Genomic DNA, 57,671 nt, shown 5'->3' on the forward strand with positions numbered 1-57,671 from the left:
TCCTGAATTTTATACGCTATATGAAGCTGATATTGTGGCTAAATTCAATAAAGAACATCAAACAAACATCAAAATAAAAAAGAAAAGTTGGAAACGAATTTTCGCAAGAGCTTAATATCAAAAGAAACTAATTTATCCAACTAAAAAACAAAAACAATATTTTGAAATTCATAAAACATACAGGTTTAGTAATCTTTTTAATAGGATTATTCATTTTTACAGCATCTATTTTTACCGGTAATTTTTCACTTACGCAACAAGAATTAGATACTTATATTACTGAAAAAGGGTATAAAAGTGAAATTATAAAACAAGAATTAACCAAAGCAATTGTAGATAAAAATCTTAATATTTTTGAGTTTTCTACTCAAGCTAGAAATGCTTTTGAAGCTTCTAATAATTATTATGATGCATTAATTGCGAAATATAATTCAGAAAAAAACTGGACAAAAAAGGGAGAACAATATCAATATAAAATCTTTGGAAAACCACATACGTTAAGCTATGAAATTGCTAAAAAAGCAGGTAGTGGTTTTGTAAAAGAAAACTCAGGTTTATTATGGTTTTTAACTTTTGGTTTGGGTATAATTGGTGCTTTGTTATTTATACTGCCAAATTTGATTCTTTTAGGAAAACCAGGTATTAAAAATGATGGAATTTACTTAGAATCATCTACAAACAGAGGTTGGATTGCTTGGTTAGTTTTAGTGTATTTAGTAGTTTTTTACTTAGTACTATATTTTAGACCTGATTATGTTGTGAATTGGACCTTTATTCTAGATCCTATTAGTAAAGCTCTTAATGGTGGCCCAGCTTCTCAATGGTTTGTTTATGGATTTTTGTATTGTACAATTATGCTCGTTATGGGTGTAAGAATGTACATAAAATACAGGCACAATAAATATCAAATTATTAGAACAACATCTGTATTGTTTTTTCAAATTGTGTTTGCATTTTTAATTCCAGAAATTATGACCAGCTTAAATATGCCTGGTTACGATTTTAAAAATGCCTTTCCTTTAGATTATGACTTTTTCTTTGAATGGAATTTAAAAAGTTTAACCAAAAGCGGAGGAATAGGTATTTTTATTCTAGTTTGGGGAATTGTATTAACCTTAGTAATTGTGCCTGTTATGGTATATTTCTTTGGTAAAAGATGGTATTGTTCTTGGGTTTGTGGTTGCGGTGGTTTAGCAGAAACTTTAGGAGATCCTTACAGACAACATTCAAATAAAAGTTTGAATGCATGGAAATTAGAAAGATGGTTAATTCATTCTGTATTAGCATTCTCTTTACTAATGACAATAGTTACTCTGTATTGTTATTTTTCTGGAACATCTTCTTTTCTAGGAATTAACTCTCAATGGATAAAAGATACCTATAGTTTTTTAATTGGTGCTTGGTTTGCGGGTGTAATTGGTACTGGCTTCTACCCTATTTTTGGTAATAGAGTTTGGTGTAGATTTGGCTGCCCATTAGCTGCTTATTTAGGTATGGTACAACGTTTTAAATCAAGATTTAGAATTACTACAAATGGTGGGCAATGTATTTCTTGTGGTAACTGTTCTACCTATTGTGAACAAGGAATTGATGTTAGAGCTTACGCACAAAAAGGAGAAAATATTGTTCGTTCTAGTTGTGTGGGTTGTGGAATTTGTTCTGCTGTTTGCCCAAGAGGGGTTTTAAAATTAGAAAATGGCCCTGAAGAAGGTAGAATAAATCCTACTGATGTTTTATTAGGTAATGATGTTGATTTAATGAAATTGATAAACAAAAAATAATAGCTCAATTATAAATTATACTTTTTTACATAAATCACGAATTAAAAAAATTAAGAAATGAAATTTGCGCAATCGTGGTATATCATTTTTATTTTATTGATCAATTTTAAATTTTCTGCTCAAAAAACTTATCAAAAAGAATATTTTAAAAACGGAAACCTTAAACAAGAAGGCTGGCTTTTTAATGAAAAAAAAGTTGATTATTGGAAGTTTTATTACAAAAATGGTAACATAAGAGAAGAAGGTCGTTATAAAAATGGAAAAAAAGTAAAATATTGGTACTTTTACAGCGTGAACGCAATTCCTGAAAAAGAAGGCCATTTTAAAATGGGTTCGCAAAACGATTGGTGGTTGTTTTATGATAAAAAAGGAAACGTAAATCATAAATGCCAACTTAAAAACAATAAAAAAAACGGATACTGTTTGATTTACAAAAAGAACAAACTTATAAAAGCTTCTAAATTTAAAGGTGGCAAAAAAATAAAAGAATGGACAGATTTTTCATCTTTTAGAAAAGAGAATAATCTAAACGACTTAAGATAAATGCAACCAGTTATAAAAGTAATTATTCCTGCTTATAATGAGCAAGATTCTATAGGTTCTGTTATAAAAGACATTCCTAAAATTGTTGATGAAATTATTGTTGTAAACAACAATTCTGCAGACAATACTGTTTTAAATGCAGAAAAAGCAGGTGCAACTGTTTTAACCGAAACTAAAAAAGGCTATGGTTATGCTTGTTTAAAAGGTATGGATTACATCAGCAAACAAAAAATAAAACCAGAAATTATTGTTTTTTTAGATGGCGATTATTCAGATTATCCTGAGCAATTATTAGAGATTGTTGCGCCTATTATTAATGATAATATCGATTTTGTAGTGGGGGCTAGAGTAAAAAACCTTAGAGAAGAAGGTTCAATGACCCCTCAACAAGTTTTTGGTAATTGGTTAGCTACATTTTTAATGAAACAATTTTTTGGTGCTAAATTTTCTGATCTAGGTCCTTTTAGAGCCATAAAATATGATAAACTATTAGCACTTAATATGGTCGATAAAACTTACGGTTGGACAGTTGAAATGCAACTAAAAGTCTTAAAACAAAAGTTAAGCTATGTAGAAATCCCTGTAAAATATAGAAACAGAATTGGTGTCTCAAAAGTTTCAGGTACAGTAAAAGGTACTATCTTTGCAGGAATTAAAATTTTAAGTTGGATTTTTAAATACAGTTTTAAATAATGGTTCTAGAATATATAATAATAATTATCTACTCTATTAGTTTGTTGCTTATTTTTATGTACGCTATAGCGCAACTAAACCTTTTAGTAAACTATTTAAAAAACAGAAATAAAGAAGACAACGCTACTCAATTCGATTTTAATAATCCCGAAGAAATTCCATTTGTAACCATTCAATTACCCGTTTATAACGAGTTATACGTTATGGAACGATTGTTAAAAAATATTGCAAAAATTGATTATCCAAAAGAAAAATTAGAAATACAAGTTCTAGATGATTCTACTGATGAATCTGTAGAAATGACTGCTAAACTTGTTGCTGATATTCAAAAAAAGGGTTTAGACATTCAACATATTAGAAGAAGCAATCGTAAAGGTTTTAAAGCTGGTGCATTAAAAGAAGGTTTAGAAATTGCAAAAGGTGAATATATTGCTATTTTTGATGCTGATTTTTTACCAAAAACAGATTGGTTAAAGCAAACTGTACCTTATTTTAAAAATCCAGAAATTGGAGTTGTACAAACAAGATGGGGTCATATTAATAGAGATTATTCTACGCTTACTAAAATTCAGGCTTTTGCTTTAGATGCACATTTTACCTTAGAACAAGTAGGTAGAAATAGCAAAGGACACTTCATTAACTTTAATGGAACAGCTGGTATTTGGCGTAAAGAAACTATTTACGATGCTGGTAATTGGGAAGGTGATACACTTACAGAAGATTTAGATTTAAGTTATAGAGCACAATTAAAAAACTGGAAGTTTAAATATTTAGAAAAAGTAGAAACACCAGCAGAATTACCAGTTGTAATTAGCGCTGCAAGATCTCAGCAATTTAGATGGAACAAAGGTGGTGCAGAGAATTTTCAGAAAATGATAAAACGAATTATCACCAATAAAAATTCTTCTTTTAAAACCAAAATTCATAGTATGCTGCATTTGCTAAACAGCTCTATGTTTACGTGTATTTTATTAGTTGCCATTTTAAGTATACCAATGCTATACATTAAAAATGAATATGCTCATTTAAAAATTTACTTTTATGTAATGAGCTTTTTTGTGGTGAGCACTCTTATATTTTTTACTTGTTATTGGTTTATGTATAAAAATATTTATGGTGGTGGCTTTAAACGATTTATTAGATATATAGGCGCATTTTTTACGTTTTTCTCAATAGCAATGGGTTTTTCTTTACACAATACAATTGCAGTTTTAGAAGGGCATTTTGGTAAAAAAAGTGAGTTTGTAAGAACACCAAAATTCAACATTAAAAATTTAAAAGATGGTTGGAAAAACAATAAATACATTAAAAAGAAACCTTCTGTACACGTAATTTTAGAAGGCTTACTATCTTTATACTTTGTATTTGGTATGTATAGCGCATTTGTGGTTGGAGATCAAGGAGGTGATTTTGGTCTATTCCCTTTCCATTTTATGCTTTTTGTAGGTTTTTCTTATGTTTTCTTTAAGTCGATATTTTCTAAAGCTTAGTGTCTTTTCTTAAAAAATATCAGCATATTATATTGATTGCTATCAGTATTGTCCTGTATTTTTTCTTTGCCTATTTTTTAGAAAGAACTCAATTTAATATTTTAGTTCTCTTGTGGTTTTCTCTCTTCGGATGTTTTTATCTGTTGATGAAAACCAACAAAATATCATTTTCTAATTTAGTTGGTATTTCAATTATTTTTAGGTTGATATTCTTGTTTGCAATCCCGAATTTATCACAAGATTTTTACAGGTTTATTTGGGATGGAAGAATGATTTTAGAAGGATTAAATCCGTATTTATCATTACCAGAAACCTTTATTCAACAAAACAATTATCCAATTGCAGAAGCTGCTGAATTGTATTCTGGAATGGGCGAATTAAATGGTAGTCATTATACCAATTATCCACCTTTAAATCAGCTTTGTTTTTTAATTGCAGCCATTTTTTCTAGCAAAAGTATTTTTGGATCTGTTATCGTTTTAAGAGTATTAATTATTCTTGCTGATCTAGGGATTTTATATTTTGGTAAAAAGCTATTAGAAAAGATAAACCTACCTATAAAAAATATTTTTTGGTATGTTTTAAACCCTTTCATCATTATAGAAATGACAGGGAATTTACATTTTGAACCAGTAATGTTATTCTTCTTTATTTTTGGAATGTATCAAATACATCAACAAAAATGGATTTGGGCTGCAATACTAATTGGTTGCTCTATTTCTGTAAAATTAATTCCATTATTGTTTTTACCTCTATTTTTTCAGTGGTTTGTGAATCAAAAAAAGACCTCACAGGTTTCTAAAACCTGTGAGGTCTTGAAATTATTAGGTTTTTATCTAATTATTATATTGACAGTTATCATTTTATTCCTTCCTTTTTTATCATCAGAATTACTATCCAATTACTCCAAGTCTGTAGGTTTATGGTTTGGTAAATTTGAATTTAATGCCAGCTTTTATTACATTTTTAGAGAAATTGGCTACCTATTTAGAGGTTATAACGAAATTGCAATTATTGGTAAAATCACACCAATTCTAACCATTCTATTTTTACTTTTCCTAACATTTTTCAGAAAAAACAGCGACATAAAACAGTTATTTACAGTAATGTTATTTAGCTTGTGTTTTTATTATTTTACTTCAACAACAGTTCATCCTTGGTATTTAGCTACGCCAATTATTTTATCCGTTTTTACGAAATATAAATTCTCTGTGGTTTGGAGTTTATTTATCATTTTAAGTTACCAAGCATATGCAAATAATCCTTGGCAAGAAAATTTGTGGTTTGTAGCACTTGAGTATATTATCGTTTTATCATATTTATTTTATGAAATAGTGAATAAAACCTCGAAAAAAAATTACATTTAATATTTTTTTAAAATGTGGGTGAACAATAATTTTATATATTAGTGGCTAAGTTTATTTTATGAAAAAACTAACCATAAAAGATATTGCCAAAGAATTCAATGTTTCTATTTCTACAGTATCTAAAGCATTGAACGACAGCTATGAAATTAGCGAAGGCACCAAAGCGAAAATACAGAAGTACGCTAAAGAAAACAATTACAAACCTAACTTTAATGCGTTAAGTTTAAAAAATAGAAGTACAAAAACAATTGGTGTAATTATACCAACTATGTTAAACTATTTCTTTGCCCAAGTTTTTAAAGGTATAGAAAAAACAGCATTAGAAAACGGCTACAAAGTAATAACGTGTATTTCTAACCAATCTTTTGATAAAGAAGTAGAAATTATAGAAATGCTTTCTAACGGAAGTATAGATGGTTTTTTATTATCTATGGCAAAAGAAACTGAAATTAAAAACGACTTTAATCACTTTAAAGAATCTATTGAAAACGGAACTCCGATTGTTATGTTTGATAGAGTAGCGCAATCGATTTCTTGCGATAAAATTATTACAGACGATTTTAATTCTGCTACAACTACTGTTGAGTTTTTATACAAAAAAGGACACAAGAGAATTGCTTTTATTTCTACAATGAGCGATTATAAAATTGGTAAACAACGTTTTCTAGGTTACAAAAAAGGTCTAGAAAAAATGGGACTTCCTTTTGATGAAAGTTTAGTGCTAAATATTAATGAAAGAGATTATAAAAAATACGGTAAAGAAGTTAAACCATTTATAAAATCTATAGATTTAGATGCGGTTATGACAACAGGAGAATCTGTTGCAGTTTCTACTATGAAAGCGCTAAGAAAAAGCGGAAAAAAGATACCTAAAGATGTTGCTGTTATTGCTTTTTCTAACGGAATTTTATCAAGACACTCAAGCCCAAAAATGACAACGATAAGTCAGCATGGAGAACAAATGGGCTCTAAAGCTACACAGATTTTAATAGATAAATTAAAAAATAAAAATACTGATGTAGTAACAGAAGTGATTACAACAGATATAGTAATTAGAGATTCTACAAGATAAAATGATAGACTTTTCGAAAGTAAAATTAGTAGTTTCTGATATGGATGGAACACTACTAAACTCACAAGGCAAAGTAAGTCCACTTTTTTTTGAGCTTTTTACAAAACTACAGCAAAAGAACATTCGTTTTTGTGCTGCCAGCGGAAGGCAATACAATAGTATTGTAAATAAATTGGCAGTAATTAGAGATGATATTCATGTAATTGCAGAAAATGGTGGAGTTGCTAAAAAAGGAAATGAAGTTTTGCTTTTTAATTTCTTAAAACCAGAAAAAGTGATGCATCTTGTGCCTGTTTTAAGAGAAATTGATCGTTCTAATATGGTTTTATGTTGCGATGATTTTGCTTTTATAGAAAGTAAAGACGAACGTTTTATCAACCTTTTTCAAGAATATTACAACAGCTATCAACAAGTTGACGATTTAATGGAAATTGCAAAAAGTAAAGATGTATTTAAGATTGCAGTTTATCATTTCGATTCATCAGAAGATTATATTTATCCAGCTATTAAACATTTAAAAGACGAAGTTTTATTAAAAGTTTCTGGTAAAAACTGGCTAGATATTTCTGATGAAAAAGCCAATAAAGGCAATGCTTTAAGACAAGTTCAACAACTATTAAACGTTACCAAAGAAGAAACGATGGTTTTTGGTGATTACCATAATGATATAGAAATGATGCAAGAAGCAGACTTTAGTTTTGCAATGGAAAATGCACATAAAGATATTAAAGAATTAGCCAAATACGCTACAAAAAGTAATGACAATTACGGAGTTGAGCGCATTTTAGAACAGTTGGTAAACTCTTAGAGTTACACTAAGTTTTACAATTTTTTTTTCATTTTATTTGGATGAAGTACTTTAGGAAAACTATCTAGAAAATTAAACTCCAAAAGCAGTTAAAACCAATTTTCTAAAACCTCCATAATTTCTATGTTCACATAAATAAATTCCTTGCCAAGTACCCAAATTTAATCTCCCATTGGTTATCGGAATTTCTACAGAACTACCCAATAAAGATGCTTTTAAATGTGCAGGCATATCATCAGAACCTTCGTAAGTATGAATATAATAAGGCGCATTTTCTGGAACCATTTTATTAAAATGACTTTCAAAGTCTACACGAACAGTTGGGTCTGCATCTTCGTTAATGGTTAAACTAGCAGAAGTGTGTTTTATAAACACTTTTAAAATTCCTTTTTGAATTGATTTAACTTCAGGAAATTCTCTTAAAACAATGGCTGTAATTAAATGAAAACCTCTTTTACAAGGTTGTAATTGTATTTCTTTTTGTTCAAAAATCATAATTAATCATCAAAAGAAACCGTACTTTGTCTTTCTCTATTTACGTGTAATTTAGTTACATCTGGTCTAGAATAATGCCCAACAGCATCAAAGTTTTGTCGTTCTTCTAAAACACGATTAAAATCTAACGTTTCTATTATTAAACCTTCTTTATGTAAAACTGGTTCAATTAACCATTCTCCATTTGGTGATGCAATACATGAACCTCCATTTGCCAAAACATCAGGTGCATCTTTTATAATTTTATCATAATGTGGTAAATCTTCAGCAAAATCTGATTTTTCCATTAAACTAGAAACAGAAATCACAAAAGAACGAGATTCTCTGGCTATAAAACGTGTAATGTCTTTTGTATTATGGTCAGATCCAGGCCAAACAGCAATATGTAAATCTTCACCTAAACCATACAAAGCAGTTCTTGGTAGTGGCATCCAATTTTCCCAACAATTTAAGCCACCAACTGTAAATTCTTTTAGAGGGTGAACTTGTAAACCATTTCCATCTCCAGGAGCCCAAGTTAAACGTTCATCATAAGTAGGTTGTAATTTACGATGTACAGATTTTATTTCTCCTCCTTGATTTATATACACTAAACTTGCATAAATACTATGTCCTCCTCTATTTTGAGCACGTTCCATAATGCCTAAGTAGATGGAAATATTGTGTTCTTTTGCCAATTTACAAACAGAATCTAATTCACCTTTTTCTATAGTAATCGAATTACAAACATAATGAGCGTGGATTTCTTTATTTACTTTTAAATCCCATTTTGCACCATCAGTTAAAGCTAACCAAAAAGGATAACCAGGTAATAAAGCTTCACCAAAAACAATGAGTTCACAATTTTCTTTTGAAGCATCTAAAATTGAATTTTCAATTTTTTTGATTGTCTTTTCTTTGTCTAACCAAACTGGTGAAATTTGTGCTAGGGCTACTTTTAATAGGTTGTTTTTCATCTTTTATAATTCTATAGAAACCACCAAACCTTCATTAGCTCTTACATTAAAAACAGTTTCGTCATCAAAAATTAAATACTGCCCTTTTATTCCTACTAATTTTCCTGTATAGTTTGGCGTTTTTATCAAATTTAAACTTTTAGGTTTGGTTGGATATTTTACAACAGGAAAATTAATATTCGTTTCAGAATTATTTTCTATGAAGTATTCTTTAGCTTCTTCTGGTATGTAAGCTTTTAACTTATCTCTCCACTCAACTAAATTTTCATCTTCAATATCGTTCTTTAGCATTTTACGCCAATTTGTTTTATCAGCAACATGTTCTTTTAAAGCAACTTCTGTAATTCCTGCTAAATATCTATTGGGTACTTCTACAATCTCAATAGCTTCATGTGCTCCTTGATCTATCCATCTTGTGGGTACTTGTTGCTTTCTTGTAACACCAACTTTTACGTTGCTAGAATTTGCCAGATATACAATATGTGGTTGTAATTGCACCGATTTTTCGTACACCAAATCTCTATCTTCAATATCTAAATGTGCTTTACTTAATTCTGGTCTCATAATCCAATCACCAGCATTTGGAGCATCAAAAAAACAAGATTTACAAAAACCTTGTCTGTAAATTTTCTTTTCTAAATGACAGTTTAAACACTCATAAGTAACAAATGAAAGTTTTATTTCTTTGTTTAACAACTGATTCATATTTAAAAAATCAGTTTTCATATCTAAATAATACTGAATTTCAGTAGAATTTTCAGTTTTCATTTTTTTTAAGACTCCTTGATATTGCATAACAAAATTTAGTATTTTTAGCTTCTCACAAAATTACGTAAAAATTCGAACTTAATTTATGGCTTACCCCATTGTAAATTCTATAATTTCTTGGTTTTTAAAAAAACGTATTCATCAAATTGAATTGTTTTTAAAATATCCTAATGATGTGCAAAATGAGCTACTTTTAAAATTAGTTGCTACTGCAAAAAGAACTGAATTTGGTAAAATACACCAGTTTTCATCCATCAAAAATTATAATGATTTTATAAAAAACGTACCTATTCAGAAATACGAAACTATAGAACCTTTAATTGAGAGATGTAGGCAAGGTGAGCAAAATTTATTTTGGCCAACGTATATAAAATGGTTTGCAAAATCTAGTGGAACTACAAATGCAAAAAGTAAATTTATACCTGTAAGTGAAGAAGCTTTAGAATATTGCCATATGAAAGCTGGTAAAGATATGTTGTGTTTATACATTAACAATAACGAAGAAACGCAACTCTTTACGGGTAAAGGTTTAAAATTGGGTGGTAGTTCTGAGATTTACAAAGACAACAATTCTTATTTTGGAGATTTGTCTGCAATTATTACCGAAAACCTACCTTTTTGGGCAGATTACAGTTCTGCTCCAAGTCAAGAAGTGGCTTTAATGGCTGAATGGGAAACCAAAATGGATGCTATTATAGAAGAAACCATAAACGAAGATATTACTAGTTTAGTTGGTGTACCAAGTTGGATGTTAGTGCTCTTAAACAATGTTTTAGAAAGAACAGGTAAAGATAATATTTTAGAGGTTTGGCCAAATTTAGAAGTATATTTTCATGGAGGCGTAAACTTTAATCCGTATTTAGAACAGTATAAAAAATTGATTCCGAAAAAGGATTTTAAATATTACGAAACTTACAATGCTTCTGAAGGATTTTTTGCGATTCAAGACAGAAATGATTCTAAAGATTTATTGTTGATGTTAGATTACGGAATTTTCTATGAATTTATACCTATGTCTCAATATAAAGGAGAGAACTCTGAAACGATACCAATTTCTGAAGTAAAAAAAGATATTGATTATGCTTTAATTATTACAACCAATAGTGGTTTATGGCGGTATTTAATTGGTGATACCATTCGTTTTACTTCTTTAGACCCTTATCGAATTAAAATTACAGGACGTACAAGGCATTATATTAATGTTTTTGGTGAAGAGCTTAATATTGAAAACGTAGAAGATGCTTTAAAATTAGCTTGCCAAAAAACAAATGCCATTATTACTGATTATACTGTAGGTCCTATTTTTATGAAAGATAAAAAAAGTGGTGGGCATGAATGGATTATTGAGTTTAATGAGCATCCTGAAAATATGAATTACTTTACTGAAATGCTAGACAATGCTTTAAAATCTATTAATTCTGATTACGAGGCAAAACGTTATAATTCAATGACCTTAGCAATGCCAAAAATTCACGTAGCTAAAGAAGGTTTGTTTTATGAATGGCTAAAGAAAAAAGACAAATTAGGTGGGCAGCATAAAGTACCAAGATTATCTAACCAAAGAGATTTTGTAGAAGAGTTATTGAAACTTTAACTAACTCAAACTTCTCTTTTACCCAATAAAATAGCTCACTTACTCAATACTAGTTTTAACTAGTATATTAAAAATATATTTTTGATGTAGAAACCATCCATCAAATATATATGTTATGAAAAAAGTTGTTTTTTTACTTATTTGCATTCAGTTTTCAATCGCTATTAAAGCGCAAAATAATAGAGAAAAAATTATAAAATCAGAAGTAAAATCTGCTGTAGTTTTTCTTGAAAATGCACAAGTTAATAGAGAAAAAACTGTTTTTTTATCTAAAGGTGAAAACACCTTAAAATTTACGAATCTGTCTCCTTTTATTGATAGCAAGAGTATTCAAATAAAAGCTAAGGATATAGAAATTCAGGCTATAAATTTTCAGAAAGATTACTTAAAACAAATCAAAAAAAATCCTGAGTTACAGAAATTAAAAACGCAATTATCATTAATTGAAAATAATATCAACTCAAAAAATGTTGATTTAGAAATTGTTAAAGAAGAAGTTGTGTTTTTAAAATCTAACAAAACTATTGGAGGAAACCAAACACTTACAGCTACCACTTTTAAAGAAGCTGCCAATTATTATGGAAGCAAAATTAAAGCATTAAAAACAACCGAGTTTAAACTAAAAAATGCAATAAAAACGTTAAACTTAGAAGCTTCAAAAATAGAAAAGCAGATTAGTGATTTTACATCAAATAAGAATTTTGGTTCTGGTGAAATTACAATCCGTTTAAAATCTGAACTAGCTAAAAACACAAAATTTATTTTAAGTTATAATGTAGATAATGTTGGTTGGTACCCAACTTACGATGTTCGAGTAAAAAATATAAACGCTCCTTTAGAATTAGTTTACAAAGCTAACTTATATCAAAATTCAAAAGTAGATTGGACCAATGTTAAACTAAGTTTTTCTTCTGGTAACCCAACAAAATCGAACAAAGTAAAAGAAGTAATTCCGTATTTTATAGATTATGGTACAAACCCACCTAATTATAAAAATAACATTAATCAAGTTACTGGTGTTGTTAGTGGTTCTGGAGAACCTTTGCCTGGTGCAACTATTACTATTAAAGGCACAACAATAGGAACAACTACAGATTTTGATGGTAAATTTTCTCTTGAAATACCTGATACAAATAGTACATTATTAATTAACTATTTAGGTTTTAAATCTAAAGAAATGGCTATTAATAGCAATTATATAAATGTTAATCTTGAAGAAGACTACAATCAACTAGATGAAATTGTAGTAGTTGGTTATGGAACTAGCAGAAAAGGAAGTCGTAAAAATGATCGAAAAATTGGCACAACATTAAGTGGAGCAGTTGCTGGTCTTTCTATTAGAGGAGCATCATCAATAAAAAAAGAAAAAGCAAGAACGAAAGTAAGCACAATTAATACCAAACAAGTAGTTAACCAAACCACAGTGAATTTTGAAGTGGTAAAACCTTACTCTATTAAAACTAGCAACAAAAACTTTAGTTTAACAATGAAGGTTTTTAATATAACTAGTAATTATCAATATTATTCTTTTCCGAGAGCTGAACAAAGTGCATTTTTAGTAGCAAAAATTACAGATTGGGAAAAATTTAATTTATTAGAAGCTGAAGCCAATATTTATTTTGAAGATACTTTTGTTGGTACTACTTTAATTGACACAAGAGTTGCTAAAAAAGAACTAGAAATTTCTTTAGGAGTTGATAAAAATGTAGCCATTGCTAGAAATAAAGAAAAAGACTTTACCACTAGACAATTTATTGGTAATAAAAAAGAAGAAGCTAGAGTGTGGAACTACACTGTAAAAAACAATAAGAATGAAGCAATTAATATTGTTGTTTTAGATCAAATTCCGATTTCAATGTCTGAGACAATAAAAATTGAACTAAATACAGATGTTACTAAAGGAGTCTTAAACACAGAAACTGGAGAAATAAAATGGAAAATAAATTTACCATCAAAAGAAGTTAAAAACTTTAAACTAAAATATGCTGTTAAGCATCCTAAAAATTATGTTATAAATCTAGATTAAATTTTTCTTTCAACCACATAATCAATCATTTGTAGTAAAGATTTTTTATAAGGTGATGCTGGGTAGGTTTCTAAAATATTTAATGCTCTTTGTCTGTAATCATTCATTTTAGAAACTGTATACTCAATTCCGCCATTTTCTTTTACAAACTTAATTACTTCTTTTACTCTTTTCTTGTCTTTATTATGTTTTTTTATAGAATTAATAAGCCAAGATTTTTCCTTTTTAGAGCAATTATTTAAAGTATAAATTAAGGGCAAAGTCATTTTTTGTTCTTTAATATCTATACCTGTAGGTTTGCCAATTTTATCATCTGTATAATCGAATAAATCATCTTTTATTTGAAAAGCAATCCCAATATATTCTCCAAATTTTCGCATTTGCTGAACAACATCGTTTTTTGCGCCTACAGAAGCTGCTCCAATTCCACAACAAGCTGCAATTAAAGTGGCTGTTTTTTGACGAATGATATCAAAATAAATATCTTCTGTAATATCTAATTTTCTGGCTTTTTCAATTTGCAATAACTCACCTTCGCTCATTTCACGAACAGCAATAGAAATCAATTTTAACAAATCGAAATCTTCATTATCTATGGATAAAAGTAAACCTTTAGACAATAAAAAATCTCCCACTAAAACCGCAATTTTATTTTTCCATAAAGCATTTACAGAAAAAAAACCTCTACGTCTATTAGAATCATCTACAACATCATCGTGTACTAAAGTAGCTGTGTGAATTAGCTCTACAACAGATGCACCTCTATAAGTTCTTTCATCAAAACCACCATCAGAAACCATTTTTGCTACTAAAAAAACAAACATTGGTCGCATTTGTTTTCCTTTTCTACGAACTATATAATAAGTAATTCTATTTAAAAGCGGAACTTTAGAAAGCATTGCATCTTTGAATTTCTTTTCAAAGAGCTCCATCTCGTTTTTAATAGGTAGTTTAAAAAGTTCTACTGGCTTCATTTTATGCTGATTTATTTTTCAGTAAGCTTGCGCAAAAATACAAATTATAAAAAGAAAATTTCGGCTGTAAAATTGGTTAGATTTAAAACGCAAACCTTTAAAATTTAATTCGGTTTTATTTCCATTTTTACAACTTTTTCAGCTTAATATTAAATATATTTGATTGTTTTGAATGCGACAAAAACTTCACTTTCAAAACTAAACCTATATTATTAAAAACTAAAAAAATTACTGTGCAAGACATCCAATTTCCTATCACTTTCGAATTTAATATTTCTACGCTAGCCAACGACTTTACTGCAAAAGATTGTAAAGGAAATACAATTGCTTATGTACGTCAGAAAATGTTTAAATTAAAAGAAGACATCAGTGTTTACAATAACGACACAAAATCTGAATTAAATTATAAAATTAAAGCAGACAAATGGCTAGATTTTTCTACTGCCTATTCTTTCTATGATAAAAAAGGTAAAGAATTTGGAAAGGTTGTGAGAAAAGGATGGAAATCGATGTGGAATGCTCACTATGAAATTATAGATCAGCATCAAAAACAACAATATGTTATAAACGAAAAAAATGTTTGGATTAAAGTTTTAGACTCTTTAGTTGGTGAAATACCTATATTAAGCTTTTTTACTGGGTATCTTTTTAACCCAACTTATCTTGTAAAAAATACTAAAGGAGAAACGATAATTGAGCTTACAAAATTAAAATCTTTATTAGGTAAAAACTTTAAAGTATCTAAAATTGGTGGGTTAGATAATGATGATGATGACAGAGTTATGTTAGCCTTAATGATGTTTGTATTATTAGAAAGAAGAAGAGGTTAATAACTGTAAAATATGATAAACAAAAAAAGAGATAATCAAATATTGATTATCTCTTTTTTGTTTTATGTATGAATAATAAATTAAGCTTTATTGGCCAATTGCCCACAAGCTGCATCAATATCTTTACCTCTACTTCTTCTTACATTTACAGTAATATCGTGCATTTCTAAATTAGAAATATAGTTATTTATGGCAGAATTACTTGCTTGTTGAAATTCGCCATCATCAATTGGGTTATACTCTATTAAATTCACTTTACAAGGCACATATTTACAGAATTCTACTAAAGCTGTAATGTCTTCTTTTCTGTCGTTAATCCCATTCCAAACTACATATTCGTAAGTAATTGCTCTTTTGGTTTTCTCATACCAATATTCTAAAGATTCTTTTAAATCTTTTAAAGGGAAATTGGTATTAAAGGGCATTATTGATGTTCTAACCTCATCTATTGCTGAGTGCAAAGAAACTGCTAAATTGAATTTTACTTCTTCGTCTGCCATTTTTTTAATCATTTTTGGTACACCAGAAGTAGACACTGTTATTCTTTTTGATGACATTCCTAAACCTTCAGGAGATGTTATCATTTCTATAGATTTCAAAACATTTTTATAGTTCATAAGTGGCTCACCCATTCCCATAAAAACAATATTCGTCAATTTTTTATTGTGATATAATCTACTTTGTTTGTCTATAACAACAACCTGATCATAAATTTCATCAGGATTTAGATTACGCATTCTTTTTAAACGAGCAGTTGCACAAAACTTACAATCTAAACTACACCCAACTTGACTAGAAACACAAGCTGTTGTTCTTTTTTCTGTAGGTATTAAAACAGATTCAACCACTAAACCATCGTGTAATTTAATACCATTTTTTATGGTACCATCATTACTTTTTTGCATAGAATCTACTTTGATATGATTAATCACAAAGTTTTCTTCTAACATTTCTCTGGTTTGTTTAGAAATGTTAGTCATATCTTCAAAAGTATGTAAAGACTTGTTCCAAAGCCATTCATAAACTTGGTTTCCACGAAAAGCTTTATCGCCATTTTCTACAAAAAAATCGCGTAACTGTTCTTTGGTTAAGGCTCTTATGTCTTTCTTTTTATTCAATAGATTAAATAATTTAATGTGTTAAAGTTATTAATGCAAAAATACACTAATAATTTGAAGGTATTCTTTTTGTTGACAAACTTGGTTGCGTTAGTGATTGTAATGGCATCCTTTTTTTGACTTTAGGAAAAAAAAAGATATAATGAAAAGCACGACCTTTAGGTAACGCCAAAATAAAAAAACTGACAATTAAATTACTAATTGTCAGTTTTAATGCTTGAATTTTAAAATTCTTAAATGTTTTATATAATTAACATTGCATCTCCGTAAGTAGAGAATTTATAACCTTCTTTAATAGCTTCTTTATAAGCTTCCATTAAAAAATCATAACCTGCAAATGCTGCTGCTTGCATCATTAAAGTAGATTTTGGTGTGTGAAAGTTCGTAATCATTGTGTTTGCAATACTAAAATCGTAAGGAGGAAAGATAAATTTATTTGTCCAACCTTCATAGGCATTTAATTCTGCGTTAGATGATACTGAAGATTCTACAGTTCTCATTACAGTTGTACCTACAGCACAAATTCTTCTTTTTTCTATTTTAGCTTTGTTAATTTTATCTGCGGATGCAGCTGGTATAACAATTTGCTCAGAATCCATTTTATGTTTCGATAAATCTTCTACTTCTACTGGACTAAAAGTACCTAAACCAACATGCAATGTCATTTCTGCAAAATCTACTCCTTTAATTTCTAAACGTTTTAATAAGTGTTTAGAAAAGTGTAAACCTGCTGTTGGTGCAGCAACTGCACCTTCGTGTTTTGCATAAATTGTTTGGTAACGCTCTTCATCAGAAGCTTCAACTTCTCTTTTTATAGTTCTTGGTAAAGGTGTTTCACCAAGTTCTAATAATTTTTCTCTAAAAGCTTCGTAACTACCATCAAACAAAAAACGTAAGGTTCTACCTCTAGATGTTGTGTTGTCTATAACCTCAGCTACTAAACTATCGTCTTCACCAAAGAATAGTTTGTTACCAATTCTAATTTTTCTTGCAGGATCTACTAAAACATCCCATAATCTATTTTCTGCATTTAGTTCTCTTAATAAGAAAACCTCAATTCTAGCTCCTGTTTTTTCTTTATTCCCAAACATTCTCGCAGGAAAAACTTTGGTGTTGTTTAACATTAAAATATCGCCTTCATCAAAATAATTGATAACGTCTTTAAATGTTTTATGTTCTATAGTTTGGTCTTTTCTATTTAAGACCATTAAACGAGACTCATCTCTATGTTCTGCAGGATAAATTGCTAATAATTCTTCTGGCAGTTCAAAATCGAAGTTTGATAATTTCATAAATGTATTTTGCTGTAAAAGATGCAAATATACGATATGAAAACAGGCGTTGTCAAGTGTTTAGCTATTTATCTTTAAAGTTCGTCAATTTTAATACCTAATTGTTGCATGTCTTCCCAAAATTTTTGGTAAGATTTTGTAACTACTTCAGCATTATTTATTTGAATAGGAACTCTTAAAGCTAAAGGCGCAAAAGCCATAGCCATTCTATGATCGTTATACGTTTTTATGGCAATGTTTTTATGGATTCTAGAAGTTATATCCAATTCTAAAGTTTCGTTGGTTACAGCAATATTTGCACCTAATTTAGATAATTCATCGTGCAAAGCTACTAATCTATCTGTTTCTTTAATTTTTAAAGTATGTAAACCAGATAAGCTACAGGAAATGCTCTCTGCAAAACAAGTAACTACAATAGTTTGTGCAATATCTGGTGCATTTTTTAAGTTAATAACCAAAGCTTCTTTTTGAGTTTCAGTTTCTTTTTTTAGAGTGATAAAATTATCTCCAAAAGTGGTTGTTACTCCAAAATGTTTATAGATTTCTGCTAAGCAAGAATCGCCTTGCAAACTTTCTTTTTTATAGGCTGATAATTGAATTTCTGATCCAATTTCTGCCAAAGCAACAATGGAATAAAAATAACTTGCAGAAGACCAATCAGACTCTACAACAATAGTTTGTTTTTCAATTGATTTCTTCGGATAAACTTTAATGATATTCCCTTCAAAATTACTTTCAATTCCTATTTGAGAAAGCAAACTCAATGTCATTTTAATATAAGGAATAGAAGTTATTTTACCTGTTAATTCAATTTCTAACCCATTTTCTAATTTACAAGCAATTAATAGTAATGATGAAATGTATTGGCTACTAACATTACCATTAATCTGTACTTTATCTGTTGTAATCTCAGTTCCTTTAATTCTAATTGGCGGATATCCTTCTTTAGCTTCATAAGATATATTTGCGCCTAAATCTCTTAAAGCATTTACCAAAATTTCTATAGGTCTATTTTGCATTCTATCAGAACCTGTTAACACAGTTTCTCTGCCTTTAGCTACAGAAAAATAAGAAGTTAAAAAACGCATTGCAGTACCTGCATGACCAATATTTACCAATTCATCATCCGTAGAAAGTGCGTGTTGCATATGTACAGAATCATCAGAATCTGATAAATTTTCTATAGAAAGTTCTGGAAAAAGATTTTGTAAAATCAATAACCTATTCGATTCGCTTTTAGAACCAGAAATTGTTATTTTTTGGTCTATCTTTTTTTCTTCTAAAACATTTAACAATATGTCCATTCTAAAAATTGATTTTATTTCTTATTTTTAAATTCTATACTAAAATTACAACTAACCAATATGAAAAAAGTACTTTTTCTGGCCATTTGCATCTTCTTTTCTGCAAATGCCAAAGTTAATGCACAAAAAAAATCTACCAAAGTTTCTGATGAATATTTTAGCGCAATAAAATGGCGAAATATTGGCCCATTTAGAGGAGGAAGAAGTGCAGCAGTAACAGGTGTTTCTGGTAAAGCAAATCTATTTTATATGGGTGCAACTGGTGGTGGAGTATGGAAAACTACAGACGCTGGTAATACCTGGCAAAATATTTCTGACGGATTTTTTGGGGGTTCTGTAGGTGCTGTAGCCGTTTCTGAGTCTGATAATAATGTAATGTATGTTGGAATGGGAGAAAAAACCGTTCGTGGAAATGTTTCTTCTGGTGATGGAATTTGGAAATCTGAAAACGCAGGAAAAACTTGGAAACACATAGGTTTAAAAAATTCTAGACACATTCCTAGAATGCGTATTCACCCAAAAAATTCTGATATTGTTTTTGCAGGAGTTATGGGCGATTTATACAAACCCACTCAAGAAAGAGGTGTTTACAAAACTACTGATGGAGGAGAAACTTGGCGAAAAGTTTTATTTTCTAACGAAGATTCTGGAGTTGTCGATTTAATTATCGACCCAAATAATCCAAGAATTTTATATGCAACTACATGGAACATCAGAAGAACTCCTTACAGTTTATCTTCTGGAGGTGATGGTTCTGCACTCTGGAAAAGTACAGATGAAGGTGAAACTTGGACCAATATTTCTACAAACAAAGGTTTACCTACTGGTATTTGGGGAATTGCAGGTGTTACAGTTTCACCTGTAAATTCTGATATCGTCTATGCTTTAATCGAGAATAAAAAAGGTGGCGTTTATAAATCTACTGATGCTGGTAAAACCTGGAGACTAATCAATTCTGAAAGAAAATTAAGACAAAGAGCTTGGTATTACACACGTTTATATGCAGATACGCAAGATGAAGATATTTTGTATGTTTTAAATGTTCGTTATCATAAATCTACAGATGGTGGAAAAACTTATAAAACTTACAATGCTCCTCATGGAGATCATCACGATTTATGGATTGCACCAGAAGACAACCAAAGAATGATTATTGGTGATGATGGTGGGGCACAAATTTCTTTTGATGCTGGTGAAAATTGGAGCACAATGAACAATCAGCCAACAGCTCAATTTTATAGGGTTACTACAGATAATCATTTCCCTTACAGAATTTTAGCTGCACAACAAGACAATTCTACTGTAAGAATTTCTCATAGAACTGGAGGCAGGTTTATAACTGAATCTGATTGGTCTTCTACTGCTGGTGGAGAAAGTGCACACATTGCTGTAGATCCTTTAAATAATGATATTGTTTATGGTGGTAGTTATGGTGGTTTATTAACGAGAGTAAATCATAAAACTAACGAAACTAGAGCTATAAATGTTTGGCCAGATGACCCAATGGGTCATGGAGCTGAAGATTTTAAATATCGTTTTCAGTGGAATTTCCCGATTTTATTTTCGCCAAATAATAAGAAAAGATTGTATGCAGCTTCTAATCATTTGCACGCAACAGAAGATGAGGGTCAATCTTGGAAATTAATGAGTCCAGACTTAACAAGAAACGATCCTAAAACTTTAGGCCCTTCTGGAGGTCCAATTACTAAAGACAATACTGGTGTAGAATATTATGGAACTATTTTCGCTGTGGCAGAATCGCCTTTAGAACCGGGTTTAATTTATACAGGTTCTGATGATGGTTTAGTACATATTACCAAAAATAATGGTGAATCTTGGGATAATATCACTCCTAAGAAAATGCCAGAATGGATGATGATTAACTGCATAGAAATTGATCCTTTTACAAAAGGTGGTGCTTATATTGTAGGTACAAAATACAAATCTGGTGATTATTTACCATACATCTACAAAACAGAAAATTATGGTAAATCTTGGGAATTAATTGTAAACGGAATTGCAAATGAAGATTTTACAAGAGCTTTAAGAGCAGATCCAAAACGCAAAGGTTTATTGTATGCAGGTACAGAAAGAGGTATGTATATTTCTTTTGATGATGGTAAAAACTGGCAATCTTTTAAACAGAATTTACCAATTGTACCCATCACAGATTTAGCGATTAAAGATGATAATTTAATTGCAGCAACTCAAGGGCGTTCTCTTTGGATTATTGATGATTTAACACCTTTGCATCAACTAAACACATCAGAAAAAGAAGATGTTATTTTATACAAACCAAAAGATGCTTATAATTTATCTGGTGGTAGAGGAAGAACTTCTAGAACAGCAGGTACAAACCATTCTGGAGGTGTAAATATTTATTATTACATCAATGAATTAAAGGAAAAAGATGTTGCTTCTATTTCTATTTTTGATGCAAATGATAATTTGGTTAAAAAATTCTCGACAAAACCTGATAAAGAAAAGAAAGAAGGAACACTAAAAGTTGAAGATGGTAACAATATTTTTAACTGGAATATGATGTATGATGGCGCAGAATCTGTAAAAGGAATGATTTTATGGTGGGCTTCTTTATCTGGACCAATGGCTTTACCAGGCACTTATAAAGTTGAGTTGGCTGTAAATGATATAAAAAAATCAAAGAATTTTAAAATCATAAAAAACCCAATGTCTGAAGCTTCTGAAAATGATATGAAAGCTCAGTTTGATTTTATAAACGACATCAACCAAAAAATGACAGAAATTCATAAAGCATTAAAAAATGTGAAGAAAGTTCGTAGTCAAGTTGGGTTGTTAAAGAAATCGATCAAAGACAAAAAGAAACATAAAGAGTTAATTGATTTTGCTGATAAATTGGTGAAAGATATGACTGTTGTTGAAGAAACTTTATATCAAACAAAATCTAAAAGTGGGCAAGATCCTTTAAATTTTCCTATTAGATTAAACAACAAATTGGGGCATTTAAATTCGTTAACTCGTATTGGAAATTACGCACCAACTAATCAAGCAATTGCTTTTAAAAATGAAATTACAAAAGAAATTGATCTTGAATTGGCAAAATTATATGCTTTGTTTAACAAGGATGTAAAAGAACTAAATACCAAAGTAAAAGAAAGCGATATTGATTTAATTCAGTTGAATTAATTTCTGATTTCAAAACATAAAAAAAGCGACTTAAAAGTCGCTTTTTTTATTTCATATTTTTATTCGTGATGTAAATTCCATAAAAGACACTTATAAAAATTTTAATTCCCCAGAAACTTTTCCATTTTCCGTTGTTAAAATTGGTTTCTGCTACTGTAGCAAAATCGCCTGCAAAAATATCTCTCCAGCTATTCATAAATAAAGAAATTAAAGTAACTACAACAAAAAAAGGAAGTGCTACTTTTAAAAAGTTAGTCCAAAATTCTGGTTGTTTTATTTTATCTGTAAATTTCATTATTTCAACTTTTCGTTATTATGATGACGATTGTGATCGCGTTTTGTTTTAATATCTAATTTCTTATCAAAAGCATCTTGTAAATCAATACCTGTTTGGTTTGCCAAGCATAAAACAACAAACATAACATCTGCTAACTCCTCGCCTAAATCTTTATTTTTATCAGATTCTTTTTCGCTTTGTTCACCATATCTACGTGCAATAATTCTGGCAACTTCACCAACTTCTTCTGTTAATTGAGCCATATTTGTTAATTCGTTAAAATAACGAACTCCGTGATTTTTAATCCAATTATCTACTTGTTCTTGTGCGTTTTGAATATCCATCTTTTTATTGACTTTTCAAATATTTTTTAGTTTGATAAAATTGCTAAAAGTTCATAGTTACACCTAAAGTTCCGGGTGCAAATTGTAAATTCCAAGCTACTTTTTTATCCTTTTTAATTTCATTGTATTTATCATCATACTTTGTATCTAAAAAACGATCAATAGCTTCAACAATAAAAATACTAATTGCTGTAGAAAAAGCTACATCAGAAATCCAATGAAAACGATCTAAAATTCTACTCAAACCAGGAATAGAACCAATGGTATATAAACCTGCTTTTATCCACGGACTTTTAAATTGCTTTGCAATTACATATGCATTTGTAAAACCAAGCATTACATGACCTGAGGGAAAAGAGTCGTAATTATAAACTCGATCTATATGAAAAGGATCGAAAGTAGCTTTACCAACATCTATTCTTGGTCTTGCTCTACCAATAATTCTTTTTGATACTTGCTGTAATAAACCTGCTGCTGATGCAGATGAAATTAACAAAACTCCTGTTCTTCTTAATTTAGGACTTTTACTAAATAAACCAGCTAAATAGATGGCTCCTGTTAATCTATAATTATTATTTGGATCACCAATATTATTACCATAATTTACTAACCAATTTGGTATGTTTGTTCTATTTTTTACTGCCCAACGATCTACATTATCATCAATAAAATAAAAAGCTGAAGTACCTGCTGCTACATAACCCAAATTAGCAAATTGTTGTTTTTGCCAATATAAAGGTCTTGAATATGCATAACCCATTCCGCCTGCAATATTCCCTAAATCATAAGAGAATTTTTGCCATAAGTTTCTTTCTGCATCTAAATTAAAAGATACTTTTTGTGTTTGCGAAAAACTATTTATAGATAAAGTAATTAGCAGAAAAAGAAAAAATCTTTTCATCATAAGGTAAAATTTGAAGTCACAAAGATAATAGTTATTACATAACTTGGTTTATTTAAATTTTACACAAGGCATAAACCATAAATTATTCAACTATTCTATCAATAAAAACCTTTTTAAACCTAATTTTTATCCTAAAAAACTACAAACCGCAACATAAAAATCTTTAGGATTTTCTGCATGTAACCAATGACCTGCATTTGCAATTTCTGTAACTGTATGATTAGGGAAATGGTTATCGATAATTAACTGTTCTTCTGGAATTATATAACCCGACTTCTCACCTTTTAAAAACAAAGTATCTTTATCAAAAGAGGTATTTTGAGGTAATGATTTACCAACTTCAGGATTATTTTCGGTTAAGGACTGTAAATTAAATCTAAAACCCAATTGGCCTTTTTCTACCCAATAGACATTTTTCATTAAAAACTGACGAACACCCAATTCTGGAATGTAGTTACTCAATTGTTCGTCTACTAATTTTCTTGAATTTTGAACAGCAAAATCCACAGAATTTAAACCTGCTAAAATTGCATTATGATGTGGTTCGTAGGCTTTAGGTGATATATCTACAATAACTAATTTATCAACCAAATCTGGATACGTTACAGCAAACAACATTGCTGTTTTACCTCCCATAGAATGCCCAACTATATTTACATTTTCTAGTTGATAATGTTGTATATAATTGTATAAATCTTCGGCTAAAAGTTCATAATTAAAAGCATCTGAATGAAAACTGCGTCCGTGATTTCTTTGATCTATTAAATGTACTTGATAATCTTCTGAAAACTGATTTCCCAATGTTTTCCAATTATCAGACATACCAAAATAACCGTGTAAAATTAATAAAGGTTTGCCTTCTCCTTTTATTGTTGAATGTAAAATATTATTTTCTATCATTTTTTGTGTTCTAAAAAATTTGAGATTAAAACAATTCTTTGCTGCTAATGTCTAAATAATTTCGTTTTACAAAAATTAAGATGGTTTCTAAAACCTCGCCCATATTATTGCATTTTTTAAACTCAACATCACCCACATAATCTATTAAATCTTGTTTTAATCTTTCTATATGTTTAGGAAAAGATATGGAATCGTGTTTCATACATCTAATAATGTGCTGAATTCGATCTGGAGAACTAATCATTCTTTTAGCAATGTAAGAACGCTCTTCTATTTTATATTGATTTATAGAACTATTTTCCAGTCTTTTACTAACCATTTCTACCATTTTTTGGTTTTCTTTTAAAAACTGTAAATTGTATACTTTTAAATTCCCTTCAAACGATTGTTGATCGAAATCTATAGCTCTAATTTTATAAACAATTTTATCGAAATCATGAATTGGTGTAATTACGTAATTGTACGAACGCATATCACCTAAAAGCCTAATAAAACAACGCTCTTTAAATTTTACAAACTCTTTGGCAATTTGTGCTTTTTCTGATCTAGAACAGGTTGGTAAAATATTTTCTATAAAATCATCTCCCGGAATTCCTGAAATATGCTCTTCTATTAAAGTATCTTTATATACCAAATAATTTATGGTGTAAGGCGATAAAATATGCTCTAACTCTAAACCATAAACACGAGAAGCATCTGCTTGCTTTACATAGAAATAAGTGAAATTATCATTTAAAATATTACGCACTTTAATTCGGAATGGTTTCGAATTACCAAACGTACAGAAGTCAATGGCATCAATATTTAAGAAAGGAATGGTGTTATCATTTCCATCAGAGTGTAAAATGGTATAAATCTTTTTTAAGCTTCTGTCTATTTCTTCTCTATCCCATTCAGAATAAAAAGTTCTTACCCAAAGAGTATCTTCATCATTTTTATCAAAAACAGATACTGAACCTTGAAAACGCAGCAAATCGTTATATAAAATACTAATTTTACTACTTCTATTATGCTTTTTTAAAAAAGCCGCCAATAGCTTGCTAATAGGAAAAGTTGGTTTTTTTTTTGATATTAATTTTTGATTTTCAGCCATAATTTCTGAGGTATTTTACAAAAATAGGGATTAAATCAGACGATTTCAAACATCTTGCCAGGTAAAGGTTTGGTTACGCCTTTTAATTCCATTTGTAATAAAATTGATGATAAATTAAAAACAGGAATATTACACTCTAAAGCAATAACATCCAGAACTTGAGCTCCTTTTTCGAACAATAAATCATAAATTTTTTGTTCATTTTCATTCAAGTCTACAAATAACTGTTTTTGTATAATTTTAGGTTGTTCTTGAATGTCCCAATTTAGCATTTTTACAATATCTGATGCAGAAGTTAGCAAATGAGCCTTGTTGTTCTTTATTAAATCGTTGCAACCTTTACTATAAATATCTGTTGTTCTGCCAGGCACTGCAAAAACATCTCTATGATAAGAATTGGCAATATCTGCAGTTACTAAAGAACCACCTTTTGCTGCACTTTCTATAATAATTGTTGCTTTCGAAATACCTGCAACAATACGATTTCTTTTTAAAAAATTTTCTCTTAAAGGTTGTTCTTCACTCCAAAATTCGGTAATAAAACCACCATTTTCATTTACTTGATTAATGTATTTTTTATGTACTTTAGGATAAATTTGTTCAAAACCATGAGCTAATACTGCAATTGTTTGTAAATTATTTTTAATTGCTGCTTTGTGTGCACAAATATCTACGCCGTAAGCAAAACCACTAACAATAATAGGGTTGTATTCTGCTAATTCATCAATTAAATTATTGATAAAATCACGACCATAAGAACTCATATTTCTTGTACCTACAACAGAAATAATTTTCTCGTTTTCTAGGTTAATGTTACCATCTTTAAAAAATAAAATAGGACTATCGATACAATTCTGAAGGTTTTTAGGATAATCATTATCTAAAAAATAAGAGTATTCATAATTGTTTTTAAGAATATAATCGAGTTCTTTTTCGGCAAGTATTAAACTTTCTTTGTCAAACAAATGCTTTAAGGAGTGAGCACCAATTCCATTTATTTTTTCTAAAATTGATACTTTCTCTTCGAAAACTTGTTGAACATCACCTACATTAACAATTAGTTTTTTTGCTAAAATATCTCCAATAGCTTTACTTTTTTGCAAGCGTAAAATGGCTAATAATTTTTCTTCTTTCAATAGAACTCAATTTAAAATACAATATATAATTTTTTACTGATATTTTTTTGAAATAATTTAATTTATAAAATAAATATTCTACTTTTGTATTTATGAATTTAGCCAACTATATAAACGATTTACTTTACAGATACGATTGTGTAATTGTACCTGATTTTGGAGGTTTTGTAACCAATAAAATAGGCGCAAGTTTAGATAAAAATACGCATACTTTTTATGCACCTTCTAAACAAATTACGTTTAATAGTCATTTAAAAGTGAGTGATGGTTTATTGGCAAATTACATTGCTTCTTCAGAAAACATTTCTTTTGAAAAAGCATCTAATGCAATTACTTTATCTGTAATTAGATGGCAAAATGAATTGCAATCTAAAGCTTTAGAAATTGGTGCAATTGGATCATTATCTTTAAATGAAAATGATCAGATTATTTTTGAACCAAGCAAACAAGTAAATTATTTACCAGAATCTTTTGGCTTATCTACAGTTACATCATCAATAGTAAAAAGACATCAAGAAATTGTAAAGCCTCTAATACCTGTTGTAGATAAAAAAGAAAGAAAAGGAATACCTGCATTTATTAAATATGCTGCTACTGCTGCAATTTTATTAACTTTAGGTTTAACTGCTAACAATTTTTATCAACAAAACAAACAAGAGACTTTACTCGCTAATCAGCAAAAATCTTTAGAGAAAAAAATACAAACTGCAACTTTTGTAATTTCTAATCCTTTACCAACTATCGAATTAAATGTGGTAAAAGAAATTGCAAAACCGTATCACGTTGTTGCTGGTGCTTTTCAAATTAAAGAAAATGCTGAGAAAAAAGTAAATCAACTTAAAAAACAAGGTTATAATGCTAGTATTATTGGCGTTAACAAATGGGGATTAACTCAGGTTGTTTTTAATAGTTATGCAGATAGAAACGATGCCATAAACAATCTATATAAAATACAAGCGACTGTATCTAAAGACGCTTGGTTATTAGAATCAAAATAACTTTTATTTAGAATACTATCCTTATATCTTTGCAGAAATTTAATAGAATGGAAGCAAAGACATCAAACGCATCTTTAACTGTACTTACAGATTTAGTTTTACCTGGAGATACTAATTATTTAGACAATCTTTTTGGAGGTGAACTTTTAGCAAGAATGGATAGAGCTTGTAGTATTGCTGCTAGACGTCATTCTTCTAGAATTGTAGTTACAGCTTCTGTAAATCACGTGGCTTTTAATAAATCTGTACCAGTTGGTAGCGTAGTAACAATAGAAGCAAAAGTTTCTAGAGCCTTTAAATCGTCTATGGAAGTTTATGTTGATGTTTGGATCGAAGACAGACAATCTGGTAAAAGAACAAAAGTTAACGAAGGTATTTACACTTTTGTTGCTGTTGATGAAACGGGTAAACCTGTTCAAATACCAAGATTAACACCAGAAACAGATTTAGAAAAAAAACGTTTTGACGGCGCTTTAAGACGTAAACAATTAAGTTTAGTTTTAGCAGGTAAGTTAAGTGCAAATGATGCTACAGAATTAAAAGCTTTATTTAGTTAAATATAAAAAAAATGGAATTCTTAAATCACTTTAAAATTTTAGAGTCTATTATTGTTCTAATTTTAGGCTTCTTTATTCGATTGTTAATCACAAATTCTTTAAAGAAAATTCAATTAAAATTTGGCTTTCAACAAGCAAGAATAATTGTTACTAACAAAATAGTTTCTATATTAATTTATACAACTGTAATCGTTGTAATTGCCTTTATTTGGGGAGTAGATGAAAAACAATTATTAATTTACATTTCTTCTTTCTTAACCATTTTAGGGATTGCCTTTTTTGCTCAATGGTCTATTCTATCTAATATTACAGCAGGTTTAATCTTATTTATCAATTACCCTGTAAAAATAGGAGATACGATTACTGTACTAGAAAAAGATAATAATATTACTGGAAAAATCTTAGATATTGGTGTTTTTTTTATTACTCTAAGAACACCTGAAAGCGAATTAATTACAATACCGAATTCTGTAATTCTTCAGAAAAACATTCGCTTTAAAGATCAATAAAATTATAGTCAAAAAAAAAGTGCAATTAAAAATTGCACTTTTTTTTTGACTATAATTTAATATTACGCCATTTGTTCTTCGTGTTTCCCTTCGTAAACCTCTTCTACTAACTTATCGTTAAACGCAGGTAAATCATTAGGGTTTCTACTAGTAACTAAACCAGCATCTACTACAACTTCTTCATCTGTCCAGTTTGCACCAGCATTTATAATATCTGTTTTAATTGAATTAAAAGAAGTTACATTTCTACCTTGTAAAACATCTGCTTCTGCTAATAACCAAGGTGCATGACAAATTGCTGCCACTGGTTTATGGTTATCAAAAAAAGACTTTATAAAACTAATTGCGTTTTTATCTCTTCTTAAAATATCTGGATTTATAACTCCACCAGGAAGCACTAACGCATTATAATCTGCCTGAGTAACTTCATTTAGCGTTTTATCTACTTTATAAGCTCTACTCCAATCTCCATTATTCCAAGATTTTATTTCACCTTTTTCTAGCGATACAATTTCTACATCTGCACCCGCTTTTTCTAAGGCTTTTTTGGGCTCACTTAATTCACTTTCTTCAAAACCATTTGTAGCTAAAATTGCTACTGTCTTTCTATCTAAATTTTCCATTTCTATGTTTTTAAGATTCATATAAAAGTTAATACTTTATTAACTCACATCAAAAGTATGAATGATTAAAACCATTGTTTAACTCAATAGATTGTGAAATTGACACAAATACTATTTTAAGAAAATTTTATCTTTTTAAAATCCAAGAAGCAGGATTTAATCGTGTTGTGTTTTTGAATAAGACAAAAACTAGTTTTGTTTTTTTAGAAACCTTATCTGTAAAAATTCTACCAATTTTTTGACCTACGCTTACTTTATCGCCTTTTTTAACGTATGAGTTTTCTAAATTATTATAAGATGTTATATAGTTCCCGTGTCTTATCATAACATTTTTTGTTCCTCCAGAACCCACTAAAATATTTAATACTTCTCCATTAAATATAGCTGTAGCATCACTGCCTTGCGATGTTGCAAAATGCAAACCAGTACTATTTATTGTTATTCCTGGAAAAATAGGATGAGGTTGTACACCAAACTTTCTAATAACTACACCTTCTTTTACAGGCCAAGGCAACTTACCCTTATTTTGTTCAAATCTATTTGCTAAAGCTTTTGCTTCTGGACTTAATATAAAATTGCTACTTTTTTTAAGAACCGTTTTTTTGTCTTTAGATTTATTTTTGGCCATTGCAATTCTATTGGCTTTGGCAATTTCTTCTTTAATAATTTTATCTATTCTTGCAGCAAGCTTTTTTTCTTCTTTAGCATTTTTTTGAATTTCTCTTTTATACTTACCTTCTTTCTTTTTAATTTGAGCAATTAATTTTTCTTGATTCTTTTTATCGCCCTCAATTTCTTGCTTTTGATTTTTTTCAACCAAAATTAAAGTGTCTTTTACTTTCTTTTGATAAAATAGAGAATCGTTTAATTTTTTAATAAAATTAGTTTGAACAAGAATTTCTTCACCTTGTTTTTTTCTGAATTGTGTGTATTGTTTGGTATATTCTAATCGTTTGTAAGCTTGGTAAAAATTCTTAGAAGACAATAAAAACATTAGTTTACTTTGTTGTGATTTACTTTTGTAAGACTTGTAAATCATTTCTGCATAATCTGCTTTTAAAGCTTTTAGTTCTTTATTAAGTTTGGCAATTTTTCGCTCATTTCCTTTTATTTCATTCGTTAAAAGTTTAGCTTCTAAATTAATTGTGTTTATCAATTTATTACGAACATTAATTTTTTGATTGATATCTTTCAAAGCCTCTAATGCATTTTTCTCTTTTTTAACTTCATTAAATAGCAATCTGTTTAATTTTACAATTTCAGATTTGTATTTTTTTCGCTGATTTTCTAACTGCTTTCTAGTTTGACTAAATGCAGAGAAATTCATCAAAAAAATGAATAAAAAAAGGAGATAACACTTTATAAACTTCATTAAAAAGATAACTTTTTATAACCTTTAGGTACACTAAAAGACATATTTACATCTTCATTAAAAACCACAGATTTATATTCTAAATCTATTACTGTAATCGATTTGGGATTCTTAGCTTTAATATTTATTCCTGAAGGAAAAACAACATCATTAATTAAATTATAAGAAGGGTATTTTACATCTAATCGTAAATCTTTTTCTGCATTTACAATCGTTTGCTCGTCTAATTTAAAATGTGCAGGATTTATATTAAAGAAAATATCGAACAAGGCTGCTTGTTTTTCTGGTGATAAAATATACCTATTATTTACAATTTCTACTTCTTGATCTTCTGTTCTAACATCTATTAAAGATTGCCCTAAAAACAAATTCTGTAGCTGTTCAAAATTAATTTCTACACCTAATAATTCTTTGATCATCGAAAAATCCCCTTCAAAAGATTTTTTAAGCAAAGAAGAATAAAAACGTACTGATGTTGGTGTAATTTCTGCTTTAAAAACCGTAATAAACTTGCTTCCTTTTAACCAAATTACTTGGTCCTTTTTCATTTTCAAACTTACAGACAAACTTTGTGTGGTTTTACCATTATCAAAATTCATCTTTAATTTTGCATCAATTGTATTTTTATCAAAATTAGCAGCAATGTGTTTTTTTGCTACTTTTCTTGCAGAAATATCTTTGGCTGTTGCGGTTGCATCAATCATATTTTTTGTTATTTTACAAGACGTAAATATTATTGTAAAAAGGAGAATGTATTTTATAAACTTCATTATTAACTCTTCAATTTATTTGCTTTTTGCAAGTATTTATTTTCTTCTTTTACATTGCCTAAACCTTTATAGGTTTTTGCAAATTCATTATAAAAATCTACTTCCATTTTATCTTCTATTACAAAATCGATACCATTTTGTAAAGTAGATAACGCATTTTTATAGTTTTTCTGATAATTTAATGCCTTAGCTTTCATTAAATACACAAAAGGTTGTGCAGGGAAAAGTAAAATACCTTCTTCACTAAACTTTAATAATTCTGATGGTTTATCCGCAGATAAATTCAAAATCTGTTCTAAAACTTTATACGATTTATCCGTTTTAAATTGATTAATTAAACCTGTAATATCTGTAGGGTTATCAACTTTATTTTCGGTTAATTTTGTATTCTCTAGAGTATATTTAATCCTTCTTAATCTAGCTGATAACATATTATCCTTTTCTAAAGAATTCATTAAAGAGAATGCTTTTTGATATTGTCTATCATACAAATAAAGCCTTACTAAAAACTCTTTTTCTTTTGGATTTATCTCAATAATTTTCTTTTGATTTTCTATGGCTTCAGTATAGTTTTTTTCCTCTTGATTTATTTTAACCAAATGCTTTAACATCCAAAGGTTATTTTCATCTTTAGCTAAGGCTCTATTAATATATTCTTTAGCTAATAAGGTATTGTTAAGCAATAAATAATTCTTAGAAAATTCAAAAAAAACAGCTACATCATTTGTTAAAATCTGATTACAATTTTCTAGATTTTCTATGGCTTTTTGATGATTACCAATTGATTTTTCTGATAATGCTTTAAAAAAATAATGCTGAAACTTTAATTCTGCTTCTTCTGTTAAATCTTCTTTTTCAGGAATACTATCTTGCGATAAAACATTCACAGAAATTAGCATAAAGAACAAAGACAAAAGAGACAACTTTATTTTAGTAAAGTGACTCTTATTATTTTTATCTATTTTCTTTCTGCTATACATATATTATGTTAACTCTGTATAATCACCAATGCTTACAGAGGTAAATTCGCCATTATATTTCGCATGATTACCAATCATTGCATTATCTAAATTAGCATTAGAAATATCTACATTTGTTTGAATTAAAGAATTTACAATCGTAGAATTATTCACCAAACTATTAGCACCAATAGAAACATAAGGTCCTATTTTAGAATCTCTTAAAACTACATTTTCGCCAATAAAACAAGGTTGTATAATTTCTGAATTTTGTAAAACCACATCCTCAGAAACTAAATTATTACCAGCTTCGTGCTCAAAAGAAAGTGTTTGTTTATTAGTATCGACAGTAGGGTCTTTTTTACCACAATCCATCCAAGCATTTACAGTTCCAGGTATAAATTTAGCACCTTGTTGTTTTAAAGATTCTAAAACATTGGTTAATTGATATTCGCCATTTTCTTTTAAATCATTATCTATTAAATGCTGAATTTCTTTTAAAACTTTCTCTCCACTTTTAAAATAATAAATACCAATTATTGCTAAATCAGACACAAATTCTTTAGGTTTTTCTGTAAAGTCTGTAATTACACCTTCTTGTAATTTAACCACTCCAAATGCACTAGGATTTTCTACTTGACTAACCCAAATTGCTCCATCTGCATTTACATCTAATTTAAAATCTGCTTTAAATAAAGTATCTGCATAAGCTACCACACAAGGCCCGCTTAGAGATTCTTTTGCACAATAAATAGCGTGTGCAGTACCTAAAGCAACTTCTTGTACGTAAACAGAACCCTTAGCACCTAATTCTTCAGCAATTTTTAATAATTTTTCTTCTGTATCTGCAGGAAAACCTTTAGCTCTACTACCAATTACAAATGCAATTTCTTCTATTTCCTCATCTATTACAGATGCAATATCTTCTACTAATCTTTGTACAATAGGTTTACCAGCTATTACTGTTAGCGGTTTTGGAACTGTTAAAGTATGAGGTCTTAAACGAGAGCCAATACCAGCCATAGGGACAATAATCTTCATCTTTTATTTTTTATTTAAACACTACTGCAAGATAGCACTAATTAACAGATTCTAAAATTGTTTTTTCTTCTAAAAAACTCTTAAATTATTTAAGAATTATAAACGCTCTCCCCATTTATAGGGAGAGGCATCCCCATAATTGGGGATGAAAAAATTTCACCATAAATAGGGATTGACACAGACACTTTTTTCACTTAAATTTACAGTGTGCAAATAGATAAATAATTATATCCCCCAACTTAGTTATTTACTTGCACAACATAAAAAATTAAACAAAACATTTGTCCCCCAGTTAATGTTTATTTGAAATGATTTAAAAAACCCAAGTTAACTCTTGGGTTTTTTGTTTCTTTGCAAAAAATAAAATCGTGAATTACCTTTCTGTAGAAAATATTTCTAAATCTTATGGAGAACGTGTTTTGTTTCAAGACATTTCTTTTGGAATTAGTAAAGATCAAAAAATAGCATTTGTTGCCAAAAACGGAACTGGTAAAACATCCATCCTAAATATTATTGCTGGTTTAGATACTGCTGATGAAGGCCAAGTGGTTAGCAGAAAAGATATTTCTATTGCTTATTTAGCACAAAGTGATGATTTAAATCCTGATTTAACGATTGAAGAAACCATTTTTGCTACAGATAATAAAATTCTTTCTATTGTTAATCAATACGAAAAAGCATTAAAAAATCCAGAAGAAGCAGAAGCTTATCAAACAGCTTTTGATTTAATGGATCAATACAATGCCTGGGATTTTGAAACACAATACAGACAAATTTTATCTAAATTAAAATTAGACGATTTAACCCAGAAAATTTCATCGCTTTCTGGAGGACAGAAAAAACGTCTTTCTCTTGCTATTGTTTTAATTAGCAAACCAGATTTATTAATTTTAGATGAGCCAACAAATCATTTAGATTTAGAAATGATTGAATGGCTAGAATCATTTTTTGCAAAAGAAAAGATTACCCTTTTTATGGTTACTCACGATCGTTATTTCCTAGAACGTGTATGTGATGAAATTTTAGAATTAGACGAAGGTAAAATCTACAAATACAAAGGTAATTACTCTTATTATCTTCAAAATAAAGAAGAACGTTTAGCTTTAGAAGCTACCAATTTAAGCAAAGCCAAAAGTCTGTTTAAAAAAGAATTAGACTGGATGCGTAAACAGCCAAAAGCAAGAACTACAAAATCGAAATCTAGAACTGATGATTTTTATGCTATTAAAGAGAAAGCACATCAACGTAGAAAAGACCATTCTGTTCAATTAGAAATAAATATGGAACGTTTAGGTAGCAAAATTCTTGAACTCCATAAATTACACAAATCTTTTGGTGATAAAGTAATTTTAGATGGTTTCGATTACGTTTTTAAACGTGGAGAACGCATAGGAATTATTGGTAAAAACGGAACAGGGAAATCTTCTTTTTTAAATATTATAACACAAAAAAGTCCTGTTGATGCTGGTAAAGTGGTTATTGGTGAAACTATTAAGTTTGGTTATTATACGCAAGCAGGAATCAATGTAAAAGAAGGCCAAAAAGTTATTGAAGTAATCAAAGAATTTGGTGAATACATTCCTTTATCAAAAGGAAGAAAAATTTCTGCCTCACAACTTTTAGAACGTTTTTTGTTTGATAAAAAGAAACAATACGATTTTGTAGAAAAACTTTCAGGTGGTGAGCAAAAGCGTTTGTATTTGTGTGCTGTTTTAATTCAAAATCCTAATTTTTTAATTCTAGATGAGCCTACAAATGATTTAGATGTTGTTACTTTAAATGTACTTGAAAACTTTTTATTAGATTATCCTGGAAATTTATTGGTGGTTTCTCACGACCGTTATTTTATGGATAAAATTGTTGATGCTTTATTCGTTTTTAGAGGTGATGGAGTTGTAGAAAACTTTCCTGGTAATTATTCAGATTTTAGAGCTTATGATAATTCTACAGAAAAAGAGGTTGAAAAGGAAAAACATGTTGTGAAAAAAGTAGAAAAGAAAACGACAAAGAGCAGCTTGAGTTTTAACGAAAAAAGAGAGTTTGGCGCTTTAGAAGCAGAAATAGAACGTTTACAAAAAAGAAAAGAAACCATAGAACAACAATTTGTAAATGTAGAGATTGCTGCGGATGATATTCAAAAAAAATCTGAAGAGTTACAAGAAACTATTTATGCTTTAGAACAAAAAGAAGAGCGTTGGTTAGAACTTTCTATGAAGTTAGAAGATTAATCTACACTAACAATATTTTCATCTTTTACTAAATCTTCATTATTGAAGCGTAATAATATTTGTGCTACTGCAACAGTGTCTTTTTCACAATACCTTACTATTCTTTCAATATCTTTTTCTTGATAATATACTTTAGCAACTTCACTGCCATCAATATCATCTTTTGGAGATGGTATTCCTAAAATTGAGGTGAGTAATTTTAAAGATGTATAATGTTTGTAATCGCCAAATTTCCATAATTCTAAAGTATCTAAATGCGCTACTTCCCAAGGCTTTTTACCAAATAAATTGAGTTTTTTAGGCAATTCAATTTGATGTACTATCATTCGTCTGGCAATAAACGGAAAATCGAATTCCTTACCATTATGAGCGCATAAAATATTCGATTTTTTAGCAAAATGTTTATCTAATAAAACCTTAAAATCAGTTAGAATTTTATGCTCATCATCACCGTAAAAAGAAGTAACTCTTAGTTGTTTCTCATTTTCTACATCTACAAAATAACCAACAGAAATACAGATTATTTTGCCGAATTCAGCCCAAATACCTGCTCTATCATAAAACTCTTTAGCAGTAAATTCTTCTTTACGTTGATATTGAGTTTTCTTTGCAAAAAGCGCTTGAGTTGATAGGGGTACATTTTCCCAACTTTCTTCTTGAGGAACTGTTTCAATATCTAAAAACAAGATATTATTTAACTTAAAAGTAAGATTCATAGCTAATTATTAATTCTTTTCAAGCTAAATATACTAAAAATAAAAAAGCTCCAAAAATTAATTTGGAGCTTTTAAAGTAAGATACTTAATATTAAAAGTTAACTTTTACTTAATTACTAATTTAGAAGTTGCTGTTTTTGTACCTTCTGTAACTTTTAAAATGTATAAACCAGATGCTATTGAAGAAACATCAATATTAGATTTAGTAGCAGCAAAGCTAGTAGATAATACTTGTTTACCTATAACATTAAAAATAGCTACTTGTTTTTTATCTGTACTATTTGTAGTTATCGTAAATCTATTGTTTGTTATAGGGTTTGGATATGTTGCAAAACCTTCTATTTGATTTTTAGAAACTGAAGCTGTTACGTTGTATGTACCTAAAGGAAAGGGTTTAGTTGCAGTTGCATTATTTGTACCTCCTTCTAAGCCATTAACACCACTATATGTCCAATTCGCTGATGTAAAAGTAGTACCCTCTAAACTTGTACCAGATTTTCTATAAGCCCAACCATCTAAATAATCATATGCTTCTCCTGAAAAATCGTTATCAACATCACCATAAACATCAATAATTTGTCCATTTTCATACAATTCAATTGCATCATCACCATTTATTCCCATAACTCCTGTTGTGTAAGTAGGATTCATCCCAAAAAACTCCTTAAACTTAGTTTCTTCAGTAGATACATATATAAAAGCACCTGCAGTTACTGCATCATCTGGAAAATAAAATTCCACATTACCAGCAGTTGAACCTTGACCATTTGTTACAGAACTAATACCATAAACACTTAAATCTGCAATATCTTTTAAAACATATATTTCAACACCTTTTGGTGTACCACCTGTTAAAGGACCATCATAAACACCAGTTATCACCAAACTGTTAGAAGTTGCTCCATAAACATTACCATTTACAGGAATAGTTTTATCATCTACAGTTATAGAAGTTAAAGTAATATCACCTGTATAATTACCTTCAGATAAACCAGCTTTTAAACGAATATAAACTGTAGTTTCTGCAATAGTTCCTGAAGTATGAGCTAAACTAACAGAAGCATCATAACCAGAACCTGAAGTTAATGACACTTCAAAATTTGAAGGAGCAGTAACTTTTAAATCTCCTAATAGAAACAAACCCTCAACGGTAAAACTTTGTTCTTCTGATGTTGTACCATCACTAATTAAGTAGTTAAAATCATCTAAATAAGCAGTGTATGAAAACTGTGGATCAGCTGGACTCACAATACCTGTTAAAGTTCCAGAATTATTAACTGCACCAGTAGAAGAAGCTATTGCATCTCCTGAATATGTATTTACACTTAACCCAGCTGCTAACCTAATATATACAGTTGCAGAAGCTACACCTCCTGTTTGAGTAATGGTAGCTGAACTATTAAAACCACTTCCTGAAGTTAATGAAACTTCAAAATTTGCAGGAACTGTTACATTTATATCATCAGTTAAATTTTCTCCTGAAATAATAACTGATTGTTCTGCAGACGGTCCATACCCTTCAAAATAATCAAAACTAGAAGTTGATCCAGAAACTGTAATTGTAGGGGTTGTAGATGCTATGGTAGAATATGTACCTAAATTAATTTCAGCTAGCATTTCAGCACAACTAGTTTTATCATCTAAATAATTTCTACCTGGTAAAACCCAATTATTAATATCGAAAGAACCAGAATTTGAAGAACTTCCGCTTTTTCTTGTAGCAAACGAATCTTCATATTCCCAAGAATTATCGTGATCTGAGCTACCAGAAACATCTGAAGGATCACCAAATTGATCTAAAACATTTGTTCCATCAGTAATTCTAATTGCATCATTTCCGTTAAAAGAAGGACCACCAACATAAGTATTAGTTACAGTTGCCCCTGAATACATTCCGTACAATGTACTTTCTCCCAAAACCACTATATAAACAAACTCATCTGTTCTTGTACCTAAACTAGATATATCTTCAGAACTCCAACTTTCTCCAGAAGAAGACCCATTTGCTTCTGCCTCAAATTTGTGTCCAGCAAAATTGATGGTACCGCTAACATATAATTCTATTGCTTTAGGGCTAGAAGAACCCGTGCTACCTGAACATCCATCTGAAGGTGCTTTACCATCAATAATTGAGGTTATAATTATTGATTGGCCAAAACCAGACAAACTTATAGTAAGCATTAGTAAGGCAAAAAAGTAATTTTTTTTCATGTGTAAATTGATTTTGAATTTAATTAAACAAATTTAGAAAAAAACTTAACTTACTCAGGTAAAGATCCATTAACTAATCGTTAAATTGTTAACATTAACAATTTCATTACAATATTAAATCATTGTTAAGAACCCGTTATTATATTAGAATTATGAGTATTTTTGATTTTTATCAGACAAAAAAATTATGAATAAAAACGATATTAAAATTTTATTAGTTGATGATGAGCCAGATATCATCGAGATTATTGGTTATAATCTTAAGAGCGAAGGCTATCAAATTTTTACTGCAGAAAACGGCCAAGAAGCTATTAAATCTGCAAAGAAGAATATGCCTCACCTAATATTATTAGATATTATGATGCCAGAAATGGATGGTATTGAAGCTTGTGAAAAAATTAGAAAAATTAAATCTTTAGAAAATGTAATTATTGCTTTTTTAACTGCAAGAGGAGAGGATTACTCTCAAGTTGCAGGTTTTGAAGCTGGTGCAGACGACTATATTACAAAACCTATAAAACCAAAAGTTCTAGTAAGTAAGATTAAATCTTTACTTAGAAGACTTAAAACTGAATCTGAAAGTGAAGATTCTCTTAAACTTGGCGATATTATTATAGATAGAGATGAATATGTTGTGTATAAGTCTGGTAAAAAAATTGCACTGCCAAGAAAAGAGTTTGAACTATTTTCACTTTTAACATCGAAACCAGGAAAAGTATTTAAAAGAGAAGTTATTTTAGATACAGTTTGGGGAAACGAAGTTGTTGTTGGTGGTAGAACTATAGATGTACATATTCGTAAACTGAGAGAAAAAATTGGCGATGACCATTTTAAAACCGTAAAAGGTGTGGGGTATAAGTTTGTTTTACTAGAAGGTGAGCAATAAAAATATTATTAAGAGTTAAAACTTAAAATTTTTGAAACTAAAAAAAACATACTCTTATGCGTTATGGTCGGCTATTTATTTAACTTTACTTTCTGTTGCCATATCTATAATATCTTACTTTGTAATTAGTAAGCATCTAGGTATTGTAACCATATTAATCTCATCATTAATATTATTTATAATATCTTTTTTTATTATTCAATATAGAGCTGAACACTTTATTTACAGAAGGCTAAAAAAATTATACCAAGAAGTTTCTATTTTAAATGTAAATGATTTGAAAAGAGAATCTGCAACCACAGATATTGAAAAACTATCTAAAAGTATGCAGAAATTTGTTGAAGGTAAACGACTAGAAATAGAAAGTTTAACGGAAAGAGATTCTTTTAGAAGAGATTTTTTAGGTAATGTTGCTCATGAATTAAAAACGCCATTATTTACAGTTCAAGGTTATATATTAACTTTAATTGAAGGAGCTATAAATGACAAACAAATACGAATGAAGTATTTGGAAAGAGCCAATAAAGGTGTAGAAAGGTTAGTTGCCGTAATTAAAGATTTAGATATGATTGCTAAATTAGAGAATGAAGGCACAAAATTAAATATAGAAGTTTTTAATATCTTAGAACTCATTCAAAATGTGTTTGATTTATTCGAAATGAAAGCCAAAAAAAGAAACATCACTTTAGTTTTTGATAAAACACATGAATTTCCTGTTTTTGTAAGAGGTGATATCGAAAAAATTGAACAAGTACTTATCAACTTAATTGTAAACTCAATTAAATATGGTAAACCAAATGGAAAAACCATTGTTAGTGTTGATGATTATTCTGAAAAAAAGTTTATTGTTAAAGTAGTAGATAATGGGGAGGGCATAAAAAAAGAACACATCTCTAGACTATTTGAACGATTTTATAGAGTAGACCAAAGTAGATCTAGAGAACAAGGAGGTTCTGGACTAGGTCTTTCTATAGTTAAACATATTGTTGAAGCTCACGATGAAAACATTTTACTAAAAAGTGTTTATGGTGAAGGTTCTGAGTTTTCATTTACATTAGAAAAAGCAAGATAAAAATATAGTTAATTCTTTTAATTGTCTAATAAACGAATACTAACTAATTAAAAAATATTAGGTTTAAACTAAATCAAAACCAATATCTTTTCTGTAGTTCATTTTATCGAAATGTATTTTATCGATGCTTTTATAACTTTTTTCTAAGGCTTCTTCAATTGTATCCCCAAAAGAAGTTACAGCCATTACTCTACCACCATTTGTAACAACTTTTTGATCTTTAATTGTGGTACCTGCATGAAAAACGATAGACTCATCTACATTATTAAAACCTGTAATTTCTTTTCCTTTTAGATAAGCTTCAGGGTATCCACCAGAAACTAACATTACTGTTGTTGCAGTTTTATCTGTTACTGAAAATGATTTTTCATTTAAAGTTTGATTTGCAACACCATCAAATAAATCAAATAAATCAGATTCAATTCTAGGCAATACAACCTCAGTTTCAGGATCTCCCATTCTTACATTATACTCAACCACAGAAGGATTTCCATTATCATTCATTAAACCAATAAAAATAAAACCTCTATAATCAATTTCGTCTTTTTGTAAGCCTGCAATTGTTGGTTTTACAACCAATTCTTCTACTTTATTTAAAAATGATTCATCTGCAAAAGGTACAGGAGAAATTGCGCCCATTCCACCAGTATTTAAACCTGTGTCTCCTTCACCAATTCTTTTGTAATCTTTTGCTGATGGTAAAATTTTATAGTTTTTTCCATCCGTTAAAACAAAAACAGAAAGCTCAATTCCTTTTAAAAATTCTTCGATAACCACTGTAGATGAAGCTTCTCCAAATTTTTGATTAGAAACCATTTCTTCTAATTCAGCTTTTGCTTCTTTTAAAGAGCTTAAAATTAAAACCCCTTTACCCGCTGCTAAACCATCTGCTTTTAACACGTAAGGTGGTTTTAATGTTTCTAAAAAGGCAAAACCATCAGTTAAATTATCTTTTGTAAATGATTGGTACTTTGCTGTAGGTACATTATGTTTTTGCATAAATTGCTTTGAAAAATCTTTTGACCCTTCTAATAAAGCTCCATCTTTTTTAGGACCAATTACAGGTATGCTTTTCAAATCATCATCAGCTAAAAAGAAGTCGTGTACACCTTCTACTAAAGGCGCTTCTGGACCAACTACAACCATTTTAATATTGTTTTCTAAAACAATATTTTTAACTGCTGTAAAATCGATTGGATTGATATTTATATTTTTGGCAATTTTATCTGTCCCTGCATTTCCTGGAGCTACAAAAAGCTGATTGATTTTGTTGCTTTCTGAAAGTTTTAAAGCAAAAGCGTGTTCTCTACCTCCAGAACCTAAAATAAGTACATTCATTTGTTGTGTATTGTGGCTGCAAATATATTTAAAATGTTTAGAATTCGACTTTTGAAAGAACTCCAATTTAAATATAAATTACATTTAATCTAGTATGCTTTTTCTTCTTTAAGAAAAACGCTAAAAAAAGTTTGAACAATTATTTTAATATCTAAAAAGAAAGACCAGTTTTCGATGTAAAAAATATCTAATCGCACCCTATTTTTAATATCAGATTTTTCTACTACTTCACCTCTATAACCACTAATCTGCGCCAAACCTGTAATACCGGGTTTTACAGAATTTCTAACTAAATAATTTTCTATTTCGTTGGTAAATTTTTTGGTATGTGCATTCATATGTGGTCTTGGCCCTACAATGCTCATATCTCCTAAAAGAACATTAAAAAATTGTGGCAACTCATCTAAACTTGTTTTTCTTAAAAAAGCACCTACTTTGGTAATTCTTTTATCGTTTTTAGAAGCAGAGACTTTATCAGCATCATCATTAACAGTCATAGACCTTAGTTTAAAACAATAAAACTGACGGCCGTTAATTCCGTCTCTTTTTTGTTTAAAGAATAAAGGACCTTTAGAATCGAGTCTAATAAATATCCATAAAATTGGCAATAACCATGATAAAATTGTGATACAAACTAATGCTGAAAAAATAATATCTAAAATTCTTTTTGAAATGTGAGTTTCTACTTTCTCAAAAGGCAAAGGTTTTGGCTTTAAAACAGGAATTGTTCCAAAATATTCTAGGATAAAATCTTTTCTATAAATCGCTTTGTTTTCTGGTAAAATTCTTAGCTCTATATCCTTTTCTTCTGCAAATTTACGAATTTTAGTGAGCTGATTTGTGGTAATTTCAGATGGATTACAATAAACTTCATCAATACCACCTAAATCAAGGAGTCTAAACCCTTTTTTAACATCACCCAAATACTCTTTAGACTTGTGTTCTGAATTTGAGAAAAAACCATTAAAACGATATCCAAAATCATTTTTAGAATGGAATAAATCTTTTAATTTCTTTGCTGAATTAATTCCACCAAATAGAATAATTGTTCTATGATCTTTACCTTCAGATCTAAATTTTCTAAGAATATAGAAAATAAAAAATTTGAAAAAAGTTATAAAAGATAAAATCAGAAAGAAAATAAAAATTTGATGGTTGACAACCTCACCTTCTTTAAATACCGTAAAATAACTTAAATAAGCAAGCGCAAAAACAAAAAATTGCGACATTAATAGAGTAATAATCACACCAACTTGTGTATATCTATATACGTTATAAAACTTTGTATAATAAGTAGTAATTAACCAGGATAAAATAATATAAGTAAGAAAAGAAGTATTTAAATAATCTTTAAAAGAAGTTGCAAAAATGATTGAACATATTAAAAATAGATCAATTAAGATTACTAAAGGCTTAATATAAATAGATTTCCTTTGTTTCAATTCCTTTATTTTTAAAAAGTTAAGCTAACATTTAAACTATGTTATAAATTTATGTTAAACTGACTGCTAATATTATAATTTTAAAGGATAATAAAAAATAAAAATGGTAAATATTTGAATTTTAAACAAAAAAATTAAAGAAAAATAAAATTAACTCAATAAAACTCTTGTGTATTAATGATAATTCAATTTAAAACATCATTATTTACTTTAAGCCCCACTTATTAAAGTATTTAATTACGGATATGGTATGCCTGAAAAATAAATTTAAGTTTTTAGATGATCCTTGTTTTAAGACATGTTTAATTTCTTCTTTAGGAAAATATAGCTTTCTTTTTCCTAATTTATCTATTTTTTTGCAGATATCAACATCTTCCATATATAAAAAATAGCGTTCATCAAAACCTTTTAATTTTACAAAATCTTGGGTTTTATAAAGATGAAAACAACCAGCAAGGTAATCTGCATAAAACGGACTTGTTAAATCTTTATCTTTATACTGACCTTTATAAATTGTTGATTTTAATATTGGTTTTATAAATGCAAATCTTCTTGCAATAAGTTCTAAAAACTGTGGGTATCTTCTACAAGAATACTGATGTTCTCCATTAGGAAATAAAACTTTTGGAGCAATCATAGAAAGACTTTCGTCTTTTTTTAATTCTGAAATTAAATTAGGAATTACTGTTTTCTCAAAATTAACATCGGGGTTCAAAATTAGATGAAAGTTAGATAAATTTTTGATTTTATCTATAACTACATTATGACCAGAACCAAAGCCGATATTTTTACCAATAGCAATGTATTCTATACATTGATCTGTGAAAACATATTCAAAAAACTTATTTCTTGTATTATCTATTAAAAAAAGCTTTTTATATATCGGTATATTTAAAAAACTATGAATTGTAGTATATAAATTATGTAAATTTTCTTCAAAAAGAACAATTGAACCTGTTATCATTAAATTATTATTCATTTTATTACTTTTTAAATAAAAAATATATTTATTAATGTAAAAAAACAATTATGGTTTTTTAAGTAATTAAACTGAAACAAAAAACCAAAATTATCATATTTGCATAAAAATAATGCTGAAACTTATATTGCGAATATTAAAATTATAAAGTACAATAAAAAACAATTTCTTGAATTAATTGTTAATTAAATAGAAATTTAAACTAAAATAAACATACCAAAGAAAAATCAATTCAGCAAAATCTTGAATTTATTGATTGATTTAATAAAATTTAAGATACCTTGACCTTGATACAGAAAATATTCTTTTTATTTATTCTTTTCAATGCACTCATAAAAGAATGAGAGATAACTTTCATTTATTTTATCAATATCAAACTCATTTTCTATTTTAGCTTTATTGCTCTCTATTTTATTTAGTTCGTCATTTTTATTTTTATTTTTTAAATAAAAGCTTACATCTTCTGAGTTGTAAAAATAAAACGCATTTTTTTTAAGTACTGCTTTATTAAATATATTATTATGGGCTATTATTAAACTGCTTGATCCCATAGCCTCGAGTAATGAAGGATTTGTACCTCCTACAGAATGGCCATGAAAGTAAAGATTGCAAAAGTACCTCAAACTGTTCAACTCTTTTGTATTATATATACTACCGAGAAATAATATTTGCTTATAATTTTTAAATTTATTTTTAATTCTTTTACCAAAAGATGTATTGTTATAATTACCAATAACTAAAAATGGTGTTTTTATAGCACTTAAAGCTACACCATTTAAAATAGTCTCTATATTATTTTCGGGTTCCATTCTAGCAATTAACATATTATACTTTTGTTTTTCTACATTATATTTTTTTAGAATATTTTCATCTATTGAAGTAACCACCTCACTTCCATAAGCAATAAACTTTGAATTTTTATTATATTTTTTATCAATATAAGCTTTAATACCTTCAGAATCGGCCACTAAAAAATCACTGTTATTTGCAGCAATTCTTTCAGCATATTTTAAAAATTCTCGTACAAAAAAATTATACTTAGTTCTTTTCCATTCTAAGCCATCCATATTAGTTATAACTAATGTTTTTTTGGGAAAAAGAAAAGACCAAATAGAACTACTAGTATATCCAAGTTGAAGAATAATGTCTAATTCTTTTTTTCTAGAATCTAAAATGCAGTTTAAGTCATAAATAAATTGACCAATTGTTCCCATTTTATTTTCTGGATCATTACAAGTAACAATATTTACCCCTTTAAATGTATTTTCTTTATAAGGATGATTAGAGGAGTTATAAACGTAAACTTGACATTTTTTTTTCACCAAATATGTGGCTAAATATTCTGCAAATTGTTCAAAACCTCCATAATGATTTGGTATTCCTCTTGTACCTATAATTCCTATTTTCAAAATAATTATTGGTTTTTAGCAGTTCCACTTCCAAATAATTTATTTTTTATTTGCACCATTCTATTGTAATGTTTTGCTGAAATTTTTTTAAATAAGGATGAATTATTATCTGGAAACCAATCTGTAGTTCTTGGCTTTTCCATTAAATTTCTGTGTCTAGTATATGCGTATGTTGCTATTGATGTTCTATAATTTCCTTTTGGAAAATTAGTCATATCATAACCATGTAATGTATAGGTGCCACATTCTTGAATTATTAACCTGTTAAAAGGTACACCTAGTTCTTTTTTTTTCCCACTCCTTAAGTCTTCTATCTTTAAATGTCCTTTATAATCTTCTTTCCAGTCAGTGTTTAGATATAATAATAAATTCATCTGTCTAAACCAGTTTTTCTCTAAAGGATGATAATTAAAATCAAGATGCATATCTAGAAAACTATTTTTCTTCCCTTGATGAAGTCCTCCTCCATGATTTTTTGGGTCCACAAATACATCTTTACTAGAAATATAACTTAAAAAGCTATTAAACCTTTCGCTACGTAAATCTTCATAAATCTCTTTAAACAAAGGTCCCAGTTCCTTATAATTTGATTTCTCAAACTTGTTATTAGCAAACATATAATCTCTACTTTTATTTTCTAACTCAGGGATTTGCTCTCTTAATTTAAGTAATTTATTAGTATCACAAAAATCATCAATAATCAAATAAGAAAAGGGTTTATTGGTAAGATACTTTAAACGTAATTTTTCTCTGTTTTTTTCTAAAAAATAAAAATTAATCATAACCTAGAACATTTTTTTTGCAAATCTATCAGAAAAATAGTATTAAAAAAATAAAAAAACATAATTCCTTTGTTTCTCATAAGATAACTTTCAAAGCAGAATGCAATTAAAATCATAATAACAAAATAAATACTTAGCAAGTTTTTTGATCTTATCAATTTATATGATGAGATTAATAGATATATTATAAACAAACTAAATACAAAGATTCCGTAGCTTATTAATATTTGTAAATATTGATTATGCAAGTTATGACCTTCAAACCACTTAGGGGCAAGACCATAACTCATATAATAATAATCGAGGTAACCTTGAACATCTCCATTACCATAGCCTGTTATTAATTTTTTATCATTAATAAAATGAAAAATTCCAATTTTAGCAAGTATTACCCTGTGATCTAAATCACTAATATTTGTTCGTTCTTCATAAGAGAAAACTTTTGCTAACCTTATATCATTTGTTGGTTTAAATTTAGTGCTATTGATTTTCAATCCTTCGCTAAACCTTTTTCTAATGTAGTTAACTTTAAAAATTAATAGTATAGCTGTAATAGAAAAAAAAAGAATAATTATTTTATATTTTTGTTTCTTTACATTTGTAAATATCTGTATTAAATATAAAATACAAAATAAAACTATTATAATTTTAGATGCACAAAAGAAAACTCCTCCTAAAATTATAAAAGTAAAAAATAAGTATACGAACAAAGAATTCTTGAAATACAAATATTTTTTAAAATACAAATCATTTAAAGCAAAGCTACTCATTGCTAAATATAGTGAATAATAAACTGGGTGTTGATTGTAAAGTCTAGTAAAATTATGAAAAAAGAGTTGACTAATATCTAAACCTTTCACACACTTAACTATGTTAGCGATAAGAAGTATTGTTGTAGCGAATACATTGGAAATTACATAAACAGTGAGTAGTCTCTTTAAATTAAAACTTTTTCTAGTTAATACCAATAATGTAATAGGAATTAAAATTAAAAGTAAATCTCTATTTACCACAATAAATCCTTGTGAAATATTTTTACTGGATAAAGCACTAAACAATGTAATTAAAAAGAACAAAAAAGGAAAAAAAGTGAAGAACGATAGTAGCTTAATCTTTTCTTTTTTAATGACTAAAATATATAAACTATAAATAGTTCCAATAATTAGAACCAAATTACCGTAATTTAATTTAAAGGGCATTGCAAAAACAATTATAGCTAATAATATAAAATCAAAATGTTTTATAACTCTTTCTTTTAAGCTCGATAATCTCATAACTATTGAAGTAGATTTAAAAATTCATTTGTTTTTGTTTGCCAACTATTTTTATTAAAATCCATTTTAGGCTTTTCGTTTTTAATACCTCGTTTTATTTCATTTGATAATTCTTTTTTATTGTGAATTAAGTACAGGTAACCTTCTAAATCTTCCAACCCATTCCCATTAGTTCCTATAACTTTTTTATTTAATGCCAAATATTCATATACTTTAATTGGATTGGTGCCTGATTTTTTGTTTTCTTCTATATAATACGGAACAAGACATATATCAAAAGCATTGACATAGTTTGGATATTCATCATAAAACTTATCTCCTAAGTAATGTACATTATTTAATTTAACAATTGATTCAAATATTTCATCATCTAATATCTGACCAATTAAAACAAAAGAAACTTCTGGATTATTGAGAATTGCATAATTTAATAATTCTATATTTATTGTTTGTGTTATTTTGCCTCCAAACCCAACAATAGGTTTTTGAATGTTATTAATATCTTTTGGTATTCTATAATTAGCATTTAAATTAAACCTATTTACATCTAAACCATTTTTAATTAGTATAATTTCTGATAGATTAAATTCTTTAGAAAAGTAGTCTATATTGTCTCTAGAATTTGTAATCCATAAATCAACATTTTGAGAATAACTAACATACCCTTGTTTTATTTGTTTTTTAATGGAAAAATAGTCATCAATTAAACAGAAATTATCCCATGCATCAAAAACACTTTTTTGAGGATTTAATTTTGATATTAATTTATGGGCAAAAACATTTTGAGATAGCAAATTATAAGTACATATTTGCAATTTACCTATACACTCATTAATAAAATCAATATATTTATCATTAGAGAACTCATCTATAAACCATAAAAATTTTCTCATAATTTGGCCATAAATATCTTTTGAAATATAATCTACGATATAAGTAGTTGGATTAACTTCTATAAGCTGAAATCCATTTCTATTAAAAATACTCCTACCTTCAATTTTCCTTTTTTTCTTTTTTAATACAATTTCTAATAATGTAGTTGGTCTATTTATAATTATAATTTTTTCAATTCTATTTGATTGCTGTAAGCTTTCAATAAAATGAGCATCTCTAGTTCTAAATCCTTCTTTTTTAATTTTTCGCCAATCATGAAAAGGCACTATAATTAAATTCATTTTTTAAAAGTTATTTATTACAATTCTAGTTCTATCTTCTTGATTAATATAGGTTTAGCTATTACAAAAGGGTCTTTTTTATTTGCAATAATTTTTAAATTCATTTTTCCATCAACACCGTTAAAATGTATAAATTTATTTAGCCTAAAGAAAATTTTAATCAAATCACTATTTATTAAAATACTATTATTCATATATGATAAAGTAATTGACTTCGTTATTATTTCTTTTTGAAATTGATTACTTCCAAAATCGAGTCTGAATTGATGAAGACGGGCTTTTTCTGGAAGTATAAATGTAATTCTTTGAACTTTTTTTGACGCATTTACTTTTTTTTTGATTTTTTTTTCCTCGCTAAAATTTACTTGTACATTTGAATTTTCTTCTAAATAAAAGACTTCAAAAAAATCATCTTTTGGAACAATAGCGTCAATATGAATCTCAAAATTATTTAGTTCTGTTTTAGGTGTATTTTTTTTATTAGAGGGTTTACAACTAAGAAGAATTAAACATATTATAAAATATCTCATAGTAATTTATTTTAATTTAATATCCTCTTTTCTTTTCGCCTTAATTAAAGAGAGAGATAACATCATTGCTATATCAAAAAATACTGTTGTCATAAATAAATATAATATAAAAACACTATAAATTAGTACAAATGACTCATACTCTAATGACAAAGATTTTATTAAAAAAAATGCTAAAATTATAGTAGCAATAAGACCAATTATTCCTAAGTCATTATAAGACCAAATTAACTGAGAAAAATGATTAGTTTGTTTGAATTTTCCAGTAAATATATTAAAGTAATTGTAAGGACCATCTCCAATCCATTTTAACTCTTTTTTTGTAGCATATGTAACTACTACTTGTGGGCGTTTAGCATAACCTTTCTCAAACGCAATTAAAGATTGCTGTGGTGTATACCTACTTTTAAAGTACAGATATTGTGCGTTAATAGCATGTATATTTAAAGAGAAATTAAAAACTACTATAGAAATTATAGCAATAGCAAAAACTCCCAAAATATTAATCTTTTTATAGAGCCATAAAAATAAATAATATAAGAAAACAATAATTAGCATTAATTTTGTCAAATTAGATTCCATAATAAAAATAGTAGCTGATAAATATGTTAACAAAATCCAAGGAATTTTATTAATTTCTTTTCTTCTAATTCTAAATATTATATTAATAATGTATGAGAGTAAGAAAAAACCTAAAGCATGATCTGCCTTTATAAAAAAAGAGCCAAACATAAAATCATAATCATTTATATTTTGATTTGAATTATTAAGTTTAATCAAAAAATCAAATCCAAACTTTTGGATTAATATTAAAGGCAATTGAATAAGAGCTATAAAACGACTAAATTTTATAAGAATCGGTTGAAAATTAATATTTCTTTTTTCTAAAACCTTATAAAAATAAAAAATTACCAAAGGGTTAAGCGAAAAAAAAACATATAATAAAACCTTATGTATTTTAGAGAAGTTTATAAGCGAACTTATCAAAATTATAAGAGAAAAAAATAAACTCGATAATAAAAATTGTGATATATATATTTTTCTTGAAGTTAATGTATGTATTAAAATTAATATCCATATAACAACAACAACAAATATTGTATAAACCGTATTAGGAACTCCAATAAAGTATTGAATAAATCCTCCACAGAGAAATACAAGTATTAAAATTAATACATAAGAATTGTATAAAAAATAGTTTAACTTATCCATATTTTAGACTAAATCCTTTTTTAATAAATTTAATATATCTTTTTTCAAATAGAAAAATGTTACAATCAAAACCAAACTATAAATTAAAATCTTAACCATTATTTCACTTGTTTCAAAATCATAAAACACTATCAAAGAAATAATAAAATATAACCAAGGAACCAATAACATAATTATACTCGAATAATCAATTTTTACAAACTTTTTGTAAACTCTACTTAAGCTAGTTACTAAAACAAATTTAGTAATTAAAGTTGCTATGGCTGCTCCTAAAAATCCATATTCTTTAATTAAAAAATAATTAAGTATAATATTTACTATAGCAGAAAAAATTGTAAAAAAAGGCAAAACTCTACTTCCTTTTTTTTCAATATTATAGAAAAGCGGGGTTGAAAAGAAATAATATACACTATGAAAAACGAAGGCAAAAGATATATAAGGAATAACTTTCCAACCTTGATGATATACTTCAGGAGTGATTATAAAAATAATATTCTTTCCAAAAAAAGATAAACCAAGAGCAATAATGCAATATAAAAAAACCAATACTTTTGCAATTCTAGGAATTCCATTATACTTCTGTAATTTTGCTTGTTCATTAAACCATGGAACAAATGCTTGATTAACCCCAGAGGCTAATAAAAAAACAACTCCTCCAAAGGTATTCCCAAGATGATATATCCCTGTTAATGATGTAGACAACATATTATTTATAAACAATCTATCAATAATGGTTGTTACTACTCCAGAAAGTGAATGTGGTACAAGGGGTAATGAATATTTAATAGACTCTCTTAAAATTGAAATGTCGATCCCAATTGTAATGTCTTTTCCAAACCTAGAAATTGTATAGATAAAAAAGATAATATTTGTTAAAGCCAATGAACCTAAAACCCCTTTTGCTCCCAAATTTAACAAAGTAACACTAATTAAAAGAAAACAAAGGTTTGTTGTAAAAAACATTAAATTGTTCTTACCAAATCTCTTACCTTCTTGACGAGCTTGTAAAGTATTTTGAAAAATGGTGTATACTGGATTAAATAAAATAGAAATCATCCCTATTAACATAAAAGGGAAAAAACTTACATTATCTAAAAATGGGTCGATTAGATATTTATGCCCAAGAAAAAGAACAATAGTAAGTAAGAAACTAAATAAAAATACAAAAGTAACAATTGTACCAAATAACTTTTTAACTTTTTCGACATCATCTTTATACTCGTAATAAAACCTATTAAGACAACCGTTTAAAGACAATAAATAAAATACATTTAAAAAGGCACTTACTGCAGTAACAACAGCTACAACCCCATAATCGTATGTAGTTAAATAAGAAGTTAGTATTGGAACTAACAAAAAATTAATCCCTTTTTGTAATAGATTAAGAATACTATAAATTCCTGAATTAACTAAAATTTTATTGGCCATTTCAACTCTTTATAGTGTCTTGTATAAACTTAGATATTTTTATAGTTGACTTTCCATAAAACTCAGAACCAATTGCTGCATTATAGAAATTTGATTTTGATTGTACATTAGGTTTAAAAATTTTTAATTTACCTAATTCTATATTTAAATCTTCAATCGTTTTATAATGTTTTAACAATCCATTTTCAACATATCCATAAAAGTCAAATCGTTTACTCTTTGTAAAATTATAGTAACAAGCAAAAACATTTAACAATACTGCTTCCAAATGAATGGAAGAATCTCCAGAAATTAGACAATCAATTGATTTAATAAAATCAAAAGCACTTTCTACAGAAGGTTTAGACAAAGTAACATTATTTAATAGTGCTAAGTTTCGTTTCTCTGCAGGATGAGGTCTAGCTATAATTTTCAAATCTGAATGTTCAGATTTAATTTTCTCAATGCATTTTTTCACGTCATCAATTTGGTCTCCCATATTAAATGCAATACCTAATGTTTCTACTTTGTTGTTATTATTAACTTGATCAATATAATCATCAAACTTTGTCATTCCAACAAGTTGGACTTGAGATTTAACAGGACCACTTTTTTTATATTTCAACAAGGCATCTTTTCCATCTAATAATGCGTAAGTAAATTCTAAAGGAGGGAAATGAGCAGATACAGAAGCATGTTGAACATAATAGGTTTTAATTCCTAAGTCATTTGCAGCTAATAATAATGATCTAGCAATTATAAGATGATCATTGGTAAAAACAATTGCTTTAGGTTTACTTTTTTTTAGAAGCCTTACACTTTCTTCATATGTCCCATTTACTGTAAACAGTAAATCGAAATATCGAAGAGCTTTCTTCTTGTTTTCTGTTAAATAAACTAACCATTTAATAGGATAAATAATATTATATAAAAATCTTCTATTTAAATAATAATACGAAACTTTAACATTAACTTTTGAACGAAAACGATAAAAAGAAACAAAAATAGAATTAGGTACATCTTCTTGTATTTTTTTTAAAGCATCTACATTGTTTTGAGTAAGAACTAAAAACCAAACTTTAGAATCTGAAATAACTGTTCTTCTCCAACTTCTTAAAATATCAGCTATTATATCTTTAATTATTAATTTAATCTTTCTTGGCACAAAAACTGGAGATATATTGTTTACAAAAGACTCAGGAAGTGTTTTTAAATAACCATTAGTATACATGTAACTAATATTATTCCATTTTTTTATAATTTTTTTTTTAATTTTCAACTTATTTTAAAGTTTTATTAATTACTCAATGGTATAACTAAATAGAATTGTGAATACGTTTCTTGAAATTTTATTCTCTTAATTAATAAGAAAACTATCTACAAATTCTCTAAAAACACCTTCACCTCCTCTACAATTTAGTATTTGTATACTTGGTATGGACTTAACCTTTTCTACTGCATCACAGGGGCAAGCTGCAAATCCAACATTAGAAAGTAGTTCATAACAATTAAGGTCATCACCAATGTAAGCTACATCACTTAAACTTATGTTTATTTTTTTACAAATATCCAGCGCTGCTGATAGTTTTCCTTTATGCTCTTTACCCTGAAATAAATAATCTACTTTAAGTTTTTTTGCTCTACGTTCTACAATTTTGGTGTTTTCAGAAGTAATAATTCCTGTTTTAATATTTGCTTTTCTTAGCAATTCAAAAGCTTTACCATCTCTAGTATTGAATTTTTTTAACTCATCTCCTTTTTCGGAGTAATACATACCTGCGTCTGTTAAAACTCCATCAACATCAGTAAGAACTAGCTTTACGCTTTTTTTATTTTGGCTTTTTAAAATAAACCTTTTCATAAGAGACTCTGCAATAATCCAATCATCTTCTTCATCTATTTCAACAGCAGTATACTCAGGCATTATTGAAACACCTATTTTTCCTGAAATTCTATTTTTATTTTCTAAAATATTATGAACTGAATTTATATAAAATGCCCCATTTTCCATTAAAAGCCCATCAAAATCTTGCCTCCTTGGTCTATTTTTATAATCATAGTTTAAAGGTTTTCCTTTTTCATTCCAGAAAAATCGTTTACTTCTAACACATGATAATACTGAGTCATTTTTCTTTAAAAGGTTAAAACCCTCACTTAAATTTTTATTGCTAAGTAAAGGAGATGTTGCTTGAATTAATATAAAATTATCTGTTGTACTTAAATTAGATTTTGATAAATATTCTAGCATAACACTTTCAGTTGGTGATGAATCTTGCGCATTAAGTTTATCTCTATCATAAATTGATACTTTATCAAATGAAAAAGATTTTACTGTATCTTTAATTACCAAACTATCTGTTGCAACTACAACTTCATCAATTTCAGCTGTTTCAACAGCTGCTTTTAAAGACCAATAAATAAGAGGTTTTCCGCAAAAAGGTTTAATATTCTTTAAAGAAATAGACTTACTGCCTTCACGTACAGGTATAAAAGCTACTGTTTTCATTATTTTCTATACTTAAGTTTATCTCTCTGAACTTGTTCTATTTCTAAAATTTCAGAATCTTTGTAGGTCAAAGATGTATAAGTAGCATTTAAATCTCTACATAATTTTCTTAAACCTACAGGCTCTAATGAAGCTGCATGATCAGTCCCTTTCCAAGTTCTGTCTTTTGTAAAATGTCTCTCAACCCAAGTTGCTCCTATAGCTACAGCTGCATTATCTATTGCAATTCCTAAATGATGCCCAGAAAATCCTATTGCTTTAACTCTATCTTGATATTTATTTATGAGTCTAGTAATTTCTAAAAGACAAACATTCTTAAAAGGAACAGGATAGCCAGAAGTACAAGAGTATATAACAAGTCTATCTTTAGCATCATTTTTTTCTTCGAAGAATTCAATTACTTTTCTTTCTTCTTCTTGTGTTGTCATCCCGAAAGATAAATGAACTTCTCCTTTAAATTCATCTCTTAAAACTTCTAACATTTCAAAGTGATTATTACAAGCTGATGGTACTTTTAATAAATTCGGTTTAAAAGTAATCATTTCTTTTGCTGAAGTTACATCCCAAACAGATGTTGAATATTCTAAATCTATAGAATCACAATACTCTTTTAGTTTTTTATGTTGATCCAAAGAAAATTCTAAAAACTCTCTATGAGCCCCATAAGTATCTCCATAAGAATTAGATTGATTTGGGTGAGGCGAATTATATTGCTCTTCTGTCAATAATTCTTTATTATTTCTTTTTTGAAATTTGGCAACATCTGCACCACATTCTTTAGCTAACTTAAGTAGCTCTATGGCAATATCAAATTCTCCTTTATGATTGCATCCAATCTCTGCTATTATTTTAGGCTTAATGTATTTCACTATTTTTTATTTTAATAAATGAATTAAATGTATTTAGACTTTTATCTTTCTCAGACAAATTAATTTCACTTTCAGATAATACCCAATCAATACCCAAAGTAGAGTCATTATAGATAATTCCAAACTCACTTTCTGGATTATAATAATTATCGCATTTATAAGTAAAAAAAGTATCATCTTCTAAGGTTATAAAACCATGAAGAAACCCTTTTGGGATAAAAAGTTGCTTATTATTCTCTCCTGTAAGTTCTATAGAAAAATGTTTTCCAAAAGTTATGGACTCCTTTCTAACATCAACAACTACATCTAAAACTTTACCCTTTATAACTCTTATTAACTTTGCCTGTGCAAATTCTCCTATTTGTTGATGAAGCCCCCTTAAAACCCCCTTTTGAGATATAGATTGGTTATCTTGTACAAAACTTATATTTAAGCCTGTTTTTTTTTCAAAAGTTTTATGATTAAAACTTTCAAAAAAACTACCTCTTGTATCTCCAAAAACCTCAGGTTCTATAACAAAACACCCATCCAAATTAGTTTTAGTTATTTTCATTATGTTTTAGTAAGTTTTTTCCATATCCACTTTTCAAAAAACCAATCGCTAATTTCTCCATTTCAATTTTACTAATAAACCCTGCTTTAAAAGCTGCCTCTTCTAAAGAACCGATTTTTAACCCTTGACGCTCTTCTATTGCCTGTACAAATTGACCAGCTAACATTAATGAATTAAAAGTACCTGTATCTAACCAAGTTGTACCTGTATCTAAAATTGAAACCTTCAATTTACCTTGGGCTAAATAAACTTTATTTATATCAGTAATTTCTAGTTCTCCTCTAATACTAGGCTCTAAACTTTTTGAAATTTCAACAACCGAATTATCATAAAAATAAATTCCTGGTATAGCATAATTAGATTTAGCTACCACAGGTTTTTCTTCTAAAGAAATTACATTTTGATTTTCATCAAATTCTACAACTCCATATCGTTCTGGATCATTTACGTGATAAGCATAAACCATACCTCCTTTAGTATTTTTGTTTTTCTTTAATAATTTTGCTAAACCAGTACCATAAAAAATATTATCTCCTAAAATAAGCGCCACCTTTTCATTGCCTATAAAATCTTCTCCTATAATAAATGCTTCTGCCAAACCATTAGGTCGTTTTTGCTCTTTATACACGAAACTACATCCTAATTGGCTACCATCTCCTAGTAGTTTTTTAAAAACAGGTAAATCTTTCGGGGTCGTAATGATTAATATTTCCCAAATTCCTGCTGAAATAAGTGTAGATATGGGATAATAAATCATAGGCTTATCATAAACTGGTAATAATTGTTTACTCACTGCAATAGTGATTGGGTATAATCTTGTTCCAGATCCACCAGCTAAAACTATTCCTTTCATTAGTTATATTTCTTTAGATACGAATGTATCGTTTTTTTTATACCTTCATCAAAATTTTCATCTGCTTTCCAACCTAATTCATTTTCTATTTTGGTAGCATCAATTGCATACCTGAAATCATGACCTAACCTATCTTTAACAAATGTAATCTGATTTTTATATGAGTTTTTTTTAGGAATAACATTATCTAAAACACTACAAATCTTATTAGCAATATACAAATTATTATATTCATTTTTACCACCAACATTGTATGTTTCTCCAGCTTTTCCATTATGATAAACAAGCTCAATTCCTTTACAATGATCTAAAACATAAAGCCAGTCTCTAATATTTTTTCCATCTCCATAAATAGGAATATTTTCTCCAGAAAGTGCTTTTCTAATAATTGTAGGTATCAACTTTTCATCATGTTGTTTTGGTCCATAATTATTAGAGCAATTTGTAGTGACTACATTTAAGCCATAGGT

General features: G+C 28.3%; 54 protein-coding genes (2 of these 54 only partly in view). 18 read left to right on the forward strand and 36 right to left on the reverse strand.

Going from position 1 to position 57,671, the window contains the following annotated elements:
* The 8 genes in view from BW723_RS02775 to BW723_RS02810 are tightly spaced (at most 58 nt apart) and all read left to right on the forward strand, a layout consistent with a single transcriptional unit that may run on beyond the window.
* Window positions 1-115 carry the final stretch of an NAD(P)/FAD-dependent oxidoreductase gene (locus BW723_RS02775; protein WP_068362611.1) on the forward strand. It extends 1,235 nt beyond the left edge of the window, so only the last 115 of its 1,350 coding nucleotides appear in the window; its start codon lies off the left edge, out of view; its stop codon occupies window positions 113-115.
* Window positions 116-161: 46 nt separating this feature from the next.
* Window positions 162-1,781 carry a 4Fe-4S binding protein gene (locus BW723_RS02780; protein ID WP_068362607.1) on the forward strand — a complete coding sequence of 540 codons (1,620 nt, stop codon included), beginning with the start codon at window positions 162-164 and terminating at the stop codon, window positions 1,779-1,781.
* 57 nt (window positions 1,782-1,838) lie between these two features.
* The gene (locus BW723_RS02785; protein ID WP_068362604.1) at window positions 1,839-2,324 is read left to right on the forward strand and encodes a toxin-antitoxin system YwqK family antitoxin; all 486 of its coding nucleotides are present in this window, start codon (window positions 1,839-1,841) and stop codon (window positions 2,322-2,324) included.
* On the forward strand, window positions 2,325-3,017 hold the full coding sequence (locus BW723_RS02790; protein ID WP_068362600.1) for a glycosyltransferase family 2 protein: 693 nt from the start codon (window positions 2,325-2,327) through the stop codon (window positions 3,015-3,017). It begins immediately after the preceding gene.
* Window positions 3,017-4,507, forward strand: coding sequence for a cellulose synthase family protein (locus BW723_RS02795; RefSeq protein WP_068362596.1), 1,491 nt, complete (start codon window positions 3,017-3,019; stop codon window positions 4,505-4,507). The genes BW723_RS02790 and BW723_RS02795 overlap by 1 nt, the downstream gene beginning before the upstream one ends.
* Complete coding sequence (locus tag BW723_RS02800; RefSeq protein ID WP_068362593.1) at window positions 4,507-5,874, forward strand: MptA/MptB family glycosyltransferase; 1,368 nt, start codon at window positions 4,507-4,509, stop codon at window positions 5,872-5,874. The genes BW723_RS02795 and BW723_RS02800 overlap by 1 nt, the downstream gene beginning before the upstream one ends.
* A 58-nt stretch (window positions 5,875-5,932) precedes the next feature.
* The gene (locus tag BW723_RS02805; RefSeq protein ID WP_068362588.1) at window positions 5,933-6,946 is read left to right on the forward strand and encodes a LacI family DNA-binding transcriptional regulator; all 1,014 of its coding nucleotides are present in this window, start codon (window positions 5,933-5,935) and stop codon (window positions 6,944-6,946) included.
* Window position 6,947: 1 nt separating this feature from the next.
* Complete coding sequence (locus BW723_RS02810) at window positions 6,948-7,754, forward strand: Cof-type HAD-IIB family hydrolase (RefSeq protein ID WP_076686322.1); 807 nt, start codon at window positions 6,948-6,950, stop codon at window positions 7,752-7,754.
* 72 nt (window positions 7,755-7,826) lie between these two features.
* On the opposite strand, the gene BW723_RS02815 is transcribed toward BW723_RS02810, so the two are convergent.
* The 3 genes from BW723_RS02815 to BW723_RS02825 are packed head-to-tail and all read right to left on the reverse strand — an operon-like array spanning window position 7,827 to window position 10,000.
* The gene (locus BW723_RS02815; protein WP_068362586.1) at window positions 7,827-8,249 is read right to left on the reverse strand and encodes a secondary thiamine-phosphate synthase enzyme YjbQ; all 423 of its coding nucleotides are present in this window, start codon (window positions 8,247-8,249) and stop codon (window positions 7,827-7,829) included.
* Window positions 8,250-8,251: 2 nt separating this feature from the next.
* Window positions 8,252-9,205, reverse strand: a complete 954-nt coding sequence (locus BW723_RS02820; RefSeq protein WP_068362584.1) for a carbon-nitrogen hydrolase family protein — start codon at window positions 9,203-9,205, stop codon at window positions 8,252-8,254.
* A 3-nt stretch (window positions 9,206-9,208) separates the two neighbouring features.
* Entirely contained in the window at window positions 9,209-10,000 is a 792-nt protein-coding gene (locus tag BW723_RS02825) for a DUF2797 domain-containing protein (protein ID WP_083139815.1), read from the reverse strand.
* Between the two features lie 58 nt (window positions 10,001-10,058).
* Here BW723_RS02825 and BW723_RS02830 point away from each other — a divergent pair, with 58 nt between their 5' ends.
* Window positions 10,059-11,567 (forward strand): GH3 auxin-responsive promoter family protein, encoded by a 1,509-nt coding sequence (locus BW723_RS02830; protein WP_068362581.1) that lies wholly within the window; start codon window positions 10,059-10,061, stop codon window positions 11,565-11,567.
* A gap of 115 nt (window positions 11,568-11,682) precedes the next feature.
* Window positions 11,683-13,593, forward strand: a complete 1,911-nt coding sequence (locus BW723_RS02835; protein WP_068362579.1) for a DUF4139 domain-containing protein — start codon at window positions 11,683-11,685, stop codon at window positions 13,591-13,593.
* Here BW723_RS02835 and BW723_RS02840 read toward each other — a convergent pair.
* Window positions 13,590-14,567 carry a polyprenyl synthetase family protein gene (locus BW723_RS02840; RefSeq protein ID WP_068362577.1) on the reverse strand — a complete coding sequence of 326 codons (978 nt, stop codon included), beginning with the start codon at window positions 14,565-14,567 and terminating at the stop codon, window positions 13,590-13,592. The genes BW723_RS02835 and BW723_RS02840 overlap by 4 nt on opposite strands.
* Before the next feature lie 233 nt (window positions 14,568-14,800).
* On the opposite strand from BW723_RS02840, the gene BW723_RS02845 reads away from it, so the two are divergent.
* Window positions 14,801-15,397: an LURP-one-related family protein gene (locus BW723_RS02845; protein WP_068362575.1), complete on the forward strand. Its 597-nt coding sequence runs from the start codon at window positions 14,801-14,803 to the stop codon at window positions 15,395-15,397.
* 80 nt (window positions 15,398-15,477) lie between these two features.
* Here the strand turns inward: BW723_RS02845 and rlmN are convergent, their stop codons facing one another.
* The 3 genes from rlmN to BW723_RS02860 all read right to left on the reverse strand — a co-directional run bounded on the left by rlmN (window position 15,478) and on the right by BW723_RS02860 (window position 19,111).
* Window positions 15,478-16,515, reverse strand: a complete 1,038-nt coding sequence (gene rlmN, locus BW723_RS02850) for a dual-specificity RNA methyltransferase RlmN (RefSeq protein WP_068362572.1) — start codon at window positions 16,513-16,515, stop codon at window positions 15,478-15,480.
* Window positions 16,516-16,757: 242 nt separating this feature from the next.
* Entirely contained in the window at window positions 16,758-17,807 is a 1,050-nt protein-coding gene (gene queA / locus BW723_RS02855; RefSeq protein ID WP_068362570.1) for a tRNA preQ1(34) S-adenosylmethionine ribosyltransferase-isomerase QueA, read from the reverse strand.
* 74 nt (window positions 17,808-17,881) lie between these two features.
* Complete coding sequence (locus tag BW723_RS02860; RefSeq protein ID WP_068362568.1) at window positions 17,882-19,111, reverse strand: 3-phosphoshikimate 1-carboxyvinyltransferase; 1,230 nt, start codon at window positions 19,109-19,111, stop codon at window positions 17,882-17,884.
* 60 nt (window positions 19,112-19,171) lie between these two features.
* Here BW723_RS02860 and BW723_RS02865 point away from each other — a divergent pair, with 60 nt between their 5' ends.
* Window positions 19,172-22,276: a WD40/YVTN/BNR-like repeat-containing protein gene (locus BW723_RS02865; protein WP_068362564.1), complete on the forward strand. Its 3,105-nt coding sequence runs from the start codon at window positions 19,172-19,174 to the stop codon at window positions 22,274-22,276.
* A 46-nt stretch (window positions 22,277-22,322) separates the two neighbouring features.
* Here the strand turns inward: BW723_RS02865 and BW723_RS02870 are convergent, their stop codons facing one another.
* From BW723_RS02870 to dprA, 6 genes are all read right to left on the reverse strand, one after another.
* A complete protein-coding gene (locus BW723_RS02870; RefSeq protein WP_068362561.1) occupies window positions 22,323-22,571 on the reverse strand; it encodes a hypothetical protein in 249 nt (82 codons plus the stop codon).
* The gene (locus BW723_RS02875) at window positions 22,571-22,897 is read right to left on the reverse strand and encodes a nucleotide pyrophosphohydrolase (RefSeq protein WP_068362558.1); all 327 of its coding nucleotides are present in this window, start codon (window positions 22,895-22,897) and stop codon (window positions 22,571-22,573) included. Before BW723_RS02875 ends, BW723_RS02870 begins: the two co-directional genes overlap by 1 nt.
* 43 nt (window positions 22,898-22,940) lie before the next feature.
* The gene (locus tag BW723_RS02880; protein WP_068362551.1) at window positions 22,941-23,801 is read right to left on the reverse strand and encodes a phosphatase PAP2 family protein; all 861 of its coding nucleotides are present in this window, start codon (window positions 23,799-23,801) and stop codon (window positions 22,941-22,943) included.
* A gap of 126 nt (window positions 23,802-23,927) precedes the next feature.
* Window positions 23,928-24,701 carry an alpha/beta fold hydrolase gene (locus BW723_RS02885; protein ID WP_068362548.1) on the reverse strand — a complete coding sequence of 258 codons (774 nt, stop codon included), beginning with the start codon at window positions 24,699-24,701 and terminating at the stop codon, window positions 23,928-23,930.
* Window positions 24,702-24,726: 25 nt separating this feature from the next.
* On the reverse strand, window positions 24,727-25,794 hold the full coding sequence (locus BW723_RS02890) for a hypothetical protein (protein WP_068362546.1): 1,068 nt from the start codon (window positions 25,792-25,794) through the stop codon (window positions 24,727-24,729).
* A gap of 35 nt (window positions 25,795-25,829) precedes the next feature.
* A complete protein-coding gene (gene dprA, locus BW723_RS02895; RefSeq protein ID WP_068362542.1) occupies window positions 25,830-26,930 on the reverse strand; it encodes a DNA-processing protein DprA in 1,101 nt (366 codons plus the stop codon).
* A 92-nt stretch (window positions 26,931-27,022) separates the two neighbouring features.
* On the opposite strand from dprA, the gene BW723_RS02900 reads away from it, so the two are divergent.
* Genes BW723_RS02900 through BW723_RS02910 form a run of 3 tightly spaced genes read left to right on the forward strand, consistent with a single transcriptional unit; the run spans window position 27,023 to window position 28,994 of the window.
* Window positions 27,023-27,928, forward strand: coding sequence for an HU domain-containing protein (locus tag BW723_RS02900; protein WP_068362539.1), 906 nt, complete (start codon window positions 27,023-27,025; stop codon window positions 27,926-27,928).
* A 47-nt stretch (window positions 27,929-27,975) separates the two neighbouring features.
* Complete coding sequence (locus BW723_RS02905) at window positions 27,976-28,485, forward strand: acyl-CoA thioesterase (protein WP_068362533.1); 510 nt, start codon at window positions 27,976-27,978, stop codon at window positions 28,483-28,485.
* A gap of 11 nt (window positions 28,486-28,496) precedes the next feature.
* Window positions 28,497-28,994 (forward strand): mechanosensitive ion channel family protein, encoded by a 498-nt coding sequence (locus BW723_RS02910; RefSeq protein WP_068362531.1) that lies wholly within the window; start codon window positions 28,497-28,499, stop codon window positions 28,992-28,994.
* Window positions 28,995-29,056: 62 nt separating this feature from the next.
* On the opposite strand, the gene BW723_RS02915 is transcribed toward BW723_RS02910, so the two are convergent.
* From BW723_RS02915 to BW723_RS02935, 5 genes are all read right to left on the reverse strand, one after another.
* The gene (locus BW723_RS02915) at window positions 29,057-29,617 is read right to left on the reverse strand and encodes a type 1 glutamine amidotransferase domain-containing protein (RefSeq protein ID WP_068363595.1); all 561 of its coding nucleotides are present in this window, start codon (window positions 29,615-29,617) and stop codon (window positions 29,057-29,059) included.
* 127 nt (window positions 29,618-29,744) lie between these two features.
* A complete protein-coding gene (locus BW723_RS02920) occupies window positions 29,745-30,944 on the reverse strand; it encodes a murein hydrolase activator EnvC family protein (RefSeq protein ID WP_068362529.1) in 1,200 nt (399 codons plus the stop codon).
* A 44-nt stretch (window positions 30,945-30,988) separates the two neighbouring features.
* Window positions 30,989-31,693 carry a lipoprotein insertase outer membrane protein LolB1 gene (lolB1, locus tag BW723_RS02925; protein ID WP_226789210.1) on the reverse strand — a complete coding sequence of 235 codons (705 nt, stop codon included), beginning with the start codon at window positions 31,691-31,693 and terminating at the stop codon, window positions 30,989-30,991.
* A gap of 68 nt (window positions 31,694-31,761) precedes the next feature.
* Window positions 31,762-32,673, reverse strand: a complete 912-nt coding sequence (locus BW723_RS02930) for a tetratricopeptide repeat protein (RefSeq protein WP_226789211.1) — start codon at window positions 32,671-32,673, stop codon at window positions 31,762-31,764.
* A 69-nt stretch (window positions 32,674-32,742) separates the two neighbouring features.
* On the reverse strand, window positions 32,743-33,759 hold the full coding sequence (locus tag BW723_RS02935) for a sugar phosphate nucleotidyltransferase (protein ID WP_068362523.1): 1,017 nt from the start codon (window positions 33,757-33,759) through the stop codon (window positions 32,743-32,745).
* A 368-nt stretch (window positions 33,760-34,127) separates the two neighbouring features.
* Between BW723_RS02935 and BW723_RS02940 the strand changes: the two genes are divergently transcribed.
* The gene (locus BW723_RS02940; protein WP_068362522.1) at window positions 34,128-35,987 is read left to right on the forward strand and encodes an ABC-F family ATP-binding cassette domain-containing protein; all 1,860 of its coding nucleotides are present in this window, start codon (window positions 34,128-34,130) and stop codon (window positions 35,985-35,987) included.
* Here BW723_RS02940 and BW723_RS02945 read toward each other — a convergent pair.
* Entirely contained in the window at window positions 35,984-36,703 is a 720-nt protein-coding gene (locus BW723_RS02945; RefSeq protein WP_068362521.1) for a 3'-5' exonuclease, read from the reverse strand. The two genes, BW723_RS02940 and BW723_RS02945, sit on opposite strands and share 4 nt — an antisense overlap.
* A gap of 105 nt (window positions 36,704-36,808) precedes the next feature.
* A complete protein-coding gene (locus BW723_RS02950) occupies window positions 36,809-38,914 on the reverse strand; it encodes a T9SS type A sorting domain-containing protein (protein WP_068362518.1) in 2,106 nt (701 codons plus the stop codon).
* Window positions 38,915-39,101: 187 nt separating this feature from the next.
* On the opposite strand from BW723_RS02950, the gene BW723_RS02955 reads away from it, so the two are divergent.
* Both BW723_RS02955 and BW723_RS02960 read left to right on the forward strand, forming a co-directional pair.
* Window positions 39,102-39,800 carry a response regulator gene (locus BW723_RS02955; protein WP_068362515.1) on the forward strand — a complete coding sequence of 233 codons (699 nt, stop codon included), beginning with the start codon at window positions 39,102-39,104 and terminating at the stop codon, window positions 39,798-39,800.
* 31 nt (window positions 39,801-39,831) lie between these two features.
* Complete coding sequence (locus BW723_RS02960) at window positions 39,832-40,872, forward strand: sensor histidine kinase (protein ID WP_068362512.1); 1,041 nt, start codon at window positions 39,832-39,834, stop codon at window positions 40,870-40,872.
* Between the two features lie 63 nt (window positions 40,873-40,935).
* Here BW723_RS02960 and purD read toward each other — a convergent pair whose 3' ends face one another.
* The 16 genes from purD to rfbB all read right to left on the reverse strand — a co-directional run.
* Entirely contained in the window at window positions 40,936-42,210 is a 1,275-nt protein-coding gene (gene purD / locus BW723_RS02965; protein WP_068362509.1) for a phosphoribosylamine--glycine ligase, read from the reverse strand.
* A gap of 89 nt (window positions 42,211-42,299) precedes the next feature.
* Window positions 42,300-43,652 carry an exopolysaccharide biosynthesis polyprenyl glycosylphosphotransferase gene (locus BW723_RS02970; protein ID WP_083139809.1) on the reverse strand — a complete coding sequence of 451 codons (1,353 nt, stop codon included), beginning with the start codon at window positions 43,650-43,652 and terminating at the stop codon, window positions 42,300-42,302.
* 205 nt (window positions 43,653-43,857) lie between these two features.
* Window positions 43,858-44,631 (reverse strand): glycosyltransferase family protein, encoded by a 774-nt coding sequence (locus BW723_RS02975; protein WP_068363592.1) that lies wholly within the window; start codon window positions 44,629-44,631, stop codon window positions 43,858-43,860.
* A gap of 308 nt (window positions 44,632-44,939) precedes the next feature.
* Window positions 44,940-46,040 carry a DUF1972 domain-containing protein gene (locus BW723_RS02980; RefSeq protein ID WP_068362504.1) on the reverse strand — a complete coding sequence of 367 codons (1,101 nt, stop codon included), beginning with the start codon at window positions 46,038-46,040 and terminating at the stop codon, window positions 44,940-44,942.
* A 5-nt stretch (window positions 46,041-46,045) separates the two neighbouring features.
* Entirely contained in the window at window positions 46,046-46,822 is a 777-nt protein-coding gene (locus BW723_RS02985; protein ID WP_068362502.1) for a 2OG-Fe(II) oxygenase, read from the reverse strand.
* Window positions 46,819-48,096: an O-antigen ligase family protein gene (locus BW723_RS02990; protein WP_068362496.1), complete on the reverse strand. Its 1,278-nt coding sequence runs from the start codon at window positions 48,094-48,096 to the stop codon at window positions 46,819-46,821. Before BW723_RS02990 ends, BW723_RS02985 begins: the two co-directional genes overlap by 4 nt.
* A gap of 2 nt (window positions 48,097-48,098) precedes the next feature.
* A complete protein-coding gene (locus BW723_RS02995; RefSeq protein ID WP_068362492.1) occupies window positions 48,099-49,271 on the reverse strand; it encodes a glycosyltransferase in 1,173 nt (390 codons plus the stop codon).
* A gap of 17 nt (window positions 49,272-49,288) precedes the next feature.
* Complete coding sequence (locus BW723_RS03000) at window positions 49,289-49,801, reverse strand: hypothetical protein (protein WP_068362489.1); 513 nt, start codon at window positions 49,799-49,801, stop codon at window positions 49,289-49,291.
* Window positions 49,802-49,807: 6 nt separating this feature from the next.
* A complete protein-coding gene (locus tag BW723_RS03005) occupies window positions 49,808-51,013 on the reverse strand; it encodes a hypothetical protein (RefSeq protein WP_139059124.1) in 1,206 nt (401 codons plus the stop codon).
* 3 nt (window positions 51,014-51,016) lie between these two features.
* Window positions 51,017-52,441: a lipopolysaccharide biosynthesis protein gene (locus tag BW723_RS03010; protein ID WP_068362483.1), complete on the reverse strand. Its 1,425-nt coding sequence runs from the start codon at window positions 52,439-52,441 to the stop codon at window positions 51,017-51,019.
* A 1-nt stretch (window position 52,442) separates the two neighbouring features.
* The gene (locus tag BW723_RS03015) at window positions 52,443-53,699 is read right to left on the reverse strand and encodes a hypothetical protein (RefSeq protein ID WP_068362479.1); all 1,257 of its coding nucleotides are present in this window, start codon (window positions 53,697-53,699) and stop codon (window positions 52,443-52,445) included.
* A 78-nt stretch (window positions 53,700-53,777) separates the two neighbouring features.
* Window positions 53,778-54,926, reverse strand: a complete 1,149-nt coding sequence (locus BW723_RS03020; protein ID WP_068362477.1) for an acylneuraminate cytidylyltransferase — start codon at window positions 54,924-54,926, stop codon at window positions 53,778-53,780.
* Window positions 54,926-55,798: an N-acetylneuraminate synthase family protein gene (locus BW723_RS03025; RefSeq protein ID WP_068362474.1), complete on the reverse strand. Its 873-nt coding sequence runs from the start codon at window positions 55,796-55,798 to the stop codon at window positions 54,926-54,928. The genes BW723_RS03020 and BW723_RS03025 overlap by 1 nt, the downstream gene beginning before the upstream one ends.
* On the reverse strand, window positions 55,782-56,348 hold the full coding sequence (gene rfbC / locus BW723_RS03030; RefSeq protein WP_068362470.1) for a dTDP-4-dehydrorhamnose 3,5-epimerase: 567 nt from the start codon (window positions 56,346-56,348) through the stop codon (window positions 55,782-55,784). The genes BW723_RS03025 and rfbC overlap by 17 nt, the downstream gene beginning before the upstream one ends.
* Entirely contained in the window at window positions 56,335-57,201 is an 867-nt protein-coding gene (gene rfbA / locus BW723_RS03035) for a glucose-1-phosphate thymidylyltransferase RfbA (protein WP_068362467.1), read from the reverse strand. Before rfbA ends, rfbC begins: the two co-directional genes overlap by 14 nt.
* On the reverse strand, window positions 57,201-57,671 hold the final stretch of the coding sequence (gene rfbB, locus BW723_RS03040; RefSeq protein WP_068362465.1) for a dTDP-glucose 4,6-dehydratase. 537 nt of this gene lie beyond the right edge of the window; the window shows 471 of its 1,008 coding nt (coding positions 538-1,008); its start codon lies off the right edge, out of view — the gene reads right to left on this strand; it ends in the stop codon at window positions 57,201-57,203. The genes rfbA and rfbB overlap by 1 nt, the downstream gene beginning before the upstream one ends.

The sequence above is a fragment of the Polaribacter reichenbachii genome (genome assembly GCF_001975665.1).
GTDB lineage: Bacteria > Bacteroidota > Bacteroidia > Flavobacteriales > Flavobacteriaceae > Polaribacter > Polaribacter reichenbachii.

Bases quoted from the DNA above. Each gene is read 5' to 3' on its own strand.
- BW723_RS02945 (WP_068362521.1), bottom strand. From the start codon at position 36,703: ATGAATCTTACTTTTAAGTTAAATAATATCTTGTTTTTAGATATTGAA.
- BW723_RS02860 (WP_068362568.1), bottom strand. From the start codon at position 19,111: ATGGACATATTGTTAAATGTTTTAGAAGAAAAAAAGATAGACCAAAAA.
- BW723_RS02900 (WP_068362539.1), top strand. From the start codon at position 27,023: ATGAATTTAGCCAACTATATAAACGATTTACTTTACAGATACGATTGT.
- BW723_RS02790 (WP_068362600.1), top strand. From the start codon at position 2,325: ATGCAACCAGTTATAAAAGTAATTATTCCTGCTTATAATGAGCAAGAT.
- BW723_RS02870 (WP_068362561.1), bottom strand. From the start codon at position 22,571: ATGAAATTTACAGATAAAATAAAACAACCAGAATTTTGGACTAACTTT.
- BW723_RS02955 (WP_068362515.1), top strand. From the start codon at position 39,102: ATGAATAAAAACGATATTAAAATTTTATTAGTTGATGATGAGCCAGAT.
- BW723_RS02905 (WP_068362533.1), top strand. From the start codon at position 27,976: ATGGAAGCAAAGACATCAAACGCATCTTTAACTGTACTTACAGATTTA.
- BW723_RS02830 (WP_068362581.1), top strand. From the start codon at position 10,059: ATGGCTTACCCCATTGTAAATTCTATAATTTCTTGGTTTTTAAAAAAA.
- BW723_RS02820 (WP_068362584.1), bottom strand. From the start codon at position 9,205: ATGAAAAACAACCTATTAAAAGTAGCCCTAGCACAAATTTCACCAGTT.
- rfbA (WP_068362467.1), bottom strand. From the start codon at position 57,201: ATGAAAGGAATAGTTTTAGCTGGTGGATCTGGAACAAGATTATACCCA.
- BW723_RS02805 (WP_068362588.1), top strand. From the start codon at position 5,933: ATGAAAAAACTAACCATAAAAGATATTGCCAAAGAATTCAATGTTTCT.
- BW723_RS02880 (WP_068362551.1), bottom strand. From the start codon at position 23,801: ATGATGAAAAGATTTTTTCTTTTTCTGCTAATTACTTTATCTATAAAT.
- BW723_RS02950 (WP_068362518.1), bottom strand. From the start codon at position 38,914: ATGAAAAAAAATTACTTTTTTGCCTTACTAATGCTTACTATAAGTTTG.
- BW723_RS03005 (WP_139059124.1), bottom strand. From the start codon at position 51,013: ATGGATAAGTTAAACTATTTTTTATACAATTCTTATGTATTAATTTTA.
- BW723_RS02915 (WP_068363595.1), bottom strand. From the start codon at position 29,617: ATGGAAAATTTAGATAGAAAGACAGTAGCAATTTTAGCTACAAATGGT.
- BW723_RS02795 (WP_068362596.1), top strand. From the start codon at position 3,017: ATGGTTCTAGAATATATAATAATAATTATCTACTCTATTAGTTTGTTG.
- BW723_RS02840 (WP_068362577.1), bottom strand. From the start codon at position 14,567: ATGAAGCCAGTAGAACTTTTTAAACTACCTATTAAAAACGAGATGGAG.
- BW723_RS03000 (WP_068362489.1), bottom strand. From the start codon at position 49,801: ATGAGATATTTTATAATATGTTTAATTCTTCTTAGTTGTAAACCCTCT.
- BW723_RS02990 (WP_068362496.1), bottom strand. From the start codon at position 48,096: ATGAGATTATCGAGCTTAAAAGAAAGAGTTATAAAACATTTTGATTTT.
- BW723_RS02910 (WP_068362531.1), top strand. From the start codon at position 28,497: ATGGAATTCTTAAATCACTTTAAAATTTTAGAGTCTATTATTGTTCTA.
- BW723_RS03020 (WP_068362477.1), bottom strand. From the start codon at position 54,926: ATGAAAACAGTAGCTTTTATACCTGTACGTGAAGGCAGTAAGTCTATT.
- BW723_RS02890 (WP_068362546.1), bottom strand. From the start codon at position 25,794: ATGGCTGAAAATCAAAAATTAATATCAAAAAAAAAACCAACTTTTCCT.
- BW723_RS02975 (WP_068363592.1), bottom strand. From the start codon at position 44,631: ATGAATAATAATTTAATGATAACAGGTTCAATTGTTCTTTTTGAAGAA.
- BW723_RS02985 (WP_068362502.1), bottom strand. From the start codon at position 46,822: ATGATTAATTTTTATTTTTTAGAAAAAAACAGAGAAAAATTACGTTTA.
- BW723_RS02920 (WP_068362529.1), bottom strand. From the start codon at position 30,944: ATGAATTTCTCTGCATTTAGTCAAACTAGAAAGCAGTTAGAAAATCAG.
- rfbC (WP_068362470.1), bottom strand. From the start codon at position 56,348: ATGAAAATAACTAAAACTAATTTGGATGGGTGTTTTGTTATAGAACCT.
- BW723_RS02935 (WP_068362523.1), bottom strand. From the start codon at position 33,759: ATGAAGATTATTGTCCCTATGGCTGGTATTGGCTCTCGTTTAAGACCT.
- BW723_RS02885 (WP_068362548.1), bottom strand. From the start codon at position 24,701: ATGATAGAAAATAATATTTTACATTCAACAATAAAAGGAGAAGGCAAA.
- BW723_RS02810 (WP_076686322.1), top strand. From the start codon at position 6,948: ATGATAGACTTTTCGAAAGTAAAATTAGTAGTTTCTGATATGGATGGA.
- BW723_RS02815 (WP_068362586.1), bottom strand. From the start codon at position 8,249: ATGATTTTTGAACAAAAAGAAATACAATTACAACCTTGTAAAAGAGGT.
- queA (WP_068362570.1), bottom strand. From the start codon at position 17,807: ATGAAATTATCAAACTTCGATTTTGAACTGCCAGAAGAATTATTAGCA.
- BW723_RS02865 (WP_068362564.1), top strand. From the start codon at position 19,172: ATGAAAAAAGTACTTTTTCTGGCCATTTGCATCTTCTTTTCTGCAAAT.
- BW723_RS02825 (WP_083139815.1), bottom strand. From the start codon at position 10,000: ATGCAATATCAAGGAGTCTTAAAAAAAATGAAAACTGAAAATTCTACT.
- lolB1 (WP_226789210.1), bottom strand. From the start codon at position 31,693: ATGATTGATGCAACCGCAACAGCCAAAGATATTTCTGCAAGAAAAGTA.
- BW723_RS02835 (WP_068362579.1), top strand. From the start codon at position 11,683: ATGAAAAAAGTTGTTTTTTTACTTATTTGCATTCAGTTTTCAATCGCT.
- BW723_RS02875 (WP_068362558.1), bottom strand. From the start codon at position 22,897: ATGGATATTCAAAACGCACAAGAACAAGTAGATAATTGGATTAAAAAT.
- BW723_RS03010 (WP_068362483.1), bottom strand. From the start codon at position 52,441: ATGGCCAATAAAATTTTAGTTAATTCAGGAATTTATAGTATTCTTAAT.
- purD (WP_068362509.1), bottom strand. From the start codon at position 42,210: ATGAATGTACTTATTTTAGGTTCTGGAGGTAGAGAACACGCTTTTGCT.
- BW723_RS02995 (WP_068362492.1), bottom strand. From the start codon at position 49,271: ATGAATTTAATTATAGTGCCTTTTCATGATTGGCGAAAAATTAAAAAA.
- BW723_RS02785 (WP_068362604.1), top strand. From the start codon at position 1,839: ATGAAATTTGCGCAATCGTGGTATATCATTTTTATTTTATTGATCAAT.